This is a genomic window from Streptomyces sp. NPDC058000 (genome assembly GCF_042886435.1).
Taxonomy (GTDB): Bacteria; Actinomycetota; Actinomycetes; order Streptomycetales; family Streptomycetaceae; genus Streptomyces.
In genome coordinates this window covers 9,043-61,310 of sequence record NZ_JBHVQS010000053.1, presented here as the reverse complement: position 1 = coordinate 61,310, position 52,268 = coordinate 9,043, and the positions used below count along the sequence as shown (strand labels likewise).

The window sequence follows — 52,268 nt, the reverse complement described above, 5'->3', positions numbered from 1 at the left end:
ACGCCCGGTTACATTTCGAACCCGGAAGCTAAGCCTTTCAGCGCCGATGGTACTGCAGGGGGGACCCTGTGGGAGAGTAGGACGCCGCCGAACAAATTTTGAAAAAAGCCTCGTTCCCCGAGTTTCGACTCGGGGAACGAGGCTTTTTTGCGTTGTGCTCCCGGGATAGGTAGGTACGCTCGATGGATGCGCTATGACCTGATCATTTTCGACAATGACGGCGTCCTGGTGGACAGCGAGCCGATCTCCAACCAGCTCCTTGCCGGCTACCTCACTGAATTGGGGCATCCGACCACGTACGAGGAATCGCTGCGCGATTTCATGGGTGGGTCGGTGCAGCGTATTCGCGATGTCGTGCGGGAGAAGTCCGGGCGGATGCTGCCGGCGGACTTCGAAGCCAGTTTCCACACGCGGGTTTTTGACGAGTTCCGTCGGCGGCTGCAGCCGGTACCGGGTGTGGAGACGGTGTTGGAGAAGCTGGCTGCGGATGGTGTGCCGCACTGCGTCGGGTCGTCGGGGAGTCATGAGCGGATCCGGGTGGCGCTGACGAAGACCGGGCTGTTCGAGCGGTTCGGCGAGGGCCGGATCTTCTCGTCGCAGGACGTGGGACGGGGAAAGCCGGCGCCCGATCTGTTCCTGCACGCGGCGAAGGAGATGGGCGTCGAGCCCGGTCGGTGTGCCGTGGTCGAGGACAGTCCGCTGGGAGTGCAGGCGGCGGTGGCCGCCGGGATGGATGTGTACGGGTTCACGGCGATGACGCCGGCGGTGAAGCTGGCGGAGGCCGGGGCGACCGCGCTGTTCACCGATATGGCGGAACTGCCGCAGTTGTTGCAGTAAGGGTGGTGGGTGCGGGCCGGCTCCGCAGCCTGGATGGGGGTAACTCCTCGTACGTCAGTCGGAATTTGGTCAGTGATCCATCTACCCAGCGGTAGCCCGGAGTTCTAGGCTGACCGGCCATGACGCCCCCTCAGGTACCGGGAGCTCGGCTGCGGCACGGCCGGGTCTCGCTCGCCCTCAGCTTCTTCGTCCAGGGGGCGGTCTTCGCCCTGCTGGTGACCCGGATACCGGCGATCCAGGTGCGCTACGGGATCTCGGACAGCCTGCTGCCGGCCTTCCTGGCGGCCGTTCCGGTGCTCGCCGGGGTCGGCAGCGTCGGCACCGAGCACCTGGTGAAGCGGGTCTCGCCCAGCACCGTGCTGCGCTGCGTCCAGCCGGTGGTGTGCCTGGCGCTGCTGGCCGTCGGGGCGGTCAGCTCGTTGGTACAGGTGGCGGTGGCGCTGGCCGCGTTCGGGCTGACGGTGGGTGCCCTGGACGCGTCGATGAACATGCTAGGGGTGAGCCTCCAGCGGGCGTACGGGCGCAGCATCATGCTCGGTTTCCACGCCGCGTACAGCCTGGGCGGGATCGTCGGGGCCTCGCTGGCGTGGGCGGGGGCGCATTGGCGGCTGTCGCTGGTGCTGCTGTACGGGCCGGCGGTGGCGGTCTTTGTTCCGCTGGTGCTGGTCATCGGCCGGTGGTTCGTTGGCCGGGAGGGGCGGGGCGAGGGGGACGAGCGGGACGCGTCGAACGGAGGCGGAGACGGGGGCGGTCGGGCGGCGGCCGGGGCACCGGTTGCCATGCGGCTGCTGCTGCCGCTGTGTCTGGTGATGGCGTTCACGTATATCGGCGACTCGACGGTCTCCAACTGGAGCGCGAAGTACCTACAGGACGTCCTGGGCAGTTCGGAGCAGCTGGCGACGGTTCCGTACAACGTCTACATGGTGACGACGCTGCTCGGGCGGACCGTCGGTGATCTGGGGGTGCGGCGCTTCGGGGCGGTCCCGGTGGTGCGGACCGGAACCGTGGTCGCGGCGGCCGGCTTCGCGGTGGTGGCGGCGGCGCCGGGTGCCTGGGTCGGGATGGTGGGGTTCACCCTGCTGGGGCTCGGCCTGTGTGTCATCGTGCCGCAGACCTTCGCGGCGGCCGGGCGGTACGCGGTGGAGCAGGGCGGCCCGGGTGCTTCGGACCCGACCATCGCGCGACTGAACATCTTCAACTATGTCGGTTTTCTGATCGGTTCCCCGCTGGTGGGCGCACTGGGGGACAGCTGGAGCTACCGCGGCGCGATGCTCGTACCGATGGCCCTGGTACTGGTGACATTGGTGTACGCCCGCTCGTTCGGGTCGTCCCCGGCCAGATACGGTGACGACCATGAGCGGCCGCGCACAGCTGATGTGGGACGAGGCAGTAACGGGCTATGACTTCGGGCCGGGGCATCCGATGGACCCCGTCCGGCTCGCCCTGACGATGCGCCTGGTGGAGGCGTATGAGCTCCACCGCGGGCCGCTGGAGGTGGTGGCCGCCAAGCCGGCCGGCGACTCCACGTTGCGCCTGGTGCACCGCGAGGACTACATCGAGGCGGTCCGTCGGGCCTCCGCCGACCCGGATTCCGCGGACATCGCGTACGGGCTGGGGACCGAGGACGATCCGGCGTTCGTGGGCATGCACGAGGCGTCGGCGCTGATCGCCGGGCAGTCGGTGGGCGCCGCGGAGGCCGTCTGGCGCGGGGACGCGCAGCACGCGGTGAACTTCGCGGGCGGGCTGCACCACGCGATGCCCGGCGGCGCGTCGGGGTTCTGCGTCTACAACGACGCGGCACTGGCGATCGCCCGGCTGCTGGAACTGGGGGCCGAACGGGTGGCGTACGTGGATGTGGACGTGCACCACGGTGACGGCGTCCAGGCGGCGTTCTGGGAGGATCCGCGGGTGCTGACTATCTCGCTGCACGAGCATCCGAGGACGCTGTTCCCGCAGACCGGCTGGCCGGAGGAGACCGGTGGGGAGGGCGCGGAGGGCAGTGCGGCGAACGTGGCGTTGCCGGCCGGGACCGGTGACGCGGGCTGGCTGCGGGCCTTCCACGCGGTGGTGCCCGAGCTGCTGGCCGCGTTCCGGCCGCAGGTCCTGGTCACCCAGCACGGCGCCGACACCCACTTCGAGGACCCGCTCGCGCATCTCGCGGTGAGCCTGGACGCGCAGCGGGCGGTGGCCGAGTCCTGCCACGCGCTGGCCCACGAGCACGCGGAGGGCCGCTGGGTCGCGCTCGGGGGCGGCGGCTATGCGGTGGTGGAGGTGGTGCCGCGCAGTTGGACCCATCTGTCGGCGATCGCCGGGCACCGACCGATCGACCCGACGTCGTCGGTGCCGGAGGCGTGGCGGCACGAAGTGTTCCGTAGGACGCGGCAGTTGGCGCCGCTCCGGATGACGGACGGACGTACCCCGCACTGGCGGGATTTCGCCGACGGCGGTTACGACCCGGCCGACCGGCTCGACCAGGCGGTGCTGGCCACTCGGCGGGCGGTGTTCCCGTCCCACGGTCTGTTGCCGTGAGGCGGTGGCGGGTGCCGTAGGGGGTGTGGGAACAGATGCCGTAGGGGGTGCCGGCGCCCCCTGCGGAGCCACAACCTGGCCGGGGCGAGGGGTATTCCGGCCCGCCGCCAGGCCGTACGGCGGGCCGCTGCCTCCGGGTACGGGCCGCTCCAGGGAGCCCTGAGGAAGGCCGCCCCGAGGAAGGCCGCCCGCGAGAAGAGGGTCTGGCCAGGGGGAGAAGTGCTGCCCCAGATGTGTGACTACCCGTCGGTTAGGGCATCCGCTGTCCGGTCAACCGGTCAGCATGGGAGCCGTGTTGGGCACCTGGGCGCTGCGGGCGCACCTGATCGAGGCGCGGCTCGCGGGGACGATCGCGACCACGCGGGAGCAGAGCCTGCGGCGCTACCGGCTTTTCGCGGCCCGTGATCCGCGGGTCCTGCTGGGGCTGGATCCCGAACGGGACTGGTCCTACAGCGACGTTCTGCGGCTGATGGGGCAGAAGTGCGGGATTTCGGACGATCCCGCGCACACTTCCGGCCTGGATGTGATCGACCCGGATCGGACGGTCGCCGGGCTGGACGCCTTCGCCGACCGGGTCGCCGCGGCGGCCGGCCGGCGGGTTCCGGTGCTGCTCGGCACCGGCCACCCGCACCGGCTGCTGGAGTTCTACGTCGCCCTCGCAGACGCCCTCTCGTCGGCGGGCTGCCCCGTTCTCACCCCCGCGCATGGCCACCGTGTCGACATAGCGACCCGGTTCGGAGTACGCACCCGGGTCCTCGATTACGTACGGGGAGTCGCGCTGATGCGTGAACCCGGCGTGCGGGGCGCACCTGCGGAGGGGGGCGTGCACACCCATTCGCCGCTCCCGGTGCGGACCGCTCTGGGCGTCGCCGCGACGTCCGCGGGACCACTTCCGGGGCTGGTCATCGGGGACCACGGTTGGGTCTGCGGAGCAGGTCAGCTGGGCATCGAGGCGATCGGGCTGGCGGATACCGACGACCCCGCGCCGTTCGTCGGGGAGGCGGAGGGACGGCTGTCCGCGGTGGTGCCGCTCGATGATGCCGCCCGGTCCGTGGACTACCGCCCCCTGGCGCACTATGTCCTCAATAGGGCTAATCTGTCCGGATAGGCGGCCGTTCGCTGCTCCTCTTCCCCACTCGCATCACCCGCCCCTAATCTGGGGAGTGAACGCATGGCGACGAAGAGTCACCGGAGGGGAAGCCGGTGCCCGTCTTATGCGGAAGGTGCAGGTGTGTGATGGCTGCGGACCAGAGGCCGTTGAACGAGGTTGTGTTTCTGACAGTGGCGGAAGTTGCCACGGTGATGCGAGTGTCGAAGATGACCGTGTACCGCCTGGTGCACAGCGGTCATCTGCCCGCGATCCGCGTGGGGCGGTCCTTCCGGGTGCCGGAGCAGGCGGTCCACGACTATCTCCGCGAATCGTATGTGGGGGTGGAGTCGGCCTGACGGTCCCTTCGACGCCCCTCGGATTACGCGGTACGGCCGGCGCCGGGTACCCTGGCCCGATGTAGGTAGTGTGGGCTCGGACGCCCCGCACCGAGTGATTCGAAGTGAGCGAGGGTAGTCGTGGGCTCTGTTATCAAGAAGCGGCGCAAGCGGATGGCTAAGAAGAAGCACCGCAAGCTGCTCAAGCGCACCCGCGTCCAGCGTCGTAACAAGAAGTAAGCGACGCTGATCGCGATTTCGCGGCCCCCCATCGCCTTCGGGCGGTGAGGGGCCGCGGTGCTTTTGTGGGCCGTATGGACGGTGGCGGTACGCAAATGTCGTTACGGGCATCGTGCGGTCATCACTGCGCAACACCGACCCGATAGCGTGAGCTGCACAGCTCGGCGCAGGCGGAAGCCGCGGCGGTAAGGAGGGCCGATCTTGGGCAACGTCGTGCTCGTCACGGGCGCCGCACGGCAGCTGGGGGGCCGGTTCGTCCGCCGGATCCAGCGCGATCCCGACGTCGACCGGGTGATCGGGGTCGATGCCGTGGCACCGGCGCATCATCTCGGCGGGGCCGAATTCCTCAAGGCCGACATTCGGCATCCGGCGATCGCCCGGGTCCTGGCCGAGACGGGCGTCGACACCGTGGTCCATATGGACATCCACGGCACGCCCCTGGGCAGCCGCGGCGGCCGGGCCTCGGTCAAGGAGACCAACGTCATCGGCACCATGCAACTGCTCGGCGCCTGCCAGAAGGCGCCGAAAGTCCAGCGCGTGGTGATCAAGTCCAGCACCAGCGTCTACGGCTCCGCACCCCGCGACCCGGCCGTCTTCACCGAGAACACCCCGCCCAAGTCGCTGCCCAGCGGCGGCTTCGCGAAGGACACCGTCGAGGTCGAGGGGTACGTCCGCGGCTTCGCCCGGCGCCGCCCCGACGTGGCCGTCTGCGTCCTGCGGTTCGCCAACATCCTCGGTCCGTGCGCGGACTCCCCGCTCGCCGAGTACTTCTCGCTGCCCGTCCTGCCCACCGTCCTCGGTTACGACCCGCGGCTGCAGTTCGTCCACGAGGACGATGCGATCGACGTGCTGCGGATCGCCGCCGCCGAGCCCTGCCGCGGCACCCTCAACAGCGGCACGTTCAACATCGCGGGGGACGGCGTCCTGCTGCTCTCGCAGGTCTCCCGGCGCCTGGGCCGGCCCACGCTCCCGCTCTTCCTGCCCACCGTGACCTGGGCCGGTACCTTCCTGCGGTCCCTCGGCATCACCGACTTCTCGCCCGAGCAGATCCGGATGCTGACCCACGGCCGGGTCGTCGAGACGACGCAGATGCGCGAGACACTGGGTTTCCGTCCCACGTACACGACGGCGGAGACCTTCGAGGAATTCGCCCGCAGCCGTGGACCCGGGCTGCTGCCGCCCGAGTCCCTCGCCCGCACCGTCGACCGGCTCGCCGGCGTGCTGCCCGCACGTCGCGGCGCGAGCCAGTGAGGAGTTCAGCCACGATGGCGGACGCCAAGGTCATTCCCTTCGGCGAGGAACCGCGGGCGCGCCGCAAGGCCCGGCGGGCCGGGCGCAGCGGGCGTGGCACGGCGCTGGCGCCCGTACCGGAGGCCCGCACCGACCCGGAGCAGGCGCCGGCCCAGCGGCCGGTCGGCGGCCGGACCCTGGACGAGCGGATCGCGGGCGGGCTGGCCTTCCTGCGCCGCCGGATCACCGGTGACTACGAGGTCGACGACTTCGGCTACGACAAGGAGCTGACCGACCAGGTCCTGATGTCGCTGCTGCGGCCGGTGTACGACAAGTACTTCCGGGTCGAGGTGAAGGGGATGGAGAACATCCCCGCCGAGGGCGGCGCGCTGATCGTCGCCAACCACTCCGGGACGCTCCCGCTGGACGGCCTGATGCTCCAGGTCGCGGTGCACGACAATCACCCGGCGCAGCGGCACCTACGGCTGCTGGCGGCCGACTTGGTGTTCGTCCTGCCGGTGATGAACGAGCTGGCCCGCAAGGCCGGGCACACTCTCGCCTGCGCGGAGGACGCCCAGCGGCTGCTGGAGCGCGGGGAGATCGTCGGGGTGATGCCGGAGGGCTTCAAGGGCATCGGGAAGCCGTTCGCGGACCGCTACAAGCTCCAGCGCTTCGGGCGGGGCGGCTTCGTCTCCACGGCGCTGAAGGCCGGGGTGCCGATCGTGCCGTGCTCGATCGTGGGCGCGGAGGAGATCTACCCGATGATCGGGAACGCCAAGACCTTGGCGCGGGTGCTGGGGCTGCCGTACTTCCCGATCACGCCGACCTTCCCGTGGCTGGGGCCGCTCGGTGCGGTGCCGCTGCCGACGAAGTGGACGATCCAGTTCGGCGAGCCCATTCCGACCGACGGCTATCCGGCGGAGGCGGCCGACGACCCGATGCTGATGTTCAACCTGACCGATCAGGTCCGGGAGACCATCCAGCACACCCTGTACAAGCTGCTCGTGCAGCGGCGCTCGGTGTTCTTCTGAGGTAGGACCGGAAGAACACCGAGCGCCGGTGGGTCGTGCGCCGGCCGCCGCGGGACCGCGCCGCGGCGGGCCGGCTACTTGGACAGGTTGTCGCCGTCGATCCCCAGGTCGGGGAGGAGCCCCGGCAGCAGCGGCGGCAGCGTGACGTCCGGGTGACCGGCGCCCTCCTTGCCGTGGCTGCCGTCGTGCGGTGAGGCGCTGCCCTTGCCGGGTGGGCCGAGCAGACCACCCGTATTGCCGCCGAGCAGGCCGTCCTGCTGCTGGGACGGCGAGGCCGAGGGGCGCGGGGCCTGCTCGGCGGTGCCGGGGGAGTCGGACGCGGATTCGTCGCCGGCCGGGGACGAGCGGTGGCCGCTGCTGGCGGCACCTCCGTCGGCCGGCGTGTCGCGGTGGCGGTTGCGGACGGCGTCCGGGCCCGGCGGGAGCAACGACCGCAGCGGGCCGACCTCATCGTCTATGGCGTCGAAGACCGAACTGACCTCGTCGCGCACGTCGGTGAGCTGCACCGGGAGCCGGTCGCGCAGCTGCGTCCAGGTGTCGCGGTGCGACTTGGTGAAGGAGTTCAGCGCCTGGATGGGGCCGAGCGAGCCGTCGCGCTCGTAGGCCGCGTGCAGCAGGCGGTGTCCTTCGCCCGCGTCGTGGCGGACGCCGGCCAGCGCCCTGCGGACCTCGCCGAGTGCCTCGTGATCGAGCTGCGCGGACCGGCCCCGCTCCATCAGGCGACGGGCCTCCAGCATGCGCGTGGACGCCTGGTCGAGGTAGAGCCGGCCACGGTCGGAGTCGTCGTCGGCCATGGTGAGCTGGAGGTCCTCCATGCCGCGCTTGAGGCCGTAGAGGGAGTCGCCGGGGAGGGCGTCGGTACTGGCCATGGCGACGCCGCTGAACGCGCCGGCGGCGACGCCGACCGTCAGGCCGCCGGCCGCCAGCCCCTTGGAGAGCCGGGAGCGCGGGCGCAGTCGGCCGAGTGATTTCGTGGCGCGGTGTGCGCCCTTGGCTTCGCGTTGGTCCGGCACCCGGGCGTCGCCGGACGTGGCGCCTTCGGCGAAGGCGGCCTCCATCGCGGCGATGAGCTGGGCACGCTGGACGGTTTTGACCTCGGCGGCCATCTCCGGCTTCGGGAGCTCCCCGAGGCCGTCGGCGACCGCCAACAGCTGTGCGTCGACCGGCGCCTGCGCCGGATTGTCGACCTGGTCCTCGGCCGCCGCGCCCCTGAGCACCTGCTCCTCCAGGGCCTGGGCGAAGGCGTTGGCCCGCCGGTGTACCGAGACATTCGCGATCACGGGCGGCACCTCCTCTCGTCATCCCGCTCGACTCCCCGGACTGGCATTGACTATCCAGACGGGCCGGATGGTTGCACGCCGTTGTCCGTGGCCACTCGAAGGAGTGAGAGGCGGCGGACATGGCGTGACCGCGTGGAGCCTGCATCCCGCACAACGAGCGGCTCGGCACTCGGGTTACGCACTCACGATGATCTGACCGTCAGGGCATGGCTGGTCACCAACGGTGAGCGGTGGGCGGGGTGTTGGGGGTGCCGGAGGGGTCGGGCGGTGTCAGCGGGCGTCTTCTGGGAGGAGCCGCGCCAGGGTGCGGACGGCTCGGTACTGGAGGGTCTTGATGGCGCCCTCGTTCTTGCCCATGACGCGGGCGGTCTCGGCGACCGAGAGGCCCTGGAGGAAGCGAAGGGTGACGCATTCCTGCTGTTGGGGGTTGAGCTTGCGTACCGCCTCCAACAGGGCGGCGTTGGAGAGGGATTCGAGGACCGAGTCCTCGGGGCTGCGCTCGACCTCGTTGGCGTCGAGCATCTCTCCGGTGGTGACTTCCAGGCGGAAGCGGGAGGACTTGAAGTGGTCGGCGACGAGGTTGCGGGCGATGGTCACCAGCCAGGCGCCGAAGTCCCGCCCCTGCCAGGTGAACGTACCGATGCGGCGCAGGGCGCGGAGGAAGGTCTCACTGGTGAGGTCCTCGGCCGTGGCGCGGCCGCCCACGCGGTAGTAGATGTAGCGGTAGACCGTGTCGGCGTACTGGTCGTAGAGGCGGCCGAAGGCGTCGGCCTCGCCGGCCTGCGCGCGTTCGACGAGGTCCATCATGCGACGGCTGTCGCTGTCCGCGGGGCGCCGTGCGGTGGTGGTGCCGGTACCGGCGCGGCGGGTTCTGCCGGCGGTGGTGGCCTTGCCGACCGCGGCGCTGCCGTCAGCCAACGCGTAGCAGGGGCTGGTGGGGACGGCTGTGGCGAATGCGGGGACGGCGTACGCGGTGGGGACAAAACTGCGCAGGTGGTCGACGAGTGTCGTACGCAGCGTAGCCAGGCCCGAGGCGTCAACCCCGACGTGTGGGTACACGGGACTCCCAGAGGCAGAGCTTCCATCACGTGCAGTGCGGGACCGTTCACTCGTCGTAGGGACGTGTGGGTTCCGGAATGCGTCTGAGGAGAATAACGCTTCGTACAGGCAGCGCTACACCCAGTTGCTCAAATCATCGATTACTTACGATCCGTGTCCGGTTGGTGGCGGATCAAGTATCGAATGCTGAGCAACTATTGATCGGAAGGGAGCGCAATCTGCCTGGTTGGAGGGCGTGTTGTGGCTAACCGCCAGGAAAGGGACTGACGGGGCGACGGCGGGGGTAGGGAGTGCGGATGGCCCGCCGCCGGGCCCGGCGATCAAGGGTGGTCAGCGACGGCGGCGCTGGAGGGCGGCGGCGGCCGCCGCGCCGCCGGCGAGTGCGCCCACCGCGGCGGCCGCCGGGATGCCGATCCGGACCGCCTTGCGCCCGGTCCGGTAGTCGCGCAACCGCCAGCCGTGCTCCCGGGCGTGCTTGCGCAGTCGGGTGTCGGGGTTGATCGCGTAGGGGTGGCCGACGAGCGAGAGCATCGGGATGTCGTTGGCCGAGTCGCTGTAGGCGGCGCAGTGCGACAGGTCCAGGCCCTCGGCGCCGGCCAGTGCGCGCACCGCCTCGGCCTTCGCCGGGCCGTGCAGTGGCTCGCCCACCAACTTGCCGGTGTAGACCCCGCCGACGGACTCGGCGACCGTGCCGAGGGCGCCGGTCAGGCCCAGCCGGCGGGCGATGATCGTCGCGGTTTCGACGGGGGCGGCGGTCACCAGCCAGACCTTCTGGCCGGCGTCGAGGTGGGCCTGGGCCAGCGCGCGGGTGCCGGGCCAGACGCGCTCGGCCATGTACTCGTCGTAGATCTCCTCGCCGATCGTCATGAGTTCGGCGACGCGGTGGCCCTGGACGATGGAGAGCGCGCTGTTGCGGACGTCCGCCATGTGCTCGGGGTTCTCCGAGCCGGCCAGCCGGAAGTAGACCTGCTGCCAGGCGAAGCGGGCCAGGTCGCGCTTGTGGAAGAAGCGCCGCTTGTACAGGCCGCGGCCGAAGTGGAAGAGGGCGGCGCCCTGCATGACGGTGTTGTCGAGGTCGAAGAAGGCGGCCGCGCTGGTGTCCCCGGCGACCGGGAACTCCGGCTCGGCCGGGGCCTCGACGGGTGGTGCCTCCTGGGACGACTTCCGGGCGGCCTCGGCCGCGGCCTCGCCGGCGAGCACACTGCGTGCCGTGGCGGGCCGTCTGCGGCGGGTGAACCACCCCGTGGGGAAAAGCGCCCCGGCGGGGCTCCGGTCGGGGCGGTGAGCGGGCGACGGGCGGGCCATGCGGCTAGCGTAGCCAGTTTGTTCGGTGCAGCCGGTTACGGGCGCGTGTCCGGAAGCATCAGGGCGCTCTACGGTTGCGTTACGGCCACCCGAAGGGCGCCTGCGGGGTGGGCGGGCCCCACCGGGCGGAGGTGCTCAGGCGCCCAGTGCGGTGCGCAGGCGTTGGGGGTCGACCCGCCAGAAGTCGTGCTGGGCGCCGTCCACGAGGACGACCGGAATCTGCTCCCAGTACTTGTGGTGCAGCTCGGTGTCCTCGGTGATGTCCTTCTTCTCCCAGGACGCGCCGGTCTCCGCGCATACCTTCTCGATCACCGCCTGGGCGTCGTCGCACAGGTGGCAGCCCGGCTTTCCGATGAGGGTGACCATCCGGTCGGCGGGGTTCTTGCGGGGGGCGCGGCTGAACAAGGGGGCCATGGGGCCATTGTGCCGGTTCGGGCGGCGCTCCCGGCGGGCGGATTCGCTTACCATCGATGGGCGATTTATAGGTTTCCGGGGGTATAGCGGTGAGGAGTGAGGGCGCGTGCTCTCGTCGGTGCTGCCGCGAATCGCCGGTGGCGCGCGTGAACGGTGTGACGTGGGAGTTGGTTCCGCGGACCCCCTTAAAAGCTGCGTGAGCCCCATCACTTTGGCCGGACAAAGCGGACACCATCTTTGTGCACGCGTTCACAAAGACATAGCCTGCAAGAGACAGGGCGGTCGGGTTTCTGGCGGTCGCCCGCAGCCCCGCTCTACCCGCAGGAGCACCGTGGCAACTGGCCGAACTCACCGACCGGCGACCCGAAGCCGAGGCATCCCCGAGGCCACCGTCGCCCGGCTACCGCTGTATCTGCGTGCCCTGACCGCGCTCTCCGAGCGTTCGGTCCCCACGGTGTCCTCCGAGGAGCTCGCGGCCGCGGCGGGAGTCAACTCCGCGAAGCTGCGCAAGGACTTCTCCTACCTCGGTTCCTACGGGACCCGGGGCGTCGGCTACGACGTGGAGTACCTCGTCTACCAGATCTCGCGGGAGCTCGGCCTCACCCAGGACTGGCCCGTGGTCATCGTCGGTATCGGTAACCTCGGCGCCGCGCTCGCCAACTACGGCGGCTTCGCCTCCCGCGGCTTCAGGGTCGCCGCGCTGATCGACGCCGACCCGGCCATGGCCGGTAAGCCGGTCGCCGGCATCCCGGTCCAGCACACCGATGAGCTGGAGCAGATCATCCAGGACAACGGCGTCTCGATCGGCGTGATCGCCACGCCGGCCGGCGCCGCCCAGCAGGTCTGTGACCGCCTGGTCGCCGCCGGTGTCACCTCGATCCTCAACTTCGCGCCGACCGTGCTGACCGTCCCGGACGGGGTGGACGTCCGCAAGGTCGACCTCTCCATAGAGCTGCAGATCCTCGCCTTCCACGAGCAGCGCAAGGCGGGCGAGGAGACCGGCCAGAGTGGTCCGGAAGCGACGGAGGGCCCGGAGGGCACCCCGACGCCCGCGGACCGTGCCACGGCCGCCGCGACCGACCGCAAGGGACCTGACGGGGACGTTCCCGCCGTGATGCCGGCATGAGTCTCCTCGTCGTCGGGCTGAGCCATCGCAGTGCGCCGGTGAGCGTGCTGGAGCGGGCCGCGCTCGCCCCGGAGAGCCGCGGCAAGCTGCTGCAGGACGTGGTGTCGGCCGAGCCGGCCACCGAGTCCGCGGTGCTCTCCACCTGCAACCGCATCGAGGTCTACGCCGACGTGGACAAGTTCCACGCCGGTGTCGCCGAGCTGTCCACCCTCCTGGTCCGCCACAGCGGCGTCAGCCTGGAAGAGCTGACCCCTTATCTCTACGTCCACTACGAGGACCGTGCCGTCCACCACCTCTTCTCGGTGGCCTGCGGCCTGGACTCCATGGTGGTCGGCGAGGGCCAGATCCTCGGGCAGATCAAGGACGCGCTGGCCGTCGCGCAGGAACAGCACACCGCCGGGCGGCTGCTCAACGACCTCTTCCAGCAGGCCCTGCGGGTCGGCAAGCGCGCGCACAGCGAGACCGGCATCGACAAGGCCGGCCAGTCGCTGGTCACCTTCGGCCTGGAGCAGCTGGCCGGCGGCGCGGACGTCGCCGGTTGGGCGCACGGCAAGCGGGCGCTGGTGATCGGCGCCGGCTCGATGTCCTCGTTGGCCGCCACCACCCTCGTCCGTAGCGGCGTCGGTGAACTGGCCGTCGCCAACCGGACGGTGGCCCGCGCCCGGCGACTGGTGCAGATCCTCACCGAGCCGGGCGCGCCGGGCGCGGCCACCGGGCTGACCGCCCGCGCCCTCGCCATGGACGCCGTCGAGGCGGAGCTGGCCCGTGCCGACATCGTCATCTCCTGTACCGGGGCGGCCGGACTGGTGCTGACCGGCGAGCGGATCGCCGCCGCGCTGGCCGGGCGCGACGACCGGATGTGGCTGCTCGACCTGGCCATGCCGCGCGATATCGACGCCGCGGCGCACCGGATCGACGGGGCCCGCCTGGTCGACATCGAGTCGCTGGCCGAGGCGTCCGCCGATGCGCCGATGGCCGCCGACGTGGACACGGTGCGCGGCATCGTCGCCGACGAGGTCGCCGCGTTCGGCGCCGCCCAGCGGGCCGCGCACATCACCCCCACCGTGGTCGCCCTGCGCACCATGGCCGCGGACGTCGTCAGCAGCGAGATCGCCCGGCTCGACGGCCGCCTCCCCGACCTCGACGACAAGCAGCGGGCGGAGATCACCCAGACCGTCCGCCGGGTCGTCGACAAGCTCCTGCACGCGCCTACGGTGCGGGTCAAGCAGCTCGCCAGCGAGCCCGGCGGTGCCGGATACGCGGACGCCCTGCGGGAGCTCTTCGATCTCGACCCCCAGACGGTCGCCGCCGTCAGCAGGGCCGACACCCGAGCCGACCAGCACGACGCAGCACGGGAGCGGGCATGAACGACAGCACGATGAGCCCCCTGCGACTGGGTACCAGGCGCAGCAAGCTCGCCATGGCCCAGTCCGGGCAGGTGGCCGAGGCGGTACGGGAGCTGACCGGCCGCCCCGTCGACCTGGTGGAGATCACCACGTACGGCGACACCTCCCGTGAACACCTGGCGCAGATCGGCGGCACCGGCGTTTTCGTCTCGGCGCTGCGCGACGCGCTGCTGGCGGGCGAGATCGACTTCGCCGTCCACTCGCTGAAGGACCTGCCGACCGCGCAGCCCGCGGAGTTGGCCCTGGCGGCCATACCGGTGCGCGAGGACCCCCGGGACGCGCTGATCGCCCGGGACGGGCTCACCTTCGAGGAGCTCCCCGACGGCGCCCGCGTGGGCACCGGCTCGCCCCGGCGGATGGCGCAGCTCAACGCCTGGGCCCGGACGCTGGGCCGGCGCATCGAGACCGTTCCGGTCCGCGGCAACGTCGACACCCGGATCGGCTTCGTCGAGAAGGGCGAGTTGGACGCGGTCGTACTGGCCGCCGCCGGCCTCACTCGGATCGGCCGGATCGACGAGGCGACGCAACTGCTGTCGCCCGACGTGGTTTTGCCCGCCCCCGGCCAGGGGGCACTGGCGATCGAGTGTGTCGCGGCCAACGCGCACCTCGTCGCCTCGCTCGCCGAGCTCGACGACCCGGTCACCCGGGCCGCCGTGACCGCCGAGCGTTCCCTGCTCGCCGCCCTGGAGGCCGGCTGTTCCGCCCCCGTGGCGGCCTTGGCCGACCTGCAGGTCGACGAGCAGGTTGTCGAAATGCACCTGCGGGGAGTCGTCGGCACGCTCGACGGCAGCACGCTGGTGCAGCTGTCCACCACCGGGCACGTACCTGCCTCTCTTGACGATGAGTCGGTCCCGCTTCACATGGGCCGGGAACTCGCCGTCGAGATGCTCGCAAAGGGTGCGGCCGGTCTTATGGGGGAGCGAGCACATTGAACCCCACCGCCCCAAACCACTCCGCCTCTGGTCAGGTCACCTTCCTGGGTGCCGGGCCGGGAGACCCGGGTCTGCTGACGTTGCGGGCCGTGGAGGCACTGGCCTCCGCGGACGTCCTCATCGCCGACCCGCACGTCCTGGACGTCGTGCGTGTACACGCACGCGCACAGGTGGACACTCCGTTGCAGGTGTCAACTGACGAGGCGTCAATCCTCGGTAGTTCCCCTGGCGTTTCGGCTCTTCGGGACACCGCCAATCTTGTCATGGCGGCCGCCCGTGCGGGCAAGCGGGTCGTCCGTGCCGTGACCGGTGACCCCGGGCTCGACGGCTACGTCGCCGAGGAGATGCTGGCGTGCGCCGCCGAGGGCATCGTCTTCGAGGTCATCCCCGGCATCGCCGCCGCGGTCGGCGTGCCCGCGTACGCCGGTGTGCCGCTGCGCGATGCCCAGGGCACCGACGTGCGCTTCATCGACGCCCGCAGCGCCGACGACCGCTGCTGGTCCGAGCTGGGCACCAGCGACGCCACCGCGGTGGTCTCCACCACCTTGGACTCGGTGGCCGCGGCCGCCGGGGAACTGGTGGCGGCCGGCCGCAAGCCGGACACCCCGATGACCGTCACGGTCGCCGGCACCACCACCCGGCAGCGCACCTGGACCGCCACCCTCGGGAGCGTCGCCCAGGTGCTCAAGGCCGCCAAGGTGCTGCCGTCCCCGGACGGCGGTCAGCCGGTCATAGCCGTGGTCGGCGAGCGCAGCGCGGCAGCGCAGCGCGACCAGCTCTCGTGGTTCGAGAACAAGCCGCTGTTCGGCTGGCGGGTACTGGTCCCGCGGACCAAGGAGCAGGCCGCGTCGCTCTCCGACCAGCTTGTCTCGTACGGCGCGGTGCCGCACGAGGTCCCGACCATCGCCGTCGAACCGCCGCGCACCCCGCAGCAGATGGAACGTGCGGTCAAGGGCCTGGTCACCGGCCGCTACGAGTGGATCGCCTTCACCTCGGTCAACGCCGTCAAGGCCGTCCGGGAGAAGTTCGAGGAGTACGGGCTGGACGCGCGGGCGTTCGCCGGGATCAAGGTCGCGGCGGTCGGCGAGCAGACCGCCAAGGCGCTGGTCGCCTTCGGCGTGAAGCCGGACCTGGTGCCCAGCGGCGAGCAGTCCGCGGCCGGGCTGCTGGAGGACTGGCCGCCCTACGACCCGGTCTTCGACCCGATCGACCGGGTGTTCCTGCCGCGCGCCGACATCGCCACCGAGACGCTGGTGGCCGGGCTGATCGAGCTGGGCTGGGAGGTCGACGACGTCACCGCCTACCGGACCGTGCGGGCGTCGCCGCCGCCGGCCGAGACCCGCGAGGCGATCAAGGGCGGCGGCTTCGACGCGGTCCTGTTCACCTCGTCCTCGACCGTGCGGAACCTCGTCGGGATCGCCGGCAAGCCGCACAACGTGACCGTGATCGCCTGCATCGGCCCGGCCACCGCCAAGACCGCCGAGGAGCACGGGCTGCGGGTCGACGTGATGTCGCCCGAGCCGTCGGTGCACAAGTTGGCCGAGGCGCTCGCGGACTTCGGGGCGGCGCGGCGCGATGCCGCGCTGGAGGCCGGCGACCCGGTCACCCGCCCCAGCGAGCGTCGGCCCGGCTCGCGCCGGCGGGCCCGTAGCTGAGCGGCAGTACGTACGGCTCTGAAGGGCGCCCCTTTCCGGGGCGCCCTTCTGCTTGTTCGCCGGGCCCCGGCCCGGAGGGTTTCGCGGCCCGGCCGGCCGACGTTGCGTCGGCAAAGGCGGGTGCGGGGCGGGCGTAGCGTGGGCGGTATGACGAAGTACGGAAGCTTCCCGGGTGCGCGGCCGCGACGGCTGCGCACCACCCCCGCCATGCGGCGGATGGTCGCGGAGTACCGCCTGCATCCGGCCGACCTCATCCTGCCGGCGTTCGTGCGGGAGGGTATCGCCGAGCCGGTGCCGCTCGCCGCGATGCCGGGCGTCGTCCAGCACACCCGCGACACGCTGCGCAAGGCGGCCGTCGAGGCGGTCGAGGCCGGGGTCGCCGGAATCATGCTGTTCGGTGTGCCGGAGGACGCGAAGAAGGACGCGGCCGGTACGGCGGGCACCGATCCGGACGGCATCCTCCAGCTCGCCATCCGGGACGTGCGGGCCGAGGTCGGCGACGACCTGGTGATCATGTCGGACCTGTGCCTCGACGAGTACACCGACCACGGCCACTGCGGGGTGCTGGACGCCGAAGGGCGGGTCGACAACGACGCGACGCTGGACCGGTACGCCGAGATGGCGCAGGTCCAGGCCGACGCGGGCGTCCATGTGGTGGGCCCCAGCGGCATGATGGACGGTCAGGTCGGCGTCGTCCGGGACGCGCTGGACCAGACCGGCCACGAGGACGTCTCGATCCTGGCCTACACCGCGAAGTACACGTCGGCGTTCTACGGGCCGTTCCGCGAGGCGGTGGGCTCGTCGCTGAAGGGCGACCGCAAGACCTACCAGCAGGACCCGGCCAACCTCCGTGAGTCGCTGCGCGAGTTGGCGCTCGACCTTCAGGAGGGCGCCGACATGGTGATGGTCAAGCCGGCGCTGCCCTACCTGGACGTCCTGGCGAAGATCGCGGACGAGGTGGACGTGCCGGTCGCCGCGTACCAGATCTCCGGTGAGTACGCGATGGTCGAGGCGGCTGCCGAGAAGGGCTGGATCGACCGCGACAAGGCGATCCTGGAGACCCTCACGGGGATCAAGCGGGCCGGCGCCCAGATGATCCTCACCTACTGGGCGACGGAGGTCGCGCGGAAGCTGGGTTAGGCCCTGGCTGACGCGCCGCGAAGGGGCCCCGGGTGCCGTGATCGGATTGCGGCGGCCGGGGCTTCGTCATGGCGGCTCCGCGGCCCGTGGCGGACCCGGTGAGCGCCGTCCGGGCCGTCGGGTCACCGGACCAGGGCGTCGGCCCGGTTCGCCTGCCAGTAGGTGACGCACGCCGAACTGTCCATCCTGGCGGAGGCCGTGGGGGTGGCGGTGGTGGCGCTGCGGGGCTTCGCCGCCGGCGCGGGGGCGGACGGTGCGGGGTACGGCCCGGCGGTGCCCTCGATGCGTACGCCCGATCCGTCGTGGTGGCCGCACGCCGTGAGCGAGAGCGCGGCGAGCGCGCCCGCCGCGGTGGTGAGCAGGCGGGTACGGGGGCGGAGGAGGCCCGGGGTGCGCATGGCTGAATCTCTCTGTCCGTGTGGCTGGATGGCCCGTGTGACCGGGGAGACGCGCGCCATTCGACCCGTTGCGGGGAGCGGCGTGCTGGGATGTCCTCAGCCTGTGCCTTGTTCCGTCCCAGTGGCCAGCGCGGCCCGGGAGGTAGGGACGCTGGAACGTTCGTACCGACTCTGACCTGGGAGAACGGGCGCGGCTTGGAAGGGCGGGGTGGAATGGAGGGGCGCGTGGGGGCGGGGGATCTTCCCGCATTGCTGCGGGAACTGAAGGTGCGGTCGGGGCTGAGCTATGCGGCGCTCGCCAAGCGGCTGCACGTGAGTACGTCGACGCTGCACCGGTATGTGAACGGGACCGCCGTGCCGACGGAGTTCGCACCGGTCGAGCGCTTGGCGCGGCTGTGCCGGGCGACTCCGGAGGAACTGGTGGAGGTCCACCGGCGGTGGATCGTGGCGGACGCGGCACGGGGGCGGCAGCGAGCGGAGGCGGAGCCGCGGACGGGGCCGGGGGCGGTGACGGGGGCGGGACCGGTGGCCGAGCCCCGGTCGGAGCCGGAGCCGGGGCCGGAGTTGGAGCCGGGGGCATCCCTTGCGTCGAGTGCCCTCGCGCCGGCGGTCGGGTCCGCGTCCCGCTCGCGCGCATCCCGTACGCGGCGGCTCGCCGCGCTGGCCGGTGTCGGTGTCGTCCTCGTGCTGGGGGCCACCGCCCTCGCCGTCCGGGGCGGGTTCCCGGCGTCGGGGGACCACGTCGGGAGGACCGCCGCGGGGGCGTCGCCGGGCGCGGCCGAGCGGCCGGTACCGAGGACGCCGGGGAGCGGTGGGCCGGGCCCGTCCTCGGGCGCGACGCACCAGAAGGGCAACGACGGCAACGACGGCAACAAGGGCGACACGGGGGAGCGCAGCACGGGTGAGGGCGTCGAGGACGGCGGCCCCGTGGCGTCCGGCGGCCCGACCCAGGACGGTACGGCAGCCGCCGGCATCCCGCTGACGGTGTCCACCCAGCCGCAGTACTGGGGCAGCCCCTGCGGCCACCCCTACCTCGTCGACCAGACCCCGGACCGCATCGCGCCACCGCCCAACGAGCAGGACGCCCCCGGCTGGGTGTCCGCACGCGGGGCGGTGTCCGCGGGCAAGCAGACCGTGCGGCTGACCGTCCAGGGCACGGGCGGGGACACCGTCGTCCTGGAGTCCCTGCACGTCCGCGTCGCCGGCACCGACGTGCCGCTCTCCTGGAACGACTACGCGATGGGGTACGTCGGCGTCGGCTGCGGCGGCAACGTACCCAAGCACTCCTTCGACCTGAACCTCGACGCCGGGGTGCCCCGCCTGGCCTCCGAGGCGGGGAAGAAGGACGACTTCCCCTACACGGTGAGCGCGAGCGACCCCGAGACCTTCTACGTCGACGCGACCGTCGAGGACCACTACGTGAGCTGGTACCTGGAGTTGGAGTGGTCCAGCGGCGGGCGGCACGGGACGGTGCGCATCGACGACGCCGGGGAGCCGTTCCGCACCAGCGGCGACGGGGGCCGGCCGCAGTACGGGTACTCCCTCGACAAGAAGCGGTGGGTGCGGATCCGGCGCGAGCCGAACGGGGCCGAGTACGAGGTGTCGGCCGGCGGGTGAACGACCGAGCCCCCGTACCGCACTCCGGGTGCGGTACGGGGGCCCGGTCGTCGCTGGGCGGGGTCCGTCCTACAGCCGCTCGGGGGTGCGGATCCCCAGCAGCGCCATGCCCTTGTGCAGGGTGCGGGCGGTCAGGTCGCACAGGAAGAGGCGGTTCTCCACCTGCTGCGGGGTGTCCGCCTTCAGGACCGGGCACTGGTCGTAGAAGGTCGTGTACAGCGACGCCAGCTGGTAGAGGTACGCGGCCAGCTTGTGCGGGGCGTACTCCGCCGCCGCCTCGGCGACGGTGGAGCCGAACGCGTCCAGGTGCAGGCCCAACGCCCGCTCCGCCGGGGCGAGTTCGAGCTCCCCGTGGGCGACCGGACCGGTCTCGCCGGCCTTGCGCAGGATCGACTGGATCCGGGCGTACGCGTACTGGAGGTACACGCTGGTGTCGCCGTTGAGCGACACCATCTGGTCCAGGTCGAACTTGTAGTCCCGGCTCGGCGACGTCGACAGGTCCGCGTACTTCACCGCGCCGATGCCGACCTGCGCGGCCCGCTCCTGGATCTCGTCCTCGGTGAGGTCCTGGGCCTTCTCGCGCACCACCTCGGCGGCGCGCTGCACCGCCTCGTCGAGCAGGTCCTCCAGGCGCACCGTCTCGCCGGCCCGCGTCTTGAACGGCTTGCCGTCGGCGCCGAGCACCGTGCCGTAGCCCATGTTGTGGGCCTTGACCTGGTCGTTCAGCCAGCCGGCCCGGCGGGCCGCCTGGAAGACCATCCGGAAGTGCAGCGACTGGCGGACGTCCACGACGTACAGCAGCGTCGTCGCCTTCAGGTCGAAGACGCGGTTGCGGATCGCCGACAGGTCGCTCGCCGCGTACCCGAAACCGCCGTCCGCCTTCTGCACGATCAGCGGGACCGGCTTGTCGTCCTTGCCCTTGATGTCGTCGAAGAAGACCACGAGCGCGCCTTCGGAGCGGACGGCGACGCCCGACTCCTCCAGCATCCGGGCCGTCTCGGCCATCATGTCGTTGTACGCGGACTCGCCGACGATCTCCTCGTCGCGGATCTCCATGTCCAGCTTCTCGAAGACCGAGTAGAAGTAGACCTTCGACTCGTCCACGAACCGCTGCCACAGGTCGAGGGTCTGGGCGTCGCCGGACTGGAGGGCGACGACCCGCTTGCGGGCCCGCTCCTTGAACTCCTCGTCGGCGTCGAAGACCGCACGCGACGCCTTGTAGACCCGGTTCAGGTTCGACATGGCCTGTTCGCCGTCCACGTCGGCGGCCGGGGCCAGCTGGTCCGGGTTCTCGATCAGGTACTGGATGAGCATGCCGAACTGCGTGCCCCAGTCGCCGATGTGGTGGCGACCGATCGTCTTCTCGCCGGTGAAGTCCAGCATGTTGCGCAGGGCGTCGCCGATCACCGCGGACCGCAGGTGGCCGACGTGCATCTCCTTGGCGACGTTCGGCTGCGCGTAGTCGACGACCGTCGTACCGGTCGTGGCCGCGTACGGCACGCCCAGGCGGTCGTCGGCGGCGCGTGCGGCGAGCGTGGCGAGGATCGCCCGGTCGGCGACGGTGATGTTGAGGAAGCCGGGGCCGGAGACCTCGACGTCGGCGAGGACGTCGTCGGTGCCGAGCGTCTCGACGACCTTGCCGGCCAGCTCCCGCGGGTTGCCCCCCAGCTTCTTGGCCAGCGCGAGCAGGCCGTTGGCCTGGAAGTCGGCCCGGTCGCTACGTCGCAGCAGCGGGTCCGCGGCGCCGGCCTCCGGCAGGGCTGCCGAGAGGGCGTCCGCGACGCGCTGGTTGACCGTAGCTGCGAGGGAGGGGACCGAGGCCATTGAACTGCCGTTCCGTTGGGGGGAAAGGGTTTGCCCCGAGTATCCCACGGCCCTACCACTGAATTTCTGTGCGGCGGGCGTCTGGGAGAATGGGCTCTGTCAGGCTTTTGTCCGTCCGGACCGTTCCGCCCGTGCCGCGGGTGACGGAGCGCGGCACCGGAGGGCGCGACAGGGCGCATCGTAAGAGCACCGGGACACCAGCAAGAGAGAGGGCCGATCGTGGCTCAGCAGAGCACCGAGACCGACTGGGTCTCCAGGTTCGCGGACGAGGTCATTGCCGAGGCGGAGCGCCGCGCCCCCGGCAAACCTGTCGTCGTCGCCTCGGGCCTGAGCCCGTCCGGCCCGATCCACCTCGGCAACCTCCGCGAGGTGATGACCCCGCATCTGGTCGCCGACGAGATCCGCCGCCGCGGCATCGCCTGCGAGCACGTCCTGAGCTGGGACGACTACGACCGGTACCGCAAGGTGCCGGCCGGCATCGACCCGTCCTGGGAGGAGCACATCGGCAAGCCGCTGACGGCCGTGCCCGCCCCGCCCGGCAGCGCGTACGCCACCTGGGCCGAGCACTTCAAGGCGGCCATGGAGGAGTCCCTGGCGGAGCTGGGGATCGAGTACCAGGGCGTCAGCCAGACCGCCCAGTACACCTCCGGCGCCTACCGCGAGCAGATCCTGCACGCGATGAAGCACCGTGGCGAGATCGACGCCGTCCTGGGCCGCTACCGCACCAAGGACAAGGCCACCGGTAAGCCGAAGAAGCAGCAGCAGAAGCCGGTGGACGAAGCGGAGCTGGAGGCGGCCGAGGGCTCCGGTGCGGCCGCCGAGGACGACGGCAGCGCCGGTGGCGCGGGCTACTTCCCGTACAAGCCGTACTGCACGGTCTGCAACAAGGACTTCACCAAGGTCATCGCCTATGACGACGCGACCACGGAGATGGCCTACGAGTGCGTCGCCTGCGGCCACTCCGAGACCGTGGCGCTGCGCGAGTTCGACCACGGCAAGCTGGTCTGGAAGGTCGACTGGCCGATGCGCTGGGCCTACGAGGGCGTGGTCTTCGAGCCGTCCGGCGTGGACCACTCCTCGCCCGGCTCGTCGTTCGTCGTCGGCGGCCAGATCGTCCGCGAGGTGTTCGGCGCCGACCAGCCGATCGGCCCGATGTACGCCTTCGTCGGCATCAGCGGCATGGCGAAGATGTCCTCGTCCAAGGGCGGGGTGCCCACCCCGGGCGACGCGCTGAAGATCATGGAGGCGCCGCTGCTGCGCTGGCTGTACGCCCGGCGCAAGCCCAACCAGTCCTTCAAGATCGCCTTCGACCAGGAGATCCAGCGGCTCTACGACGAGTGGGACAAGCTCGCGGCCAAGGTCGCGGACGGCACCGCGCAGCCCGCGGACGCCGCGGCCTACACCCGGGCCATCGGCACCGCGGCCGGCGAACTCCCGCGGACGCCGCGCCCGCTGCCGTACCGCACGCTGGCCTCCGTCGTGGACATCACCGCGGGCCACGACGAGCAGACCCTGCGCATCCTGAGCGAGCTCGACCCGGAGAACCCGGTCACGTCCCTGGACGAGACCCGGCCGCGGCTCGACAAGGCCGAGCACTGGATCAGCACCCAGGTCCCCGCCGACCAGCGCACCGTCGTCCGCGACGAGCCCGACGCGGAGCTGCTGGCCTCCCTGGACGACCAGTCCCGGGGCGCGCTGCGGCTGCTGCTCGACGGCCTGGACGACCACTGGTCGTTGGACGGCCTGACGACCCTGGTCTACGGCGTCCCGAAGGTCCAGGCGGGCCTGGACCCGGAGGCCAAGCCGACCCCGGAGCTGAAGGTCGCCCAGCGCTCCTTCTTCGCGCTGCTCTACAACCTCCTGGTCGGCCGGGACACCGGCCCCCGGCTGCCCACGCTGCTGCTCGCGGTGGGCGCGGACCGGGTCCGCAAGCTGCTGGCCGGCTGACGGGAGGAGGCCCGGCGGGTCTTCTCCTACCTGAGAGCGAGAACGGGTTCGGCCCCGGGGACGACGGTTCCCGGGGCCGAACCCGTCACGATGGCTGGATGAGGGGAATCATCGGTTTTGTCGTCATGCTCCAGGGTGCGCTGGGCCTCTTAGGCCTGCTCTTCTTCGACGGCCCCTGGGGCGTGCTCCGGCACTGGGTGGACCTGCAATGGCCCGCCTACGCCGGGGTCTTCGCCGCGGGCGCGGCACTGATGGCGTGGGGGGAGTGGGACCGCAAGCGGAAGGGCGAGGGGGAGGCCGCGTAACGGGGGTGCGGGGCCCGCCCGTTCACCGCTCGCCGGGCTCGCGGTTTAAGGGATGTGTTCCGCCTCCACCTCCATGCGGAAGCGGGCGCGGAACTCGCGGATGAAGCCGCGCAGATAGTTCTCGCTGAGCGGGCCGCCGTCGCGGCCCTGGTACCCGTAGAACTCCAGTAGGTAGCGGCCGAATTGGCGGGAGTCGGGGAAGGCGTTCTTCTCCGCCACGTACGTGCGGAACGCGGCGAAGTACTTCTCGTCCCGGGGCGCGTCGTCGGCGGGGCTCCCGGTGGGGAGGTCGCCGGGGCCGTCTTCCGGTACGTCGTCGGGGAGCGCGGCACCCGCGGTGCCCAGGGGGCGACTGCGCCCCGGGCCGACCGGGACGGTCAACTGGGGGGTGGGGGCGGGGAGTTCGGGCTCGCTCGGGGGGTCCGGTGCGGGGGCGGGTGCGGGGGTTTCCGCTATCGGGTGCGGGCGCGGCTGGGGGGTGTCCGGGTGTGCGGCGGGGTGTGCCGGTTCCTGGCCGGGGGGTGCGGGGGCCGAACCCGACGCCGGATCCGTCTCCGATTCTGTCGCTGTCGCTGTCGCTGTCGCCGACGTCGACTCTGGCTCCGTCTCCGGCTTGAGCCCCGGTTCCGGCTTCTGCTCCGGCGGCTCGGGCGTGGCGGCCGGGAGGGCCTCCGGTCCCAGGTGGGCGGGGGAGAGCGCGGGGGAGAGGGGGCCGTCCGCTGACAGGGCGAGCCCGGCCGCGGCCAGCCCGGCCGGTGCGGTCTTTGCCAGCGGGACGCCGTACCGGGCCAGCCGCAGCGGCATCAGCGATTCGACGGGGGCGCGGCGGCGCCAGGCCCGTCCGTAGCGGGCCCGGAGCCGCGCCTGGTAGATGAGGCGGTCCTGTTCCAGCTGGATGACCTGGTCGTAGGAGCGCAGTTCCCACAGCTTCATCCGGCGCCACAACCGGAAGGTGGAGGGGAAGGCGAGCAGCCAGCGGGCGAGCCGGACGCCCTCCATGTGCTTGTCGGCGGTGAGGTCGGCGATCCGGCCGACGGCGTGCCGGGCGGCCTCCACGGCGACGACGAACAGCACCGGGATGACCGCGTGCATCCCCACACCCAGCGCGTCGGGCCAGGCGGCGGCCCCGTTGAAGGCGATGGTCGCGGCGGTCAGCAGCCAGGCGGTCTGGCGCAGCAGCGGGAACGGGATGCGGGTCCAGGTCAGCAGCAGGTCCAGGGCGAGCAGGACCACGATGCCGGCGTCGATGCCGATCGGGAAGACCGCCGCGAAGGCGCCGAAGCCCTTCTTCTCGGCCAGGGCGCGGACCGCGGCGTAGGAGCCGGTGAAGCCGATCGCCGCGATCAGGATCGCGCCGGCGATCACCACCACGATCAGGATGCGGTGCGTACGGGTCAACTGCGCGGTCTGTGTCGCGGACACCCGCGGTCCCTCCCCGGACTCGGCGAATCGGCGCGCATAGCGTTGCACACCTGTTCCTGCCGGGCCGGGGAGGGCCGGGTCGGGGCGGTCCCCCGGGCCGTCAGACCTTGTTGGCCTTGGTCGCGGCGGTGATGGCTTCCTTGGCGGCGGCCTGGGCGGCCTTGAGGAGGTCGTTGCCGTTGGGGGTGTCGGCGCCGGCCATGCCCGCGCCGTTGTAGTTGATGGTGACGACGATGTTGGCGGTGCGCGCCACGATCGTCGTGTTCTTGAAGTCGTTGCCGTCCTTGGCGATGTCGTAGGTGATGGCGGTGGCCGCGTCACCGGTGCCCGCGGTCGGCACGGCGGCGACCTTCTTGGCGCCCTTGGTGCCCTTGGCGTCGTTGACCTGCTGGGTGAAGAAGTCCGTGGCGCGCTTCTCGCCCGAGCCGACGGTCGGGTCGGAGTCGTAGCGCTGGAAGGCGACGTCCAGCCAGCGGAACTGGGTGCCGTCGACGCCCTGCTCGTCCGAGCTGCTCCAGGAGCAGGCGCCGCGGGCGGCGGTGTCGGTGGACTTGCCCTGCGTGCCGGCCGCGTCCTTCACCTTGGGCAGCAGCTCGTCGAGGGTGCCCTTGGAGAACGCCTCGCAGGCGTTCGGCAGCTTCTTGAACTTCGCGGCGGCGACGGTCGGCGACGGGCTGCCGGCGGTGGCGCTGGACGAGCCGGAGGGAGTGCTGTCACCGGAGCTCTTGCTGTCCGAGCCGGAGCACCCGGCGACGAGCAGCATCGGCACTGCTGCGCAGGTGAGGAGGCTGGCGAGTCGCTTGGCTGATCGGTGCATGGTTCCTTCGCTGTTCGTCGTCGTCGAGTCGGTGCGGACCCTTGTCGAGCGTGTTGGCCCGGCCCGGGGGCGGGGCGGGCCCTAGGGCACGGTACGCGGCGGAGCGAGGTGGTTGGCCGATTCATAACAATTGAGCGGTGGGGTGAATCGGGCGATTCCCGGGCGAAATTCTCGTTCGGGGTGATCGGCCCTTATGGGGTTATTCGCTGAGGCTGTCGGCCAGTTCGCCGGCCAGGGAACGGGCCTTGTCCTGCAGTTCCTGGCTTTCCGGCAGCCGCGTCTTGTCCGTGGACCACTGGTCGTAGGTGATCGTCACGATGACGTTCGACGTGCGAAAGACCACAGTGATGTCACGGTGCACACCGGAGTCCGCGGTGATCAGCTGGTCGTTGAGGAAGGCCGCGTCGCCGACGCCGTCCAGGATGCGCGGGGCGAGCGGGCCGCCGGGGCCGAACGCGGAGTCGCTCGCGGGGTCGGAGGGGCTCGGGGACACGGTGGCCGGCGGGGTGGCCGCGGCCGTGGCACCGTCCGCCTTCTTCCCGCCGGCGGCGCCGTCCTTGCTGCCGTCCGTGCTCGTGGCGCCGTCCGTCGGCTTCTGCTGGTCCTTGGTCGTGTCCGTCGGGCCGGCCGGGGGCGAGGGGGTGCCGGAGTCGGCGGGCGGGATCTTGGCGGCCCGCTCCTTGGTGAGGTAGAGCTCCTGCGCCCGGTCGTCGTCGCTGATCGCGGTGTTGTACGAGACCACGCGCTGGATGTCGAGGGTGAGGTGGCGGGTCCCCGCGGTGGTTTCCCGCGCCCACTGGCAGCCGACCCGGCGGTCGGTGTCGTAGGTGATGTCGGCCCGGCCGCCGTAGATCTTCTGCGCGTCCGCCGGCGACAGTGGCTGGCCGTCGCCGGGCAGCATGTCGCGGAGGGTGCTGCGCGCCGGGAGGCCGCAGGCTTCCGGCAGGGTCTGGTAGCGCCCGGGCTGGGCGGACTGGCTGGCGGCGGTGGGGTCGCCGTCCTTGCCGTCGCCGCCGCTGGTGCCCGTGGCGGAACCGCCGGAGCAGCCGGTCAGGCCGGCGGCGAGGGCCGCGGTGACCAGCAGTGCGGCACCGGGTACGAACGATTTGCGCGGCATCGTTCGCGGCTCCTTCCCTGCGGAAATGCGGTTGCCGCCGAGTGGCGGCCGGTGGACACAATGTCTACCGCACGTTTCGCCGTGAACGCCGGTCCGCTGTCCAAGATCAGGCGCATTGTCCGGCTTTTGCGTTTTTCAGTTTTCCGGGGGAAAGAGACAGGTATGTCGTACACCGAAGTGCCCGGCGCCCAAGTGCCGATCCGGATGTGGACCGACCCGGCCACGGTCGAGGGCGTCGCGATGCAGCAGCTGCGCAATGTCGCCACGCTTCCGTGGATCAAGGGGCTGGCCGTGATGCCGGACGTGCATTTCGGCAAGGGGGCCACCGTCGGTTCGGTCATCGCGATGCGCGGTGCGGTCTGCCCGGCCGCCGTCGGCGTGGACATCGGCTGTGGAATGAGCGCGGTCAGGACCTCGCTCACCGCCAACGACCTGCCCGGCGACCTGTCCCGGCTGCGCTCCCAGATCGAGCAGGCGATTCCGGTGGGCCGGGGGATGCACGAGGACCCGGTCGACCCGCGCCGGATGCACGGATTCCGCGCCACGGGCTGGGACGACTTCTGGGCGCGCTTCGACGGGGTGGCCGAGGCGGTCAGGTTCCGGCACGAGCGGGCCGCCAAGCAGATGGGTTCGCTGGGGTCCGGTAACCACTTCATCGAGTTCTGCCTCGACGAGACCGGCGCGGTCTGGCTGATGCTGCACTCCGGCTCCCGCAACATCGGCAAGGAGCTGGCCGACTACCACATCGGGCAGGCCCAGAAGCTGCCGCACAACCAGGGGCTGGTCGACCGCGACCTCGCCGTCTTCATCGCGGACACCCCGCAGATGGCGGCGTACCGCAACGACCTCTTCTGGGCGCAGGAGTACGCCCGGCACAACCGTGAAGTGATGATGGCCCTGTTCCAGGACGTCGTCCGCAAGGAATTCCGCAAGGCCCGGCCGGTCTTCGAGCCGGTGATCTCCTGCCACCACAACTACGTGGCGGAGGAGACCTACGAGGGCATGGACCTGCTGGTGACCCGTAAGGGCGCCATCCGGGCCGGCAGCGGTGAGTACGGGATCATCCCCGGCTCGATGGGCACCGGCTCGTACATCGTCCGTGGGCTGGGGAACCCGGCGTCCTTCAACTCCGCCTCGCACGGCGCCGGCCGCAAGATGAGCCGGAACGCCGCGAAGAAGCGCTTCTCCACGCGCGATCTGGAGGAGCAGACGCGGGGTGTGGAGTGCCGCAAGGACTCCGGGGTCGTCGACGAGATCCCCGGCGCGTACAAGCCGATCGAGAAGGTCATGGAGCAGCAGCGGGACCTGGTGGAGGTCGTCGCCAAGCTCAAGCAGGTGGTGTGCGTGAAGGGGTGAGAAGGGGTGAGCGGGGCCGGGCCGGCCGGGGTGGGGATACGTCGGACCGGGGTGGGGGTGCGTCGGAGGGGGTGGGGCTAGGCACCCTCCGGCTGTTGGACGCTTCGCGTCCGCTGGGTGCGGCCCTCCTGGTTGCGGTGGCCCGTCTGCTCGCCCGCTCCCGTGGGGCGGCGGCGGGCCGGTCGCCGACGTTGGATCAGGTACTCGGCGGCGATCAGGTTCAGGAGCAGCGCGCACCACGACGAGGTGCTGGCGATGTCGTGGCCGGCCGCGAGCGGGTCGCCCGCGTACGCGACCGGGTCGGCGAGTTGGGCCGCCACGAGGTGCTCGACCACGGGTTGGATGATCCGCGAGGTGAGCGCGACCAGGGTCAGCGCGACATTGCGGATCATCCACACCCGGTGGTCGGCGTAGCGGCGATGGGGGTGCCCCCCGCTGGTGCGCGTTCGGGGGAGTGCGGCGCGGTAGCCGGCGACACCGGTGACGATCCACAGCGCGTCGAGCACCCCTAGGGACAGTTGGTTGCTCAGCCCCAGTGGGACGAAGTAGACGACCGGGATGCCGATCAGGGCGGACGGGAAGACCCCGCCGAACAAGTACACCCGGCCGGTCCACCGGTGGACGGCGGGATGCCGGCGGCGCAGCCAGGGCCAGCACTGGGCGAGGCCGGTCACCACGGCGACGGCGGCGGTGAAGATGTGCGCCACCAGCAGCGCGTAGTGCAGTTCGCTGCGCGGCGGGACGCGGCTGGTGTGCAGGTCGGGCGGGAGGTAGGGGCCGACCGCCTGCGCCGTGATGAGCAGCGATACCGCGGCGAGCGGGACCAGCCACAGGGCGGTACGGGGGCGTCGACGCCGTGCGCCAACGGATGCGGGGGCGGGGGTGTGGGCGGGTGTGGGCGCGGGTGTTGGTGCGGGGGCGGACTCGGGCGTGGGTACGGGCTCGGGCTCGGGTGCGGGCTCGGGTGCGGGGACGGCCGGTGGTGCGGACGCGGACCTCGGGGTGGTTGGCATGCGTCCACTGTCGTGGCGTGGGGAGACCGGGACACGGGGCCCGCACACCCGGTAGGGGGTGTACGTAAGCCCCCTGTCGCGGGGTGGTCATCCGGAGGCGGGGGCGTCCGGGCACGCGGGCGGCGGGCCGGCCGTTGTGACCGGCCCGCCGCCCGCCGACTTCTCAACTACTGCGGTGCACCTTGGTGTTGGACGCCTGCGCCCTGGGCCGGACGACGAGCAGGTCGATGTTGACGTGCGGGGGGCGGGTGACCGCCCAGGCGATGGTGTCGGCGACGTCCTCCGCGGTGAGCGGTGCGTCCACGCCTTGGTAGACCTTGGCGGCCTTGCCGGCGTCACCGCGGAACCGGGTGGTCGCGAACTCCTCGGTCTTGACCATCCCCGGGGCCACCTCGATCACCCGTACCGGCTCGCCGCACAGCTCCAGGCGGAGCGTCTCGGCGATGACGTGGGCGCCGTGCTTGGCGGCGACGTATCCGCCGCCGCCCTCGTACGTCCCGTGGCCGGCGGTGGAGGAGAGGACGACGACGGTGCCGTCGCCGGAGGCGGTCAGCGCGGGCAGCACCGCCTGGGTCATGTGGAGCACGCCGAGCACGTTGACCTCGTACATCGCGCGCCAGTCGGCCGGATCACCGGTGGCCACCGGCTCCGCGCCGACCGCGCCGCCGGCGTTGTTGACCAGGACGTCGACGGAGGGGAAGCGGTCGAGGGAGCGCGCGAACGCGTCCACCGCGGCGCGGTCGGTGACGTCGAGCGCGTACGCCTCGGCGTGCGGCAGCTCGGCGGCGAGTGCCTCGATGCGGTCCTTGCGGCGGGCGGTGAGCACGACGCGGTAGCCGGCGCCGGCCAGGGCCCGTGCGGTCGCGGCGCCGATGCCGCTGCTCGCTCCGGTGACGACGGCGGTACGGACGCCGGGGGTGTCGGCGGTCATGCTGCTCTCCCTATACGCGGTGCGTGTGCGGACAGTGAGCCGTGGTGCGGCTCGTGAGCCATGGTGCAGGTGTAACCCGCGGACCGCGAAGTGGTTTGTGAACTGTGTTGCGCTTCACGGGTAGTGGTGAGGCTCGTGAACCGTGGTGTGGCTCGTGAGCGGTGGTCTGCTGCGTGAGCGGTGGTGCGGTCGTGAGTTGTGGTGCGGGTGATGGGTGCGTGGTCAGGATATGCAGGGGGAGTGGCGGTTTGGCGGTCGGAGGGGCGGTCGATCGTGAGGTCCCGGCCTGGGGCGTGGCCCGCGGCCGACCGGGTTCAGTGGCCGCGGGGTGCGTACATGATCACGGCCATACCGACCAGGCAGACCAGTGCGCCGATCACGTCCCAGCGGTCGGGACGGTAGCCGTCCGCGACCATGCCCCAGACCAGCGACCCGGCGACGAACACCCCGCCGTACGCGGCGAGGATCCGGCCGAAATGGGCGTCCGACTGGAGCGTGGCCACGAAGCCGTACACGCCCAGGGCGATCACCCCGACGCCGATCCATGCCCAGCCCCGGTGCTCCCGCACCCCTTGCCACACCAGCCAGGCGCCGCCGATCTCGAAGAGTGCGGCGACGACGAACAGGGCTGCGGAACGGGCGATGAGCATGCCGCTCAGCGTAAGGAGCCGAGTCGGGCCGGGCGAGGACGGGGCCTCGACCGGCCTGCCGTGGGCGGCGCCGATCACGCCGCTGCACCGGCCCCCAGCGCATCGGTGCCCTGCCGCCAGCGCCCCGGCTGCCAGCGTCCTCGCCCTCGCCGGCAGCGCCCGCCCTCGCCGCCAGCGCCCCGCCGCCAGTGCTCCAGCGCCTTGGTGCCCAGCGTCTCGGTTTCCGGTGTCCGGTGTCCGCTGTCCGCTGTCTCTCGGTGTCTGGCGCTTCGGTGCTTGGTGGCTCGTGTCTGGCGGTTCGGTGTCCGGCGGTTCGGGGCACGGTGATTCGGGGTGGGGCGCTTCGGGGCGTGCTGTTCCGGCTCGGCGCGCGGGGATTCGACCTACCGGTCCCAGGTCGCCCGGCGGTTCATATCTGTACGGAGGAGTGCAGGGTCCGTTCGGCGGTGGGGGCGGGGGTCGTGCCGGTCCAGTGGTCGAGGGCGGTGCGGAGCGCCGTGGCACGCTCGGCGGGCGCGGTGGCATCGGTGGCCCAGGCGATATAGCCGTCGGGGCGCACCAGAAGGGCCGTTCGGCGTCCGCTCGCCCACGAAGCGGTGACGACCCGGTCGGGCGCGGGTGCCAGGGGTGCGTCCTCCGGCAACTCGCCCTCAGGGGTGATCAGGACGAACTTGCCCTGCCGCAGGGCGTCATAGAGCCGTCCGCCGCCGGCGAGGTGGAGGTCGGGAGCGCGCCGGCCGGCCAGCCGATGGGCACCGGGCCCGGCCGGATAGGCGATGTCGATACCCGAGACGCCGCCGATCGCCCGCCGGGACAGCGGCCGCAGGCTCATCAAGAGCCGCACACTGAGACCGCGCAGCGCCCGGCCCGCCGCGGAGTGCACCAGCGCGAGCCGGACCATCGCGCCGCTGCTGCGCAGCACCGCTTCGCCGACCGGGTGCCGCTCGTCCTGATAGCTGTCCAGCAGGCTGTCGGGGGAGTGGCCCCGCACCACGGCCGCCAGCTTCCAGCTGAGGTTGGCCGCGTCCTGGAGGCCGATGTTCATCCCCTGGCCGCCGGCCGGGGAGTGGACGTGCGCGGCGTCACCGGCGAGGAGGACCCGGCCGACGCGGTAGGCGGGGGCCTGCCGCTCGTCGCTGCGGAAGCGCGAGATCCAGCGGGCGTCGTGCATGCCGTAGTCGGTGCCGAAGGCGAGCCGGGTGACCTCGCGGACCTCGTCGAGATCGGCGGGTGCGTCATCGGGGGCCTGCACATGGCGGTTCCAGCCGATGGCGCGGTACCAGCCGTCACCGAACGAGGCGATCAGTGCGAAGGCGTCGCGGGTGGCGCGGAGCGTGAAGGGGGAGTCGGGCGCCTGGGCCAGCCGGATATCGGCGAGGACCACGGAACGGACCACCGCCCTGCCGGGGAAGGGCAGGCCGACCGCCTCACGGACGAAACTGCGGGCGCCATCGGCGCCGACCACATAGGCGGCGCGCAGGCTCCCAATGCCCTCGGCCGCGCCGCCGACCGCATCCTCAGCCGCGCCTTCGGCCGCCCGGAGGTGCACCGTCACGCCGTCCGCGTCCTGGGTGAGCCCCAGCACCTCGGACCCGTACCGGAAGGTGACGCCGGCCTGCCTCGCGCGCCGCGCCAGCAGCCGCTCGACCTCGTACTGCGGCGTTATCAGGACGAAGGGGAAGCGGGTGCGGAGTCGGGCCGCGGTGAGCACCGCGCCCCCGAACACCTGGAGGCCGGGGAGTCGGTGGCCTCCGGCGACCAGCTCGTCGGCGAGCCCGCGGGCGTCCAACTGCTCCAGCGAACGGGCGTGCACGGCGAGTGCCCGGCTGAGATTGCTGGTCGTGCCGTCGCGGCGCTCCAGGAGCGTGACGGCGAGACCGGCCTCGGCGAGATCCCCGGCGAGCAGCAGACCGGTCGGGCCGGCGCCGACGACGATCACGTCCGCGTCCTGGCCGGCGGACGTGGCGCCGGCGCTCTCGGGCGCTCTGCCGGTGTCGGTCTTGCCCGCGCCGGCCTGTGCGGCAATGCCGGTCTGTGCGGCCGTGCCGCTCTCGGTGCCGGCACCGGCAGGCGGCCGGACGGCCGTGCCGCTGTCGATGTCGTTGCTGGTGTCTCCTGGCTTGCGGTTCAGGGCATCCATGGCTGCCGCCTCCTGCCAACGCATGTTGGTCAACGCTTGTTGGCAAGCGTACGGCGCTCCCAACTCGCGTGTCAACGCTCGTTGGCCTACAGTTGTTGACATGGTCGAACGCGATACCTCCGCCACCCCCTCCGGCGCTCGTACCGATGCCCGTACCGATGCCCGCAGCGAGGGCCGTGGCGGCGCTCGTTCCGGTGGCCCCGCCCCGGCGGTCAGCCCCGAGATCGACGCCGGTCCGCCGCCCGTCGCCGCCGAGGCCCCCGACGCCGGCTCCCACCACCGCCCCCGCCGCTCGGACGCCACCCGCGCCGCGATCCTCGACGCCGCCCGGGACCGCTTCGCCGCCGAGGGCTACGAGCGCGCCACCATCCGCGCCATCGCACGGGACGCGGGCATCGACCCGTCGATGGTGATGCGCTACTACGGCAACAAGGAGGGCCTCTTCGCGGCGGCCTCGGAGATCGACCTGCGCGCCCCGGACCTGACGCAGGTGCCGCCCGAGGAGCGGGGCGCCCGGCTCGTGCGCCACTTCCTCGAACTCTGGGAGAGCGACGAGACGCTGACCGGGATGATGCGCGTCGGCGTCACCAATGAGGCGGGCGCGGAGCGCATGCGGCAGGTCTTCGCCGCGCAGGCGCGGCCGATGCTCGACGCGGTCTGCACGGTGCCGGAGGAGGTGCCGGCCCGCGCCGCCCTGGTCGCGTCGCAGATCCTGGGCATGGCGCTGTGCCGCTACGTCCTGCGCGTCGCACCCGCCGTCGACCTCAGCCACGACGAACTCGTCGCCTGGCTGGCCCCCACCGTCCAGCGCTATCTGACGGCGGAACGGCCGTAGCGGCCGTGGCGGCCGTGGCGGCCGTGGCGGCCGTAACAGCCGAAGGACGGGGGCCGGACGACCGCGCAGGGCGAGAGCACGGGCGGCGCTGACGCGCCTGACGGCAACGCGCTCGCCGGCAACGCGACCGCAGGCAACGCCGCCGGCGCCTCAGGCCGGAGTCGCGGCAGCCCCCGTTAACCCGCCCCCGGCCCCCGCCCCGCGATCCGCCGCAGGTGCCCGTCGAAGACCTGCCGCGCCTCGGGTGTCAGCGTCCGCAGGGCCACCATCGCCGTCACGATCACATCGCACAGCTCGGCGTGCACGTCGTCCCAGGTGTGGCTGTGTCCCTTGCGAGGGTTCTGCCCGGTGGCCCCGATGACGGCCTGGGCCGCCTCGCCCACCTCCTCCGAGAGCTTCAGGACGCGTAGCAGCCGTTCCTGCTCCTTCGGCAGCACACTCTCCCGGTCGAGCCACCCGACGAGCGCATCGATGGTGTCCCAGGGGGCCGCGCCAGTGGGGGCGGCGGCAGAAGGGCCGGCAAGAGAAGGGGAGTTGGCATCCGGAACGCGATCCGAGGAGGCGACGACGGGATCAGACATGGCCCGATTCTGCCGCTCGTTCCGCGGCCCGCGCCCCCTCCGCCCCTAGGGTGAGGCGACAACCGGCCAAGAGGCGATGCCCGGCACACCGGCGACCACCGCATCGGCGCGGCGGACGAGCGGAAGGCGGCCAGACGGATGGACGAGCACCCCGCGATGCCGCGGGACCGGTTCCCGCAGGAGCTGATCGCGTTCTACGGGTTGACCCGGCTGCCCCAGGAGGGCGGCTGGTACCGGCGGACCTGGGCCGGGCCGGATCGCCCGGACGGCCGGCCCGAGGGGTCGGCGGTCGTGATGCTGCTGACCGCCGAGCCCGGCGTCTTCTCCGCGCTGCACCGGCTGCCGACCGACGAGATCTGGCACTTCTACCGGGGCGACCCGCTCGCCCTGCTCCTGCTGCCCGAGGACGACCGTACGGGCCGCGCCGGCGCCGCCCGTACGGTCGTCCTCGGCCCGGACGTACTGGGGGGCCAGCACGTGCAGTTCACGGTTCCGGCCGGCACCTGGATGGCCGCCGAGGTCGCCGCCGGCGGCTCCTGGACGCTCTTCGGCTGCACGATGGCGCCCGGCTTCACCTTCGCGGACTACGAGCACGGGGACGCCGGGCGGCTGGCCGCGCGGTTTCCCCGGGAAGCGGTGCGGATCGGGGCGCTGAGCCGGGCATGACAGTGGTGCGGACCCCTCATGAGCCGAACGGCGTACGGGTGATGGGTACTCCCGAACTGGCCGGTGAACAGGGCCGATTCGGCCAGCCCGAGCGCCCAGCAAAGCCACCCGAGCGCCCAACAGAGCCACGCGGGCGCCCAACGAGGCCACCCGAGCGCCCAACGAAGCCAGCGGGCGCCACCTCCACCAGCCACGCCGCAGACACCACCCCCGCCCACCCCACCCGCCCGGCTCCCCTCAATCCCTCCATTCCCCCCAATCCCCCCGCTCCCTCCAGCCCGTCCAGTCCCTCCACCGCCCCCTCCCTCCCCGACCTCAGCGGGCACGTCGTGCTGGTCACCGGGGCGTCGGGTGGGATCGGGCGGGGGATCGCGTTGCGGTTCGCCGCTGCCGGGGCGGCGGTGGTGGTGCACTACCGGGCGGGCGGTGCGGCCGCGCGGGCGCTGGCCGGGGAGATCGAGCGGGGCGGCGGGAGCGCCCTCGCGCTCCGCGCCGAGCTGGGGGTGGAGGAGGAGTGCCACCGGCTGGTGGCGGCGGCCGCCGGATGGCGGGGACGACTGACCGCGCTGGTCAACAACGCGGGGGTGCAGCCCGCCCAGGAGCTGGCCGGGATGTCGCTCGCCGACTGGCGGGCCGTCGCCGACCCCAACGTGCACAGCGTCTTCGCCTGCACCCAGGCCGCGGTGCCGGTGCTGCGTGCGGGCGGCGGCGGATCGGTGACCCACATCGCCTCGATCGAGGCGGACCGCCCGGCGCCGGGCCACGCCCACTACTGCGCGGCCAAGGCGGCGGTGGTGATGCACGCCCGGGCGGCGGCGCTGGAGTACGGGCCGTACGGGATCCGCGTCAACAGCGTCTCACCGGGGCTGGTCGAGCGGCCCGGACTGGCGGAGGACTGGCCGGAGGGGGTGCGCCGCTGGCAACGGGCCGCGCCCACCGGGCGGTTGGGGCGGCCCGAGGACATCGGCGACGCCTGCGTTTTCCTCGCCTCGCCGATGGCCTCCTGGATCACCGGCCAGAACCTCGTCGTGGACGGCGGCGTCTCGGCCCGTCCCACCTGGTGAGCCGGCCCGACGGCGCGGCGTCGGCCCTCGGCGGTGCCCCGCCCGGACCGAAGCGATCCGGCGCCCTTGCAGTCACCCGCCGGGACGATCCGGTGCCTTACGGCCACACGCCGAAGCGCTCCGGCGCCTTACGGCCACACCAGGCAGTACGCCTGGTGTCCCGCCTCGTGGAGGCGGTGCGAGAAGTCCTGCCACTCGTGGAGGAGCTGGTAGACGCTGAACGCGTCCTGCGGGCCGCCGCGGTCGGGGACGGTGGACCAGATGAAGGCGGCCGCGCCGACGGACTCCTCGCCGACGCCGCGCAGCGGGTCGACCACGGTCATGGGGAGCTTGACGACGGCGTAGTCGGGGTGGAGCACGACCAGTTCCAACGGGGGAACCTTGTGCAGCGGTATGCCCTCTATTCCGGTGAGGACCATGGCGGCCATCGTCTCCGGCTTGATCTTGGTGAACATGCCGCCCATACCGAGTTCGTCACCGCCGAGTTCCTCGGGGCGCATCGAGATGGGGACTCGGGCAGCCGTGGCGCCATTGGGGGCGCCGAAGTATTTGTACGTCACCCCCATGCGGCCGCCCCTGTTTTCCCCGCCCGTAATGCTCTCGGTGCTTTTGTGCCGGTCGTCCCTGATGTTCTCGGAGCCCTCGCGCCGGTGACGGCCGCGCTGGGCGCGCTCGGGACCCCGGTCATCGGTTCCCTCGCCCAGTTCGCCACCGCGATGCATATCTCCACCCGACCACTCGCAGCCCCAGCCGCGCAACCCGATCATCGTCTCAGAGACTCCCCCGTCACCGGCGCGTGAAACGCCCGGCCGCACGCCCCCGTGCGCCTCTGAGACCATTGCTTGCGTGACTTACTCGTACGACGCCCCAGTTTTGCAGACGCGCGGGGGCTGAGGCTCGGTCGCGAGCGAGAGGAACGAAAAAGAAACCAAGAGGGAATGAAGCGGAATCGCGTGGTGGGCCGGGTGGTCCGCGGGGTGATTCCGGTACCGCAGTCAGCCGGGCCGTGTCCGCGCGCCGCCGCCCTCCTCCTCCGTATATGCAGGTCAGGATCACAGTGTCTTTTCCGTATGAAGCCCCTGTTTCGCAGTCGCTGTTCGACCGTGCGTCCGTGGTGACGCCGGGCGGCGTGAATTCTCCGGTGCGGGCGTTCCGGGCCGTGGGCGGTACGCCCCGGTTCATGGTGTCTGGTGCCGGTCCGTACCTCACTGATGCCGATGGCCGGGAATACGTCGACCTGGTGTGCTCGTGGGGGCCGATGATCCTCGGCCACTCGCACCCCGAGGTGATCGCCGCGGTCCAGGAGGCGGTCGCCCACGGGACGTCCTTCGGGACGCCCGGTGCGGGCGAGGTCGAGCTGGCCGAGGAGATCGTGGCGCGGATCGCGCCGGTCGAGCAGGTGCGGCTGGTCTCCAGCGGCACCGAGGCGACGATGTCGGCGATCCGGCTGGCGCGCGGCTTCACCGGCCGGGCCAAGGTGATCAAGTTCGCCGGTTGCTACCACGGGCACGTGGACGCGCTGCTGGCCGCGGCCGGTTCGGGCGTCGCGACGTTCGGGCTGCCGGACACTCCCGGGGTGACCGGTGCGCAGGCCGGCGACACGATCGTGCTGCCGTACAACGACCTGGCGGCCGTCCGTGCCGCGTTCGCCGCGCACGAGGGCGAGATCGCCTGTGTGATCACCGAGGCGTCGCCGGGCAACATGGGCGTCGTCCCGCCGCTGCCGGGCTTCAACCAGGGGCTCGCGGACCTGTGTTCCGAGAACGGCGCGCTGTACATCTCCGACGAGGTCATGACCGGCTTCCGGGTCAGCAAGGCCGGCTGGTACGGCATCGACGGGGTCCGCCCGGACCTGATGACCTTCGGCAAGGTCATGGGCGGCGGCTTCCCGGCCGCGGCCTTCGGCGGGCGGGCGGACGTCATGGCCCACCTCGCCCCGGCCGGGCCGGTCTACCAGGCGGGCACGCTCTCCGGGAACCCGATCGCCACCGCCGCCGGTGTCGCGCAGCTGCGGCTGCTGGACGACGCCGCGTACGAGAAGGTCGACGCGGTCTCCGCGGAGATCCGCGGGCTGGTCACCGCGGCGCTGGCCCAGGAGGGCGTGGCGCACCGGCTCCAGGTCGCCGGGAACATGTTCTCGGTGTTCTTCACGGACGCCGAGGTGACGGACTACGAGAGGGCCAAGGCGCAGGAGTCGTTCCGCTTCACCGCCTTCTTCCACTCGATGCTGGCGCAGGGCGTCTACCTCCCGCCGTCCGCGTTCGAGTCCTGGTTCGTCTCGACCACGCACGACGACGCGGCCGTCGAGCGGATCGCCGCCGCGCTGCCGGCCGCCGCCCGGGCCGCAGCCGAGGCCACCGCATGACCGGCACGAGTGGGGCGGACCGGAAGACGGATGACATGAGCAGCGGCGAGAAGAGCGGCGACGAGATCACCGTCGTGCATCTGATGCGGCACGGCGAGGTCCACAACCCCGAGGGCGTGCTCTACGGGCGCCGGCCCGGCTACCACCTCTCCGACCTGGGCCGGAAGATGGCCGACCAGGTCGCCGAGCACCTCGCGGAACGGGACATCACGCATGTGGTGGCCTCGCCGCTGGAGCGTGCGCAGGAGACCGCGGCGCCGATCGCCGGGGCGCACGGTCTGGAGATCGCCACCGACCCGCGGCTGATCGAGGCGGCCAACGTCTTCGAGGGCAAGACCTTCGGAGTGGGCGACGGCGCGCTGAAGAAGCCGGGCAACTGGAAGTACCTGACCAATCCGTTCCGGCCCTCGTGGGGCGAGCCGTACATCGAGCAGGTCGTACGGATGATGGCGGCGCTCGGCGCGGCCCGGGACGCGGCCCGCGGGCACGAGGCGGTGGCAGTCAGTCACCAGCTGCCGATCTGGATCGTGCGCAGCTTCGCCGAGCGGCGGCGGCTGTGGCACGACCCGCGGAAGCGGCAGTGCACCTTGGCCTCGCTGACCTCGTTCACCTTCCACGGCGACGAGATCATCTCGGTGGGGTACAGCGAGCCGGCGCGCGACCTGGTTCCCTCCCACCTGCTGGCCGGCGCCAAACCCGCCAAGGGGAAGTCCAAGGCTTTCGGGGCCTGATAGGCCGTCACGTGGCGGAATGTCAAATTCGCCGGAATTGCAAAGTATGAGCGAATAACACGGAACCTCACCGTCCGACATGCCCTCTACAACGATGTCCGTTTATATGGATATCGAGTCGTCGAGCACGGATGGGGAACGACGCTATGGGCGCGATCAGTCGGCGGGGCCTGCTGGGGATGGGAGCAGGGGCCGCCGCGGCTCTGGGCGTCGCCGGGTGCTCCGCCTCGGGGCAGGACGGCGCGGAGGGGCAGCGGGTCAAGAACGCGGCGCCGGCCCGCCCCAAGCTCATAGGCGACGGCTCGACCGCCAACTACGGTAAGCAGCCCCACCAGCCCGGCGCGCCCGAGCGGCTGGAGCCGGGGCAGACCCCGCCGCAGTTCGTGATCTTCTCCTGGGACGGGGCGGGAGAGGTCGGCAACGGCCTCTTCCCCCGGTTCCGCAAGCTCGCCGAGGACCACGGCGCGGCCATGACCTTCTTCCTCTCCGGGCTGTACCTGCTGCCCGAGGAGAAGAAGCGCCTCTACCTCCCGCCGAACAACCGGCCCGGCGCCTCCGACATCGGCTACCTCAGCGACGGGCACATACGGGAGACCTTGAGCAACGTGCGCCAGGCGTGGCTCGACGGCCACGAGATAGGCACCCACTTCAACGGCCACTTCTGCTCCGGCCGGGGCAGCGTGAAGCACTGGACGCCCGCCCAGTGGCAGTCCGAGATAGACCAGGCCATGGGCTTCGTCACGAAGTGGCGGACGCACACCGGATTCACCGACGCCGAACCGCTGCCCTTCGACTACGGCAAGGAACTGGTCGGCGGCCGGACGCCCTGCCTGCTCGGCCAGGAGAACCTGCTGCCCACCGCCCGCCAACTGGGCTGGCGTTACGACGCGAGCTCGCCCGGCGGCCTCCAGATGTGGCCCCGCAAGAAGCAGGGGATCTGGGACTACCCGCTCCAGCAGATACCTTTCCCCGGCCACTCCTTCGAGGTGCTCTCGATGGACTACAACATCCTGGCCAACCAGTCCAAGAACTCCACCAAGGCGCCGCCGGCCAACTACCCGGGCTGGCGCCGACAGGCCGCCGACGCCTACATCTCCGGATTCCGCCGGGCCTACGAGACCAACCGCGCGCCGTTCTTCATCGGCAACCACTTCGAGCAGTGGAACGGCGGCATCTACATGGACGCCGTCGAGGAAGCGTTCAAGCACATCGCCAACGAACGCAACAAGGACGTCCGGCTGGTCTCCTTCCGGCAGTTCACCGATTGGCTCGACGCCCAGGACCCCCGCATCGTCCGCAAGCTCCAGCGGATGACCGTCGGGCAGCGGCCGGCCGGCGGCTGGAAGACGTACCTCTCCGAGGTCTGACCACCCGGCGTCTCCCAAGGGGCCGGCCCCGGGTGACGCGCCGGAAGCTGTCGTTCCGTAGGGTCTGACATGCCGCTTCGTCCGGGGCGCGGCGGGGCGAGGGGGGCGCGGAAGATCCGCAAATGGCCCATGCGAAACTTTTCACATGAGTGAAAGCCGGGCCCCCCGCCGCCTCACCAGTCGCCGCCGTCTCGCCCTGTTCGCCGCGGGAGCGGCGGTCGCCTCGCTGACGCTGAGCGCCTGCGGCGACGGTGCCTCCGGCGGCTCGGCGCAGACCCGGTTCGTCCAGGGCAAGAACGGCGTCGACACCGTCAAGCCCGACGAGCGGCAGCCGGCGCCCGACCTGTCCGGAGAGACCACCGCCGGCAAGAAGCTGGACGTGGCCGACTACAAGGGCAAGGTCGTCATCATCAACGTGTGGGGATCGTGGTGCGGCCCCTGCATCGCCGAGGCCCCCAACTTCGCCAAGGTCGCGAACGAGGACAAGGACAAGGGCGTCCAGTTCATCGGGATCAACACCCGCGACGCCGAGAAGTCGCAGGCCACCGAGTTCGAGGAACAGCACAAGGTGCCCTACCCGAGCCTGTACGACCCGACCGGCAAGCTGATGCTGCGCTTCCCCAAGGGCAGCCTCAACCCGCAGTCGATCCCGTCCACGATCGCCATCGACCGGCACGGCCGGATCGCCGCGCGCTCGATCGGCCCGCTCGCCGAGGACGACCTGCGCAAGATGGTCGACCCGCTGATCGCCGAGAAGTGATCGCGTGATCGCGCTCGCCGCCAACGCCGCGGAGAACCAGACCGTCCTCACCGGCGCCCTGATCGCGGCCATCCCGGTGGCCCTCTTCGCCGGCCTGGTCTCCTTCTTCTCGCCCTGCGTCCTGCCCCTCGTCCCGGGCTACATGTCGTACGTCACCGGGGTCACCGGCACCGACCTCGCCGAGGCCCGGCGCGGCCGGATGCTGGCCGGTGCCCTGCTCTTCGTCCTCGGCTTCACCGCCGTCTTCGTCTCCGGCGGCGCCCTCTTCGGCTTCTTCGGCAAGACCCTCCAGGACTACAAGGACGTCATCTCGCGCGTCCTGGGCGTGCTGATGATCCTGCTCGGGCTGGCCTTCGCCGGTGTCCTGAAGCGGTTCGGCCAGCGCGAGCTGCGGTTCCACAAGAAGCCCACGATGGGGCTGGCCGGCGCGCCGATCCTCGGCGTGCTCTTCGGCGTCGGCTGGACGCCCTGCCTCGGCCCCACCCTCACCGCCGTCAACACCCTCTCCTTCTACGACGCCAGCGCCGGCCGCGGCGCGCTGCTGACCGTGGCGTACTGCCTGGGCCTGGGGCTGCCGTTCATCGCGGCGGCGCTCGCCTTCCGCCGGGTGCTGGGCGCCTTCGGCTGGGTCAAGCGGCACTACGTCTGGGTGATGAGGGCCGGCGGCGGCATGATGATCGCCCTCGGCGTCCTCCTCGTCACCGGCGTCTGGGACAGTCTGATGTCCCAGCTACAGAGCTGGACGCAAAGCATCACCGTTGGGATCTGATTGATGTCCACCAAGACCGACACCACGGACGAGCCGGGCGCCACCGCCGACCAGGACGGTGATCTCGGCACCGCCGGATCCCAGCTCTCCACCGCCCCCAAAGAGGACGTCTCCCTCCCCTCACTCGGCCCGGTCGGCTGGGTGCGCTGGTTCTGGCGCCAACTGACCTCCATGCGGGTGGCGCTGCTGCTGCTGTTCCTGCTGTCCATCGGTGCGATCCCCGGCTCGCTGATCCCGCAGACCAGCATCGACCCGGTCAAGGTCGACGCGTTCAAGGCCAAGCACGAAACCCTCGGCGAGGTCTACGACAAGCTGGGGATGTTCCACGTCTACAGCTCGGTCTGGTTCTCGGCGATCTACCTGCTGCTGTTCATCTCGCTGATCGGCTGCATCGTGCCGCGCGCCTGGCAGTTCATCGGCCAGCTCCGCGGCCGCCCGCCGGCCGCCCCCCGCCGGCTCACCCGGCTGCCCGCGTACACCACCTGGTACACCGAGGCGGCGCCCGAGGAGGTCCTCGCCGCCGCCGAGCGGATGCTCAAGAAGCGGCGCTTCCGGGTCCGCCGGGTGGACACCGCGGTCGCCTCCGAGAAGGGCTATCTGCGCGAGGCCGGCAACCTCCTCTTCCACGTCGCGCTGATCGTGATGCTGGTGGCGTTCGCCGTCGGCGGCCTGTGGAAGTCCGAGGGCGGCAAGCTGATCACCGAAGGCGACGGCTTCTCCAACAGCCTCACCCAGTACGACGACTTCTCCTCCGGCCCGTTCTTCGACACCGACACCATGGCGCCGTTCGGCTTCACCATGGACTCGTTCGACGCGACCTACGAGCGGACCGGCCCGCAGAAGGGCACCCCCCGCACCTTCCGCGCCAACATCACCTACTTCACCGGCGCGGACGGCACCGAGCACAAGAAGTCGATCGAGGTGAACACCCCGCTCGACATCGCCGGCAACAAGGTCTACCTGCTCTCCCACGGCTACGCACCGGTCGTCACCGTCAAGGACGGCCGCGGCAAGGTCGTCTACCACGGTGCGGTGCCGTTCCTCCCGCAGGACCCCAAGAACTTCACCTCCTCCGGCGTGGTGAAGGTCCCGGGCGCGCAGACCAAGGACGGCGCACGCAACCAGCTCGGCTTCCAGGCGCTGTTCGTCCCGACCTTCGGCGGTAAGAACTCCGGGTCGATGTTCTCCCAGTTCCCCGCCCCGGACTTCCCCGTCCTGTCGGTGAACGCCTGGCACGGCGACCTCGGCCTGGACTCCGGCCTGCCGCAGAACGTCTACCAGCTCGACACCAAGCGGCTGAAGCAGTACATGGACGCCGGCGGCGACATCTTCAAGAAGATGCTGCTGCCCAAGGACCGGGCGGCGCAGATGCTCGGCCACGCCGGCGCCAAGCTGACGCCCCAGGAGATCGACGCCGAGTCGACGATGAACCTCCCGGGCGGCCAGGGCTCCATCACCTTCGAGGGCATCAAGACCTGGGCCAGCTTCAAGATCACCCACCAGCCCGGCAACGGCCTCGCCCTGACCGGCGCGGTCTGCGCGCTGCTCGGCCTCGCCGGCTCGCTGTTCATCCAGCGGCGACGGGTCTGGATCCGCGCGGAGCGATCCGGTGCGAACGGCGAGCACGGCGAGCACGGCGAGCACGGTGCGAACGGCGTCACCGTCGTCGAGATGGCCGGCCTCGGCCGCAGCGAATCGGCCCGGGTGGCGGAGGAACTCGCCGCCCTCGCGGCCGCGCTGACCCCGAGCGCGCCGCTCGCCGCCGCGCCCTCCCCGGACGAGCCGGACGACGCGGAAGAGCCGGACGAGTCGGATGACCCGGACGACCCGGACGACTCCACCCCGTCCGCCGAAGACCCGACGGAGCCGACCGACTCTGCCGATCCTGCTGACCCCTCCGAAGGAGCGCGCGCGTGAATCTCGCTGCCGCAGCCAACGAGACACTGGCTCACAACAGCAATGTGCTGGTCTATTCGGCGATGGCCATCTACACCCTCGCCTTCGTCGCCCACATGGCCGAGTGGGTGTTCGGCAGCCGCAGCAAGGTCGGCCGGACCGCCGCCGCCCTGACCACCCAGGTCGCCGCCGCGGCCCCTGTCCAGACCAGGCAGAAGGGCGGCACCGCCGTCCTGGAGCGCCCCAAGGTCGTCACCCGGACCGCGGCCGGCGGCCCTGACGTCCCCGACGGCCCCGGCGCGCACGGCGGCACCGAGAAGGGCGACCTCTACGGCCGGATCGCGATCTCGCTGACCGTCCTGGCATGGGCGCTGCACGTCGGCGGCATCGTCACCCGCGCCGTGTCCGTGCAGCGCGCCCCCTGGGGCAACATGTACGAGTTCTCCACGACCCTGGGCGGGGCCGCGGTGACGGCCTACCTGGTCCTGCTGCTGCTCAAGAAGAACGTCCGCTGGCTCGGCCTGCCGCTGGTCACCACCGTCCTGCTCGACCTGGGCCTGGCCGTCAGCGTCCTGTACACCGCCAGCGACCAGCTGGTGCCGGCGCTGCACTCGTACTGGCTGTGGATCCACGTCTCCTGCGCGATCCTCTCCGGCGCGGTGCTCTACCTCGGTGCGGTTGCGAGCCTGCTCTTCCTCTTCCGCGACCGCTACGAGGCCAAGCTCGCCGACCCGGACGGCCCGCAGCCCGGCGCCTTCGCCACCTCGGTCCTGGAGCGGCTGCCCTCGGCCGCCTCGCTCGACAAGTTCGCCTACCGGGTCAACGCCACCGTCTTCCCGCTGTGGACGTTCACCATCATCGCGGGCGCCATCTGGGCCGAGGCCGCCTGGGGCCGCTACTGGGGCTGGGACCCCAAGGAGGTCTGGTCCTTCATCACCTGGGTCGCCTACGCCTGCTACCTGCACGCCCGCGCCACCGTCGGCTGGAAGGGCCGCAAGGCCGCCTGGCTGGGTGTGATCGCCTTCGTCTGCTACCTCTTCAACTACTTCATCGTGAACATCTTCGTCACCGGCCTGCACTCCTACGCCGGCGTCTGAGCCCGCCCGAACCGCGACACACCGGTGCCGTACGGACCTGGCCCCTCATCGAGGGCCGGTCCGTGCGGCACCGTCGTGTGTACGGGAGCGTTCCGCGCCGCTCCTACGGGAGCCGCGGCCGCACCTCAGCGACGCTTGCGCCGGCCGTGCTCCTGCCGCGGCGGCTTCTGGGCCGCCCCCGGCAGCGTCGGCTTGGGCAGGTGCGCCACCTCCCACTGGGCCTCGGCCAGCTTCTCGGCGGTGTCCCGCGGCAGCCGCGGCGGGTGGTGCGCCGCCGAACGGAAGCCGAACGCCGAGGTCAGATCGCCGAACGTGGACCGCCGCCAGTCGCTGATGTTGGGCTCCGTCACGCCCGTGAACCGCTCCAGGAACTGCAACACCGAGGTGTGGTCGAAGGCGTCGCCGGCCGCCCAGCCGCCCACCGTCCAGGGAGAGACGATCAGGCAGGGCACCCGGAACCCGGCCCCGATCGGCAGACCGCCGACGAACTCGTCCTTGGCCCCCGCGGGCGGCACCGGCGGCGGCACATGGTCGAAGAGGCCGTCGTTCTCGTCGTAGTTCAGGATGAAGGCGGTCTTGGCCCACACCTTGGGGTTCGAGGCGATCGCCTCGATCTTCTTGGCCACGAAGTCCGCGCCGGCGGCCGGCAGGTAGTCCGGGTGCTCCGACTGGTAGCTGGTGGGGATGATCCAGGAGACCGCCGGCAGCCGGTCGTTGCGGGCGTCCTCCTCGAAGGCACCCGCCGGCCCCGGCCGCACCCCCTTCTCGTACAGCGCGCTGCCCGGCTTGGCGTCCCGGAACGTCTGGAACTGCTCCAGCAGGTTGCAGCCGTAGTCGTCCTCCTCCTGGTACACCTTCCAGCTGATGCCGGCCGCCTGAAGCCGCTCCGCGTACGTTTTCCAGCGGTACGGCTTGGGCGCGGTGTTGTTGAGGACCGGGCCGCCGAGGGTGCCGCCCGGGTCGAGGGTGCCGGTCATCCAGTACAGCCGGTTGGGCCAGGTGGGCCCGAAGACCGAGCAGAAGTAGTTGTCGCAGAGGGTGAACGCCTCGGCGAGGGCGAACTGGAAGGGGATGTCCGCGCGGCTGTGGTAGCCCATCACGTACGGGCCGTTGACCCCGTCGGCCTTGCGGTGCGCGGGCAGCCAGCGGTCCATCTTGCCGCCGTTCCACGCCTCGTGCTGGACCGACCAGGCGTGGCTGGTGGACGGGATGGCCTGGGCGCTGGAGGTGTGGGTGTCGAGGCGGAACGGCAGCAGGTAGCCGTCGGGGTTCTCCGGGTCCGGCTGGTAGAAGACGGACCGGCCGGTGGAGAGGGTGAGCGCGTCCGGGTCGTTGAAGCCGCGGACGCCGCGCAGGGTGCCGAAGTAGTGATCGAAAGAACGGTTCTCCTGCATCAGCAGAACGACGTGCTCGATGTCGCGCAGCGAACCGTGTCGCGGCGGGCCGGCCGCGACGGCCTTCTGGACGCTGGGCGGCAGCAACGACAGCGCAGCGGTGCCGCCGATCGCTCCGGCCGCCGAGCCGAGGAGTCTGCGTCGGGTCATATTCGGCATATGTGCCACTCTCCCTGAGTCGCGAAAGCCCTCGGTGGGCCGTCCCGACTGTGGCGGTGGCGCAGTTTCCCGGGCAGGGGGAGGTTGCTGAACGCTGAGTCAAATGGCCATGAACAGACCAGAGTTGGCCGACCGGCCCTACGCCTCGTACGCCACATGAGGCAGCGCCCGACGGCTCGTGCACCACCCCGGCTACGCCTTTGTGGCGATTGACGGGGACACGCCGCTTACGCGCGGAGTTCCCCCGTGTGCCGGGCAGGGGCGGCGGCCGGTGTCAGGAGTGCACCTGCTGCATGGTGGATTTGGCGCGCTGGTACGCCTTGAGGGCGGGCTCCTGGTTGCCGGGTCCCCGTACCTCCAACACCATGGGCCCCTTGGGTGTCAGCACCAGGAGGAGCGTGACCTTCCAGGGCTTCTGGTCGTCCGGAGGGCTCAGCTTGTAGGTCACTTCCACCGCGGAACTGAACCCGACGTTGGTCTCCCTGACCTGCTCCTCGCTTTCGTACTCGCCGTAGTTGGCCAGGCCCGCGCCCCTGAAGGCGTCCATCATGTCTTTCGGGCCGCCGTCGAGCGGTCGGTCAGCAAGGTAGACGGTGAGCTGCGGCGTGCCCTTCGCCCCGCCCCCCGCGTCGATCTGGCACACGACGGAGAACGGCGGAGACTTCGAGGGCTCGTACGTCGGCATGACCGACTTCCGCGTCCACCGCTTCTCCGCTTCGAAGGTCATCGGCAGCGCACACCCCGACCCCTGGGCGCCGACCGACACGACCCCGCCGCCGTCCGACGCGGCCCGGCCCCCGCACCCGGCCACCGTCCCCGCCAGCAGCACGGCGCCCAGCAGGCCCTGGACCCCTCGTAGCCGTCTCCGCATCAGAACCCCCTGCTTTGCTTTCTCTTGGCATCGCGAGAACGGCGAACGGTAACGGACGCCCGTCAAGCGGATCAAGGGCGATGCCGGGGACGTACCCGGTCACCGCAGACGCGCCAGGGCGGCCTCCGGCGCGGGATACGGCTGCTCGTCGGGGAGCAGCGCCCGGGCGGCCCGGTCCTCGCCCGCGCGCACCAGCGCATGGACCTTCCGGGCCAGCGGCGTCACGTCGCGGATCGCCACGGTCCACTCGTCCGCGTACGCCCGGGCCATCTCGCCGGACAGTCCGAGCTGGAGGGAGCGGTGGCCGAGCGGCTTCAGGTGCAGATCGCGCTCGGGGTCCCACTGGACCCGGGCCGGCGAACGGCGCAGCTCGCGCTGCCAGGCGGCGCGGTCCGGGTGGAGCCCCGGGACGTAGTGCGACAGGCATGCGTGGTCCAGCGCCCGGTCGAAGCCCTCGCGGGTGATCTCGACGGCCAGAACCGTCTCCTGATCGGCCTTGGTGCCCCAGCCGCAGCGGTACATCATCCACAGGAACGACGGCTTGATCCACGTCATCCGGTCGCGTTTCCAGGCGGCGGGGAACCGGCCGTTCCGCGCGGCGGGCAGACCCAGGGACGGTGCGTACGCCTGGTAGACGGTGACGGTGTCCTCGGTGTGCAGCGCCCGGATGCGGCAGGGCGGCTCAGGGGCGGTGGTGCCGGTGCTCATGCCGGCTCATCCTGCCGAGCCCGCACGCCGCGGGCCACCAGATTACCGGTCACCGGCGGGCCCGGGCGGGACGTCGTGAGGAGCCTCGACTTCGTTTCAACCGAAATGAAGTCGCGACCCCCGCCACGGACCTCGTTACGACCGTAACGAGGTTGCAAAGGGCATATCGCCGCGTCGGCCAGCTTCGGTCGGCGGTCGGACGTTCGGGCTGGCAGTGCGGCCCCCACGTCGGCTGAGCACCTGCATCTCCGGTGTCGTGATGGCCTTCATGTCGCGCATGCCGACGCTCGCTCATCGAGTCACAGCCTGCTCGGCCGCTTCCAGTGCGAGGTGCCACGGGTAGGTGTTGGGGTGACCTTCGCCGGGCTTGTTCGGCACGAACCCTCCGGGGCCGTAGAGCACCCGGGACGCTCATGGAGCGGAGAGCTTCGATGCTGCACTCGAACTGCGTGTGCTGTACGAAGGCAGCATTGACACACGGCATTGTCACGAGTGGGATCCCCTTACCGATGGCCTCGGCGATGAAGCCCACGATGAACTTGTCGGTGATCCCAGGGCCCACTGGTTGATCGTGTTGAACGTGGCTGGAGCCAGTACGGCGACGTCCGCTGGCGGCCAGACGTCCGGCTCAGTCAGCAGCTTGTACGCGCTGTGCATCGGCGTGGGTGTCACTTGGACCAGTAGGAGTCCTGTAAATCTGGGGTGTAATCCGGGCCGCCATTGGGCGCCTTAGGGAACTGGTCGCCTTCCTTTCCTTTAATGTCACCACTGCGCTCAGAAGATAGGGCGCCGGCACTGACATAGAATTCGACGTCGCCGAAGCTGCTCATCGAGAATTTGGCAAAGCGGCCATCTTCCGTCTTGCCGGAAAATGAAGGCTCACGGGGATTCGAGGTGCTGATCTTGAATCCCTCCTTGCTCCAATATTTGGTGATGTCTGTGAGAAGCTCGTTCAACTTTGCTTTCGATACCTTGGTGCGCACGTAGCGGTATCTACTAACATCTACTTCTCCATTCGCCTTGTTCGTGAACGAATTTCTGCGCTCTGATATCTGAGCCGGACCGTCTCGCCATTTGAGCTGAGGGCGTACTGCGTTGACGGTTCCATCCAGGATGGAGTCGACCTGATTGACGGCCTGGTTCACATTAATGTTCGGCTCTGCGGTGTCTCGTGGTAGGGCCGAACAGCCGCCAAGGAAGCTGGTTGCAAGCATCACACTGGCGACTGACGGGGGGAACTTCCGTCGACTCATCATGTTTTATCGCTGTCCTTGTAGGGTGACCTTCTCCGGATGGCCGGTCACAATCACACCCATGTTATCCAGTGAATCTCCACCTTCAGGCTTAAAGTAGTTGGAATGGGAATCACCCGGATTCCCATATGCGACGCCGAACCGATTTCCGCCGAACTCCTTGCTGGCTGGATCCTGCCCGAACCACAATTCGTGCGGATTGGCAAGGTGGGCTATGCCGCCGCCAATAGGGCCGGTAATGGCGCCGATGCCGGCTTCAGTTTTGGAAGGCGCATGGGTAATCGGATCGCTATCAGCCGCTCCCACCCACACATGGCCTGTGCCGACCCCGAGATCCTCTGCCTTCTGTGCCCCCGCCCCAGGGCTTCCTACGAGGATGATGTCGTCGGCAGGGATTCCTCCCTCACGCTGAGCTGCCTGACCCACCGTGAACGACCCATAACTGTGCCCGATCGCCGTTACGTGTGGGCGGTCTCCCTGGTGAGTTGCCTGGATGCCGTCCAGAAATGTCCCGAAGTCCGCACCGCCTTGCTTGCCACGCTCCGTGTCTAAGACTTCGGGGCCCTGCGGTGCATCGTATCCAAGCCAGACAATCGAGGCTGTTTTGTGCTGATGGTCTGCTTTATTCGCAGAGTTCCAGACATTCTCGGCGCGACCTCCATCCTCTCCTCCCACATCTGAAAGTGTGGTACTGAAGCCGGGCACGTAGGCGGCGACGTTGTCTGCTGTATCGGGATCCCCATACGACAGGATGGCTCGTCCCTGCCCCTCCGGGCCGATGCCGAGCAGAAGCGGTTCCGGTTTTTTCCCATCGCCGTCCGCCAAGCGGTCTCTGATCGCTTTGAAGCCGTCGTGCTTATCCTTCACCTCGTCTGGCGCGGGCTCCGGATACGTAGCGATCAGCCTGTCGAGGTTAACCCGATTGGCTTTGTCGCGCGTCCTTGCGGGTATCCCGTCGAGATTTCCAATGACGCTCGGGTTGAGCGCCAGCTGCTCCTCCTGTTCTTCGCTGCTTAGGCCGTTCCACCAGTCGCGGACCTTCTTCGGGTCTGTACCCTTCGTGGGAGTTGATTCAAGCCCAACGGCCACTCCCGCAATCTTAGAAATGTCTGCGGCATCCCGTTGCGACTTTAGGCCGTCCACGGCAAGCCCTCGGCCGACCCGCAATCTCGCCAGAGCGACTCGATAGCGAGCGTCTATCTCCGCGGCATTGCGCAAGACGGAGAATATGCTGTTCTCAAGGCCGCGCCGCTCCTGCTCTTTTGTCGGCACTCCAGCGTCAGGGTCTCCGGTGGGTATGTCGCCCTCGTCGGCGTAGGTGACCTCGCCCGTCGGTGCGATTTTGTAGCCCTTCTCGGTGGCTTCATCGAATGCCTCATGGAGTGACTTCTGCTGCGCTCGCAGCTCCGTGATGACCCCGTCCAGCGTCGTCTCGATCAGAGCGCATTCCTGGCCACTGAACTGGAAGTTCTCCCCCAGCCTGCTCATGCGCTGCTGTGCCTTATCGGCTGCCTCCCCGGACCATTCATGCTCCAGCGGGCGGCGCATGTATGCATCGACTCGATCGTTATATCCCCCGAGACGACGGGTGATCTGTGCCCATTCTTCCTTCGCGCCTTCCAGCGCGGAAAAGCGGAGGTTCTGGAGGTCTTGTATGGTCAGTGTCATTGGGAATTATCCAAAGGGGCTGTCGAAGCGGGCGGCGCTTTGCATCGCTGGACGGGCGGAGACCGAGCTCCCAGCAGCAGGACGGGTGAACGACTGGGCGGTTGCCTCGTCGTTCTTCTCGTAGTTGTCCGCAGACTCCCTGAGTGAGCGTGCGACCTCTCCGCACTCCTTCTGGACATCGCTGAGTCGTTCATGCCAGGACTGATGAGTCCTCATCAGTTCCCCAGTGAATTCGAAACCCTCTGCTTGCCCCGTTATGCCCTGGTGATGTGCGTTCAGGCTCCCAAGGGCAGTTCCCACGCCAGCTTGCATCTCTTCGCTATGGGTAGCGGCCGTGCGAAGCGCAGTTGGATTGACTTTGTTGGTCGACAAAGTTCCCCCCGATTCCCCGTGTACTCCGGTGTCCGTAAGGGGGCATTGTCAAGCGCCCCCAGGAGTGGACAGTCACCCTACGGGATGGCTTCAGAACTCACCTCAACCGCGCGAAATCCGGCCAATCTTGTTTCAGTCGGCCTTCACGTGCCCATGAAGTGTGACCAGGCAACGGATGTGAAGAGCAGTATCGGACCGGGTTCTTGTTGTCGCGGTCCGGACGGTGGCGGCGGGGCCATCCGCGAACTCAATGCAGTTGTCGATCCCCTGGCCGCTGTAGCTGCTCATAGTCATTCGGAGGAAAAGCCCCCATCACCTTCTGTCCCGTTCAGAAGGTGGCGTGGTCTCGCGGGGAGCGCGGCTTGATCCACGTCATCCGGTCGCGTTTCCAGGCGGCGGGGAACCGGCCGTCCCGCGCGGCGGGCAGACCCAGGGACGGTGCGTACGCCTGGTAGACGGTGACGGTGTCCGCGGTGTGCAGCGCCCGGATGCGGCAGGGCGGCTCAGGGGCGGTGGTGCCGGTGCTCATGCCGGCTCATCCTGCCGAGCCCGCACGCCGCGGGCCA

The 52,268-nt window shown here is 70.6% G+C and carries 48 protein-coding genes, 1 rRNA gene and 2 pseudogenes; 28 read left to right on the top strand and 23 right to left on the bottom strand.

Annotated elements, in window-relative coordinates; all coding sequences use genetic code 11:
* The 9 genes from rrf to ACFVT2_RS34100 form a co-directional block, all read left to right on the top strand.
* A 5S ribosomal RNA gene (rrf, locus tag ACFVT2_RS34140) occupies positions 1-93 on the top strand; the annotation flags it as partial.
* A 93-nt stretch (positions 94-186) separates the two neighbouring features.
* A complete protein-coding gene (locus ACFVT2_RS34135) occupies positions 187-837 on the top strand; it encodes an HAD family hydrolase (RefSeq protein ID WP_390024335.1) in 651 nt (216 codons plus the stop codon).
* Positions 838-956: 119 nt separating this feature from the next.
* Positions 957-2,240 (top strand): MFS transporter, encoded by a 1,284-nt coding sequence (locus tag ACFVT2_RS34130; protein WP_390024334.1) that lies wholly within the window; start codon positions 957-959, stop codon positions 2,238-2,240.
* Positions 2,191-3,366, top strand: a complete 1,176-nt coding sequence (locus tag ACFVT2_RS34125; RefSeq protein WP_390024332.1) for an acetoin utilization protein AcuC — start codon at positions 2,191-2,193, stop codon at positions 3,364-3,366. The genes ACFVT2_RS34130 and ACFVT2_RS34125 overlap by 50 nt, the downstream gene beginning before the upstream one ends.
* 292 nt (positions 3,367-3,658) lie before the next feature.
* Positions 3,659-4,474, top strand: a complete 816-nt coding sequence (locus ACFVT2_RS34120; RefSeq protein ID WP_390024330.1) for a phosphatase — start codon at positions 3,659-3,661, stop codon at positions 4,472-4,474.
* Between the two features lie 128 nt (positions 4,475-4,602).
* Positions 4,603-4,812 (top strand): helix-turn-helix domain-containing protein, encoded by a 210-nt coding sequence (locus tag ACFVT2_RS34115; RefSeq protein WP_014144137.1) that lies wholly within the window; start codon positions 4,603-4,605, stop codon positions 4,810-4,812.
* Positions 4,813-4,932: 120 nt separating this feature from the next.
* The gene (locus tag ACFVT2_RS34110) at positions 4,933-5,031 is read left to right on the top strand and encodes a 30S ribosomal protein bS22 (RefSeq protein WP_003948845.1); all 99 of its coding nucleotides are present in this window, start codon (positions 4,933-4,935) and stop codon (positions 5,029-5,031) included.
* A gap of 201 nt (positions 5,032-5,232) precedes the next feature.
* Positions 5,233-6,282 carry an NAD-dependent epimerase/dehydratase family protein gene (locus ACFVT2_RS34105; RefSeq protein ID WP_390024328.1) on the top strand — a complete coding sequence of 350 codons (1,050 nt, stop codon included), beginning with the start codon at positions 5,233-5,235 and terminating at the stop codon, positions 6,280-6,282.
* A 14-nt stretch (positions 6,283-6,296) separates the two neighbouring features.
* Positions 6,297-7,292, top strand: a complete 996-nt coding sequence (locus ACFVT2_RS34100; protein WP_390024326.1) for a lysophospholipid acyltransferase family protein — start codon at positions 6,297-6,299, stop codon at positions 7,290-7,292.
* 74 nt (positions 7,293-7,366) lie between these two features.
* Here the strand turns inward: ACFVT2_RS34100 and ACFVT2_RS34095 are convergent, their stop codons facing one another.
* The 4 genes from ACFVT2_RS34095 to ACFVT2_RS34080 form a co-directional block, all read right to left on the bottom strand.
* Positions 7,367-8,572 (bottom strand): DUF5667 domain-containing protein, encoded by a 1,206-nt coding sequence (locus ACFVT2_RS34095; RefSeq protein ID WP_390024324.1) that lies wholly within the window; start codon positions 8,570-8,572, stop codon positions 7,367-7,369.
* A 270-nt stretch (positions 8,573-8,842) separates the two neighbouring features.
* The gene (locus tag ACFVT2_RS34090) at positions 8,843-9,631 is read right to left on the bottom strand and encodes an ECF subfamily RNA polymerase sigma factor, BldN family (RefSeq protein WP_390024322.1); all 789 of its coding nucleotides are present in this window, start codon (positions 9,629-9,631) and stop codon (positions 8,843-8,845) included.
* A 330-nt stretch (positions 9,632-9,961) separates the two neighbouring features.
* Complete coding sequence (locus ACFVT2_RS34085; RefSeq protein WP_390024345.1) at positions 9,962-10,831, bottom strand: HAD family hydrolase; 870 nt, start codon at positions 10,829-10,831, stop codon at positions 9,962-9,964.
* 240 nt (positions 10,832-11,071) lie between these two features.
* Positions 11,072-11,350: a glutaredoxin family protein gene (locus tag ACFVT2_RS34080; RefSeq protein ID WP_390024320.1), complete on the bottom strand. Its 279-nt coding sequence runs from the start codon at positions 11,348-11,350 to the stop codon at positions 11,072-11,074.
* A 331-nt stretch (positions 11,351-11,681) separates the two neighbouring features.
* Here ACFVT2_RS34080 and ACFVT2_RS34075 point away from each other — a divergent pair, with 331 nt between their 5' ends.
* The 5 genes from ACFVT2_RS34075 (at position 11,682) to hemB (ending at position 17,609) form a co-directional block, all read left to right on the top strand.
* Positions 11,682-12,476 (top strand): redox-sensing transcriptional repressor Rex, encoded by a 795-nt coding sequence (locus tag ACFVT2_RS34075; protein WP_390024318.1) that lies wholly within the window; start codon positions 11,682-11,684, stop codon positions 12,474-12,476.
* Positions 12,473-13,843, top strand: a complete 1,371-nt coding sequence (locus ACFVT2_RS34070; RefSeq protein ID WP_390024316.1) for a glutamyl-tRNA reductase — start codon at positions 12,473-12,475, stop codon at positions 13,841-13,843. The genes ACFVT2_RS34075 and ACFVT2_RS34070 overlap by 4 nt, the downstream gene beginning before the upstream one ends.
* Positions 13,840-14,814 carry a hydroxymethylbilane synthase gene (gene hemC / locus ACFVT2_RS34065; protein ID WP_390024314.1) on the top strand — a complete coding sequence of 325 codons (975 nt, stop codon included), beginning with the start codon at positions 13,840-13,842 and terminating at the stop codon, positions 14,812-14,814. The genes ACFVT2_RS34070 and hemC overlap by 4 nt, the downstream gene beginning before the upstream one ends.
* Positions 14,811-16,469: a uroporphyrinogen-III synthase gene (locus ACFVT2_RS34060; RefSeq protein ID WP_390024312.1), complete on the top strand. Its 1,659-nt coding sequence runs from the start codon at positions 14,811-14,813 to the stop codon at positions 16,467-16,469. Before hemC ends, ACFVT2_RS34060 begins: the two co-directional genes overlap by 4 nt.
* A gap of 147 nt (positions 16,470-16,616) precedes the next feature.
* Positions 16,617-17,609 (top strand): porphobilinogen synthase, encoded by a 993-nt coding sequence (gene hemB / locus ACFVT2_RS34055; protein WP_390024310.1) that lies wholly within the window; start codon positions 16,617-16,619, stop codon positions 17,607-17,609.
* Between the two features lie 122 nt (positions 17,610-17,731).
* On the opposite strand, the gene ACFVT2_RS34050 is transcribed toward hemB, so the two are convergent.
* Positions 17,732-18,007, bottom strand: coding sequence for a hypothetical protein (locus ACFVT2_RS34050; RefSeq protein WP_390024308.1), 276 nt, complete (start codon positions 18,005-18,007; stop codon positions 17,732-17,734).
* A 225-nt stretch (positions 18,008-18,232) separates the two neighbouring features.
* On the opposite strand from ACFVT2_RS34050, the gene ACFVT2_RS34045 reads away from it, so the two are divergent.
* Complete coding sequence (locus ACFVT2_RS34045) at positions 18,233-19,624, top strand: helix-turn-helix domain-containing protein (RefSeq protein ID WP_390024306.1); 1,392 nt, start codon at positions 18,233-18,235, stop codon at positions 19,622-19,624.
* Between the two features lie 69 nt (positions 19,625-19,693).
* Here the strand turns inward: ACFVT2_RS34045 and argS are convergent, their stop codons facing one another.
* Entirely contained in the window at positions 19,694-21,448 is a 1,755-nt protein-coding gene (gene argS / locus ACFVT2_RS34040; RefSeq protein WP_390024304.1) for an arginine--tRNA ligase, read from the bottom strand.
* Positions 21,449-21,667: 219 nt separating this feature from the next.
* Here argS and lysS point away from each other — a divergent pair, with 219 nt between their 5' ends.
* Together lysS and ACFVT2_RS34030 are read left to right on the top strand one after the other, a co-directional pair.
* Positions 21,668-23,395, top strand: coding sequence for a lysine--tRNA ligase (gene lysS / locus ACFVT2_RS34035; RefSeq protein ID WP_390024302.1), 1,728 nt, complete (start codon positions 21,668-21,670; stop codon positions 23,393-23,395).
* A 98-nt stretch (positions 23,396-23,493) separates the two neighbouring features.
* On the top strand, positions 23,494-23,700 hold the full coding sequence (locus ACFVT2_RS34030) for a hypothetical protein (RefSeq protein ID WP_390024300.1): 207 nt from the start codon (positions 23,494-23,496) through the stop codon (positions 23,698-23,700).
* A 45-nt stretch (positions 23,701-23,745) separates the two neighbouring features.
* Here ACFVT2_RS34030 and ACFVT2_RS34025 read toward each other — a convergent pair whose 3' ends face one another.
* The 3 genes from ACFVT2_RS34025 to ACFVT2_RS34015 form a co-directional block, all read right to left on the bottom strand.
* Positions 23,746-25,122: a DUF2637 domain-containing protein gene (locus ACFVT2_RS34025; protein WP_390024298.1), complete on the bottom strand. Its 1,377-nt coding sequence runs from the start codon at positions 25,120-25,122 to the stop codon at positions 23,746-23,748.
* Positions 25,123-25,222: 100 nt separating this feature from the next.
* Positions 25,223-25,939 (bottom strand): DUF3558 domain-containing protein, encoded by a 717-nt coding sequence (locus ACFVT2_RS34020; RefSeq protein WP_390024296.1) that lies wholly within the window; start codon positions 25,937-25,939, stop codon positions 25,223-25,225.
* 199 nt (positions 25,940-26,138) lie between these two features.
* Positions 26,139-27,056 (bottom strand): hypothetical protein, encoded by a 918-nt coding sequence (locus ACFVT2_RS34015; RefSeq protein ID WP_390024294.1) that lies wholly within the window; start codon positions 27,054-27,056, stop codon positions 26,139-26,141.
* A gap of 162 nt (positions 27,057-27,218) precedes the next feature.
* Between ACFVT2_RS34015 and ACFVT2_RS34010 the strand changes: the two genes are divergently transcribed.
* Entirely contained in the window at positions 27,219-28,412 is a 1,194-nt protein-coding gene (locus ACFVT2_RS34010; protein ID WP_390024292.1) for an RtcB family protein, read from the top strand.
* Positions 28,413-28,489: 77 nt separating this feature from the next.
* Here the strand turns inward: ACFVT2_RS34010 and ACFVT2_RS34005 are convergent, their stop codons facing one another.
* The 4 genes from ACFVT2_RS34005 to ACFVT2_RS33990 all read right to left on the bottom strand — a co-directional run bounded on the left by ACFVT2_RS34005 (position 28,490) and on the right by ACFVT2_RS33990 (position 33,146).
* Positions 28,490-29,425, bottom strand: coding sequence for a DUF2306 domain-containing protein (locus ACFVT2_RS34005; protein WP_390024290.1), 936 nt, complete (start codon positions 29,423-29,425; stop codon positions 28,490-28,492).
* Positions 29,426-29,588: 163 nt separating this feature from the next.
* Entirely contained in the window at positions 29,589-30,356 is a 768-nt protein-coding gene (locus ACFVT2_RS34000; protein ID WP_390024288.1) for an SDR family NAD(P)-dependent oxidoreductase, read from the bottom strand.
* A 314-nt stretch (positions 30,357-30,670) separates the two neighbouring features.
* Positions 30,671-31,006 (bottom strand): YnfA family protein, encoded by a 336-nt coding sequence (locus tag ACFVT2_RS33995; RefSeq protein ID WP_390024286.1) that lies wholly within the window; start codon positions 31,004-31,006, stop codon positions 30,671-30,673.
* 409 nt (positions 31,007-31,415) lie between these two features.
* The gene (locus tag ACFVT2_RS33990; protein ID WP_390024284.1) at positions 31,416-33,146 is read right to left on the bottom strand and encodes an FAD-dependent oxidoreductase; all 1,731 of its coding nucleotides are present in this window, start codon (positions 33,144-33,146) and stop codon (positions 31,416-31,418) included.
* 313 nt (positions 33,147-33,459) lie between these two features.
* On the opposite strand from ACFVT2_RS33990, the gene ACFVT2_RS33985 reads away from it, so the two are divergent.
* Positions 33,460-33,981, top strand: coding sequence for a TetR family transcriptional regulator (locus ACFVT2_RS33985; protein ID WP_390024343.1), 522 nt, complete (start codon positions 33,460-33,462; stop codon positions 33,979-33,981).
* Between the two features lie 176 nt (positions 33,982-34,157).
* On the opposite strand, the gene ACFVT2_RS33980 is transcribed toward ACFVT2_RS33985, so the two are convergent.
* Complete coding sequence (locus tag ACFVT2_RS33980) at positions 34,158-34,562, bottom strand: MazG-like family protein (RefSeq protein ID WP_390024282.1); 405 nt, start codon at positions 34,560-34,562, stop codon at positions 34,158-34,160.
* A 138-nt stretch (positions 34,563-34,700) separates the two neighbouring features.
* Between ACFVT2_RS33980 and ACFVT2_RS33975 the strand changes: the two genes are divergently transcribed.
* Positions 34,701-35,228: a cupin domain-containing protein gene (locus tag ACFVT2_RS33975; protein ID WP_390024280.1), complete on the top strand. Its 528-nt coding sequence runs from the start codon at positions 34,701-34,703 to the stop codon at positions 35,226-35,228.
* Between the two features lie 329 nt (positions 35,229-35,557).
* On the top strand, positions 35,558-36,292 hold the full coding sequence (locus ACFVT2_RS33970) for an SDR family NAD(P)-dependent oxidoreductase (protein WP_390024278.1): 735 nt from the start codon (positions 35,558-35,560) through the stop codon (positions 36,290-36,292).
* A gap of 128 nt (positions 36,293-36,420) precedes the next feature.
* Here the strand turns inward: ACFVT2_RS33970 and ACFVT2_RS33965 are convergent, their stop codons facing one another.
* Entirely contained in the window at positions 36,421-37,014 is a 594-nt protein-coding gene (locus tag ACFVT2_RS33965; protein ID WP_390024341.1) for a hypothetical protein, read from the bottom strand.
* 317 nt (positions 37,015-37,331) lie between these two features.
* Between ACFVT2_RS33965 and hemL the strand changes: the two genes are divergently transcribed.
* From hemL to ccsB, 7 genes are all read left to right on the top strand, one after another.
* Positions 37,332-38,657, top strand: coding sequence for a glutamate-1-semialdehyde 2,1-aminomutase (hemL, locus tag ACFVT2_RS33960; protein ID WP_390024276.1), 1,326 nt, complete (start codon positions 37,332-37,334; stop codon positions 38,655-38,657).
* A 35-nt stretch (positions 38,658-38,692) separates the two neighbouring features.
* A complete protein-coding gene (locus tag ACFVT2_RS33955) occupies positions 38,693-39,388 on the top strand; it encodes a histidine phosphatase family protein (protein ID WP_390024339.1) in 696 nt (231 codons plus the stop codon).
* Positions 39,389-39,534: 146 nt separating this feature from the next.
* A complete protein-coding gene (locus ACFVT2_RS33950) occupies positions 39,535-40,755 on the top strand; it encodes a hypothetical protein (protein ID WP_390024274.1) in 1,221 nt (406 codons plus the stop codon).
* Between the two features lie 145 nt (positions 40,756-40,900).
* The gene (locus ACFVT2_RS33945) at positions 40,901-41,515 is read left to right on the top strand and encodes a TlpA family protein disulfide reductase (RefSeq protein WP_390024272.1); all 615 of its coding nucleotides are present in this window, start codon (positions 40,901-40,903) and stop codon (positions 41,513-41,515) included.
* A 4-nt stretch (positions 41,516-41,519) separates the two neighbouring features.
* The gene (locus tag ACFVT2_RS33940) at positions 41,520-42,284 is read left to right on the top strand and encodes a cytochrome c biogenesis CcdA family protein (protein WP_390024270.1); all 765 of its coding nucleotides are present in this window, start codon (positions 41,520-41,522) and stop codon (positions 42,282-42,284) included.
* Positions 42,285-42,287: 3 nt separating this feature from the next.
* Positions 42,288-44,201: a cytochrome c biogenesis protein ResB gene (locus tag ACFVT2_RS33935; RefSeq protein ID WP_390024268.1), complete on the top strand. Its 1,914-nt coding sequence runs from the start codon at positions 42,288-42,290 to the stop codon at positions 44,199-44,201.
* Positions 44,198-45,277: a c-type cytochrome biogenesis protein CcsB gene (ccsB, locus tag ACFVT2_RS33930; RefSeq protein ID WP_390024266.1), complete on the top strand. Its 1,080-nt coding sequence runs from the start codon at positions 44,198-44,200 to the stop codon at positions 45,275-45,277. Before ACFVT2_RS33935 ends, ccsB begins: the two co-directional genes overlap by 4 nt.
* Before the next feature lie 125 nt (positions 45,278-45,402).
* Here ccsB and ACFVT2_RS33925 read toward each other — a convergent pair whose 3' ends face one another.
* The 8 genes and pseudogenes from ACFVT2_RS33925 to ACFVT2_RS33890 all read right to left on the bottom strand — a co-directional run.
* Positions 45,403-46,830 (bottom strand): alkaline phosphatase family protein, encoded by a 1,428-nt coding sequence (locus ACFVT2_RS33925; RefSeq protein ID WP_390024264.1) that lies wholly within the window; start codon positions 46,828-46,830, stop codon positions 45,403-45,405.
* Between the two features lie 274 nt (positions 46,831-47,104).
* Positions 47,105-47,701, bottom strand: coding sequence for a lipoprotein (locus ACFVT2_RS33920; RefSeq protein ID WP_390024262.1), 597 nt, complete (start codon positions 47,699-47,701; stop codon positions 47,105-47,107).
* 99 nt (positions 47,702-47,800) lie between these two features.
* The gene (locus ACFVT2_RS33915; protein ID WP_390024260.1) at positions 47,801-48,409 is read right to left on the bottom strand and encodes a DUF4291 domain-containing protein; all 609 of its coding nucleotides are present in this window, start codon (positions 48,407-48,409) and stop codon (positions 47,801-47,803) included.
* Positions 48,410-48,700: 291 nt separating this feature from the next.
* A pseudogene (locus ACFVT2_RS33910) lies at positions 48,701-49,090 on the bottom strand (hypothetical protein).
* On the bottom strand, positions 49,078-49,392 hold the full coding sequence (locus tag ACFVT2_RS33905; protein WP_390024258.1) for a hypothetical protein: 315 nt from the start codon (positions 49,390-49,392) through the stop codon (positions 49,078-49,080). Before ACFVT2_RS33905 ends, ACFVT2_RS33910 begins: the two are co-directional and overlap by 13 nt.
* Positions 49,393-49,668: 276 nt before the next feature.
* Positions 49,669-51,330: an alpha/beta hydrolase gene (locus ACFVT2_RS33900; protein ID WP_390024256.1), complete on the bottom strand. Its 1,662-nt coding sequence runs from the start codon at positions 51,328-51,330 to the stop codon at positions 49,669-49,671.
* Between the two features lie 6 nt (positions 51,331-51,336).
* The gene (locus ACFVT2_RS33895) at positions 51,337-51,702 is read right to left on the bottom strand and encodes a type VII secretion target (protein WP_390024254.1); all 366 of its coding nucleotides are present in this window, start codon (positions 51,700-51,702) and stop codon (positions 51,337-51,339) included.
* 358 nt (positions 51,703-52,060) lie between these two features.
* Positions 52,061-52,231 (bottom strand): annotated as a pseudogene (locus tag ACFVT2_RS33890) (DUF4291 family protein); the annotation flags it as partial.
* Between the last annotated feature and the right edge of the window lie 37 nt (positions 52,232-52,268).

Coding starts and splice junctions, on each gene's coding strand:
- ACFVT2_RS33990 (WP_390024284.1), bottom strand. CDS start 33,146: ATGGATGCCCTGAACCGCAAGCCAGGAGACACCAGCAACGACATCGAC.
- ACFVT2_RS33980 (WP_390024282.1), bottom strand. CDS start 34,562: ATGTCTGATCCCGTCGTCGCCTCCTCGGATCGCGTTCCGGATGCCAAC.
- ACFVT2_RS34100 (WP_390024326.1), top strand. CDS start 6,297: ATGGCGGACGCCAAGGTCATTCCCTTCGGCGAGGAACCGCGGGCGCGC.
- hemB (WP_390024310.1), top strand. CDS start 16,617: ATGACGAAGTACGGAAGCTTCCCGGGTGCGCGGCCGCGACGGCTGCGC.
- ACFVT2_RS34115 (WP_014144137.1), top strand. CDS start 4,603: ATGGCTGCGGACCAGAGGCCGTTGAACGAGGTTGTGTTTCTGACAGTG.
- ACFVT2_RS34135 (WP_390024335.1), top strand. CDS start 187: ATGCGCTATGACCTGATCATTTTCGACAATGACGGCGTCCTGGTGGAC.
- ACFVT2_RS33925 (WP_390024264.1), bottom strand. CDS start 46,830: ATGCCGAATATGACCCGACGCAGACTCCTCGGCTCGGCGGCCGGAGCG.
- ACFVT2_RS33955 (WP_390024339.1), top strand. CDS start 38,693: ATGAGCAGCGGCGAGAAGAGCGGCGACGAGATCACCGTCGTGCATCTG.
- ACFVT2_RS33900 (WP_390024256.1), bottom strand. CDS start 51,330: ATGACACTGACCATACAAGACCTCCAGAACCTCCGCTTTTCCGCGCTG.
- ACFVT2_RS34020 (WP_390024296.1), bottom strand. CDS start 25,939: ATGCACCGATCAGCCAAGCGACTCGCCAGCCTCCTCACCTGCGCAGCA.
- ACFVT2_RS34125 (WP_390024332.1), top strand. CDS start 2,191: ATGAGCGGCCGCGCACAGCTGATGTGGGACGAGGCAGTAACGGGCTAT.
- ACFVT2_RS33965 (WP_390024341.1), bottom strand. CDS start 37,014: ATGCATCGCGGTGGCGAACTGGGCGAGGGAACCGATGACCGGGGTCCC.
- ACFVT2_RS34130 (WP_390024334.1), top strand. CDS start 957: ATGACGCCCCCTCAGGTACCGGGAGCTCGGCTGCGGCACGGCCGGGTC.
- ACFVT2_RS34070 (WP_390024316.1), top strand. CDS start 12,473: ATGAGTCTCCTCGTCGTCGGGCTGAGCCATCGCAGTGCGCCGGTGAGC.
- ACFVT2_RS34005 (WP_390024290.1), bottom strand. CDS start 29,425: ATGCCAACCACCCCGAGGTCCGCGTCCGCACCACCGGCCGTCCCCGCA.
- argS (WP_390024304.1), bottom strand. CDS start 21,448: ATGGCCTCGGTCCCCTCCCTCGCAGCTACGGTCAACCAGCGCGTCGCG.
- ACFVT2_RS33935 (WP_390024268.1), top strand. CDS start 42,288: ATGTCCACCAAGACCGACACCACGGACGAGCCGGGCGCCACCGCCGAC.
- ACFVT2_RS33920 (WP_390024262.1), bottom strand. CDS start 47,701: ATGCGGAGACGGCTACGAGGGGTCCAGGGCCTGCTGGGCGCCGTGCTG.
- hemL (WP_390024276.1), top strand. CDS start 37,332: ATGCAGGTCAGGATCACAGTGTCTTTTCCGTATGAAGCCCCTGTTTCG.
- ACFVT2_RS33975 (WP_390024280.1), top strand. CDS start 34,701: ATGGACGAGCACCCCGCGATGCCGCGGGACCGGTTCCCGCAGGAGCTG.
- ACFVT2_RS33945 (WP_390024272.1), top strand. CDS start 40,901: ATGAGTGAAAGCCGGGCCCCCCGCCGCCTCACCAGTCGCCGCCGTCTC.
- ACFVT2_RS34015 (WP_390024294.1), bottom strand. CDS start 27,056: ATGCCGCGCAAATCGTTCGTACCCGGTGCCGCACTGCTGGTCACCGCG.
- ACFVT2_RS33995 (WP_390024286.1), bottom strand. CDS start 31,006: ATGCTCATCGCCCGTTCCGCAGCCCTGTTCGTCGTCGCCGCACTCTTC.
- ACFVT2_RS34030 (WP_390024300.1), top strand. CDS start 23,494: ATGAGGGGAATCATCGGTTTTGTCGTCATGCTCCAGGGTGCGCTGGGC.
- ACFVT2_RS33950 (WP_390024274.1), top strand. CDS start 39,535: ATGGGCGCGATCAGTCGGCGGGGCCTGCTGGGGATGGGAGCAGGGGCC.
- hemC (WP_390024314.1), top strand. CDS start 13,840: ATGAACGACAGCACGATGAGCCCCCTGCGACTGGGTACCAGGCGCAGC.
- ACFVT2_RS33915 (WP_390024260.1), bottom strand. CDS start 48,409: ATGAGCACCGGCACCACCGCCCCTGAGCCGCCCTGCCGCATCCGGGCG.
- ACFVT2_RS34000 (WP_390024288.1), bottom strand. CDS start 30,356: ATGACCGCCGACACCCCCGGCGTCCGTACCGCCGTCGTCACCGGAGCG.
- ACFVT2_RS34010 (WP_390024292.1), top strand. CDS start 27,219: ATGTCGTACACCGAAGTGCCCGGCGCCCAAGTGCCGATCCGGATGTGG.
- ACFVT2_RS34080 (WP_390024320.1), bottom strand. CDS start 11,350: ATGGCCCCCTTGTTCAGCCGCGCCCCCCGCAAGAACCCCGCCGACCGG.
- ACFVT2_RS34050 (WP_390024308.1), bottom strand. CDS start 18,007: ATGCGCACCCCGGGCCTCCTCCGCCCCCGTACCCGCCTGCTCACCACC.